Here is a 54,533-nt window from a genome sequence, read left to right as displayed (position 1 = left end):
GCCGGCCAGCAGGTGCGGACCAGCGGCATCGTCACGGCGGTGGACAGCAACGGCTACTATCTGCAGGACCCGACCGGCGACGGCAACGCCGCCACCTCCGACGCCATCTTCGTCTTCACCAGAAGCGCCCCCGGCGTGGTGGTGGGCGATGCGGTGACGGTGCAGGGCACTGTCAGCGAATTCACCCCCGGCGGCGCCGCCACCGGCAACCTCTCCACCACCCAGATCACCGCGACCGGCGCCGGTGCGAGCCTCGTCACCTCCTCCGGCAATGCGCTGCCGGATGCGGTGGTGCTCGGCCCGAACGGCCTGCTGCCGCCGACCGAATCGCTGTTGGACGGCCTCGCCTTCTACGAGAGCCTGGAGGCGATGCGCGTGACGCTGGAGACGCCGACCGTGGTCGGCGCCACCAACGGCTTCGGCGAGATCTGGGCCACTGTCGGCCCGGCCACCGGTCTGAGTGAGCGCGGCACTGTGAACATCGAGCCGGGCACCGGCGGCCCTGGCGTGACCAACACGGTGGGCGGCGACTTCAACCCGGAGCGCATCCAGATCGACGAGGATAACGGCGTCTTCGCTTCCGGCGTGCCGATGGTCGATGTCGGCGCGCAGCTCGGCAACATCACCGGGGTCATCAGCTACAATTTCGGCAATTTCGAGCTGATCCCGACCGAGGCCTACACGGTGACGGCGCCGAGCACGCTGGAGCCCGAGGTCACCAGCTTCCGCGCCGAGGGCGCCAATCTGCTCATCGCCACCTACAACGTGCTGAACCTGGACCCGAAGGTCGAGAACCAGGCGCTGGTCTCCGGCGGCAGCTCCAACAACGTCGATGACGATGTCGGCGAGGGTCGCTTCGCGCGCATCGCGCAGGACATCGTGCAGAACCTGAAGACGCCGGACATCATCGCGCTGCAGGAAGTGCAGGATGGCGATGGCGGCGAGATCAGCGACCTGGTCTCCGCCGCGTTGACCTTGCAGACCCTGGTCGATGCCATCGTCGCCGCCGGCGGCCCACGCTATGAATTTGCGGACAACACCTTCATCGGCAACGGCACCAGCGGCGGCCAGCCGGGCGGCAACATCCGCAATGCCTTTCTGTACAATCCGGAACGGGTCGAGCTGGTCGAGGGTTCGCTGCACACGGTCGATGACGCGGCCTTCGCCGGCTCCCGCCTGCCGCTGATCGCCGACTTCACCTTCCAGGGGGAGTCCGTGACGGTGGTGAACAACCACTTCTCCTCCAAGGGCGGCAGCCAGCCGCTGTTCGGCGCGAACCAGCCGCCGGTCAACGGCTCGGAGGATGAGCGCCAGGCGCAGGCCGAGGCGGTGCGCGGCTTCGTGGAGGCGACCCTGGCGGCGGACCCGGACACCAATCTCGTGGTGCTCGGCGACTTCAACGAGTTCGAATTCGAGGAGCCGATGCAGCTGCTCGCCGGCAGCGGCGCACCGCTGGTGAACCTGATGGAGTCGCTACCGCCGCTGGAGCGCTACTCCTTCATCTTCGACGGCAACAGCCAGGCGCTGGACCACATCCTGGTCAATACCGGCCTGGCCGGCGATTCGTTCTTCGACACGGTGCACATCAACGTCGAATTCGCCGACAACTCCAGCGACCATGACCCGCTGCTGGCGCTGATCGCGCTCGGCGGCATCACGCTGACCGCTGATGATGACGGGGGCCGTCTGGTCGGCCGTGCTGGTGGCGATGAATTGTCGGGCGGCAATGGCGCGGACCGCCTGCTCGGCCGCGGTGGCGACGACCGGCTGATGGGCGGCGCCGGCGGCGACATCCTGAATGGCGGCACGGGCGACGACACACTCGCAGGCGAACTCGGCGATGACAGCCTGGTGGGCGGCACGGGCGACGACCTGCTGATCGGCGGTGCGGGCAATGACCGCCTGTTCGGCCAGGACGGCAACGACACGCTGCTGGGCGGCGAGGGGGCCGATGTGATGTGGGGCGGCGCCGGGGCCGACCTCTTCGTGTTCAGCGCCTTCTCCGACAGCCCGCGCGAGGCCGCCAGCCGCATCCTCGACTTCTCCTCGGCCGAGGGCGACCGGATCAGCCTGGAAGGCTTTGCGGAAGACTTCGTCTTCGTCGGCAGCGGTGCCTTCGCCGGGGGCGGCCAGGCCTCGGTGCGCGTCCTGCAAGGGGCGAACGGCACCGGCGTGTTCCTCGATGACGGCAATGGCGGCGGGGCGGAGATGGTGATCCGCCTCGCCGGCCAGCACGCGCTGCAGGAGAGCGACTTCATCCTGTAGCGGATGGGATCGCGGGGATCCTCAGTCGATGCGGATCCCCGCCGCCTGCACCACCCCGGCCCAGCGCCGCACCTCGGCTTCGACGAAGGCTGCGTATTCCGGCGCCGTCATCCGCCGCGGCGTTGCGCCGGTTTCCACCAGCTTGGCGCTAATCTCCGGCGTCGCCAGCGCGGCCAGAACCTCGGCATTTAGCCGGTTGACGATGGCGGGCGGCGTGCCGGCGGCGGCCGAGAGGCCGAACCAGGTGGACGCCACCAGGTCTGGATGGCCCAGCTCCTTGAAGGTGGGCAGATCCGGCCAGCCCGGCACCCGCGCATCGGCGGTGACCGCCAGCAGGCGGAAACGCTCATTGCGCCCGGCTTCCACCAGCGTGGTGATCATGGCTTCCAGCGAACCGCCGGCCACGTCGTTCATCATCGGTCCGCTGCCGCGATAGGGCACATGGGTCGTCTCGATACCCGCGGAGCGCTGCAGGATCGCCTGCTTGGTGTGGGAGGAGGTGCCATTGCCGGGCGATCCGACATTCAACCCCGGCCGCGCCTTCGCCGCCTCGATGAATTCCGCCAAGTTGCGGATCGGGCTGCTGACATTGACGGCGAGGACGGAGGGGATTTCCGCCATCAGCGCCACATGTGTGAAATCGGTCACCGAATTGTAGGGCAGGGTGCGATAGACCGCGGGTGCCACGCCGAAGCTGGCGATGTTGGAGACGATCAGCGTCTGCCCATCCGGCTGGCTTTTCGCCACCACGTCGGAACCCACCGTGCCACCGGCGCCGGCGCGGTTTTCCACCACGAAGGTCTGGCCGAAGACGGTGGTAAGCCGGGCGCTGACCAGGCGGGCGATGAAATCAGTGGTGCCGCCGGGCGGGAAGGGCACGATTACGCGCACCGGGCGGGCCGGATAGCTGGCCTGCGCGGCCGCGACACGGGGAACGGCCAGGGCGCCGGGCAGCAGGGACAGCAGGTGACGGCGACGCATCGGAATCCTCCGGTCTGGCGGGCAAGGCCGGCAGTAAGCCCCGCCGGGGCCTGACGGACAAGCGACTTGCATGGCAGTCTGTGCGGACACGCGATCAAGGTGCCAGAATGACGGTCGAATACGCCCCGCGCGGGCTGGTTGGCGTGCTGACGCCGCAGGCCAACACCACGGTGGAGCCGGAATTCGCCATGCTGTGGCCGCCCAGCGTGGCGATGCTGAATGCACGGATGACCAGCACCAAGCCGACCATCATCGCCCGCCTGCTGGACTACCTCCGGGACCTGCCCGGTGCGGCCTCGCAATTCGCCAATGCACCGATCGATGCCATCGCCTTCGCCTGCACCGGCGCCAGCTACTATGCCGGCGTGGCGGAGGAGGATGCGCTGGTGGCGCGGATGCAGGATGCGCTGGGCATCCCCGTCATCACCGCGGCGCTGGCGGTGCGGGACGCGTTCCATGCGGTGGGGGCGGAGCGTATCGGGCTGGTCTCCCCCTATCCGGATGACCTGACCGAGGCGGCCATCACCTACTGGACCGCGCGCGGCTTCGCGGTGACGGCGGTCTCCCGCGGCGCCATGGCCGATGGCAGCTTCCACCCGATCTACGCCATGACGGCGAAGGGGGCCGCCGCCGCGCTGGCGGCGCTGCCGGCCGGGCAGGTTCAGGCCGTGGCCATGCTCGGAACCGGCATGCCGACGCTGGGGCCGATACTGGGGCAACCCTTCGTCGGCGTGGCGCCGGTCACCTCCTGCATGCATGCCCTGGCGTGGCGCAGCGTCTGCGCCGTGACGAAGCAGCCGCCGAGCGCCGAAAGCTTCCTCGCCTGGGTGCGGGGGGAGGGTTGGGGCGCCCGCTACCGGGAGCGCATGGGCGGCTGAACCCTGCCGCCCCTTGCATCAGGCGCGCAGGGAATTCGGCACGCGGCCGCCATTCTCCGCCAGCTTCGTCATCACCTGGCGATGCAGCCAGAGGTTCAGCGTCGTCAGGTCCGCCATGTCGCCGTGGTAGCGCAGTTCCTTCGCCAATTCCCGCCGCGCATCCTGGGAACTGTCGAGGCCGAGCAGCTTCAGCAGATCGACGATGGAACGCCGCCAATCCAGCTTCTGCTTGGAGGCTGAGGCCATCTGCATCAGCACCACCTCCACATCCACCTGGGCCATCGTGGCGGCGGCAGGCGTGTTGGCAGGAGCGGGCGTACCAGCCACGGCGTCGCGGTCGCCGAAAATCTTGGTCAGGATCGATTTGAAGATACTCAAGGTGATGACTCCAGGGGCCAAAAGTGGCCTTTCGGATCATAACGCATTTGTGCGTCTCTGGTTCGTTCAACGGTCAGGTGCCAGCCATGCGCGCAGCAGCGCATCCGTCTCCGCCGCCGCCTCATAGGCCACCCAATGCCCGGCGCCCGGCACCACGGCCACGCGCGCATCCGGCCGGGCGTCCTTCAGCGCGTCGATCCGCAGATGCAGGTTGGGCCAGGCCACCGCATCCCGTTCCCCCCAGATGGCGTTGACCGGCACGCCCACGGCGGCGGCGAGTGCGTCCTTCAGATTGCCGGAGGGCGCGAATTGCCGGCTACGCAGCCGCGCGGCCTGCGAATTGATCTCCTGGATCTCCAGCGCCAGCGCGTCGATCTTCGTCGGGTCGGCGAACATCAGGCTCGCCAGGTTGTGGCGGTGCGCCGCCACCTTCTCCCCGCCCTGCTTGTCCCGCACCTTCACCAGATTGGTCGGGCTGCGCGGCGTGCCCAGCGCGCCGGCGCCGCAGATGGTGACGCTGCGCAGCCGGGGCGCCAGCAGCCGCGCGACATGGCCGGAGGTGATGGCGCCGAAGGAGAAGCCGACCAGGTCCATCGCCGCCGTGTCCGGCACCAGCGTCTTCAGCCCCTCCACCAGCACGCCGGCGATGGTTGCCGGATCCTGCGGCTCCGGCGGGTCGTCGCTTTCGCCCAGGCCCGGGATGTCGGGCGCGATCACCATGCGCTGCGCGGCCAGCCACGGGATCTGCTTCACCCAATGCCGCCAGGACCCGCTGCCGCCATGCAGCAGCATTACCGGTGAGCCGCCATCGGCATTCCACACCCGCCAGACCATGCGCCCTTCGCCGCTGGGGGTTTCGTGGCGTGTTGCGGCGGCGTCGAGTTCGGCCAGCATTTCAGTAGCGTCCGTTTCAGTAGCTGCGGGGCAGCCCGAGCACGCGCTCGGCGATGTAGCAAAGCACCAGTTGCGGGCTGACTGGCGCGATGCGCGGGATCAGGCTTTCGCGCAACAGTCTTTCCAGGTGGTATTCCTGCGCATAGCCAAAGCCGCCGAGCGTCATCACCGCCTGCTGGCAGGCGTTGAACCCGGCCTCGCCCGCCAGATACTTGGCCGCATTCGCCTCCGCGCCGCAGGGCCGGCCCTGATCGTAGAGCCAGGCGGCCTGCATCACCATCAGTCGCGCCGCCTCCAACTGCATCCAGCAGGCGGCGAGCGGATGCTGGATCGCCTGGTTCTGTCCGATCGGGCGGCCGAACACGACGCGGTCCTTGGCATAGGCGGACGCGCGCGCGATGGCGGCGTGGCCGATGCCGATGGCCTCGGCGGCGACCAGGATGCGCTCGGGGTTCAGCCCGTGCAGGATGTAGTCGAAGCCGCGCCCTTCCTCACCGATGCGGTCCTCCTCCGGCACTTCCAGCCCGTCGATGAACAGCTCGTTCGAATCGACGGCGTGGCGGCCCATCTTCGGGATTTCGCGCACCTGCACCTTGCTGCGATCCAGCCGTGTGTAGAACAGCGACAGGCCCTCGCTGCGCTTCTTCACCTGATCGAGCGGCGTGGTGCGGGCCAGGATCAGCATGCGGTCCGCCACCTGCGCCGTGCTGATCCAGACCTTCTGCCCCTTCAGCACATAGCCGGTTTTGCTGCGCGCGGCGAAGGTCTTGAGCTGCGTGGTGTCGAGGCCGGTGTTCGGCTCCGTCACCGCGAAGCAGGCCTTTTCGGCGCCCGATATCAGCGGCGGCAGCATGCGGTCCTGCTGCGCTTCCGTGCCATGCACGACAACCGGCATCGGCCCGAAGATGTTCATGTGGATGGCCGAGGCGCCGGACATGGCCGCACCGGATTCGGCCACCGTCTGCATCATGATGGCGGCCTCCGTCACGCCGAGGCCGGCGCCGCCGACACGCTCCGGCATGCAGATGCCGAGCCAGCCATCCGCGGCCATCGCGGCATGGAATTCCTGCGGGAAGCGGTGCGCGCGGTCAGCCTGCAGCCAATAGGCATCGTCGAAGCGGCTGCAGAGGCGTGCGACGGCATGGCGCAGCGCCTCCTGCGCCGGCGTCAGGGCAAAATCCATGGGTTGGCTGTCTCCTTGGCCGACAGCGTGCCAAGCTGACGGCGAAGCGCAACCCTCGGTCCGTGATGTCCCTGTTCAATCCTGCTGATTTCCTGATTCCGCCCGGCCTGGTGCATGTCTGTGCCGCCGGCGAAACGCCCGTGCTGCATGCGCAAGCCATGGCGCTGTCCCGCCATGCGCTGGACAAATCCAGCGGCCCCGCCGGGCGGGCGAAGCTGGATGCGGAGGTGGAGCGGCTACGCGCCCGGCTCGCCGCCTTCTGGTCCGTGCGCACGGACGGCATCGGCCTGGTGTCCTCGGTGGCGGAGGGGATGTCGATGCTGGTCGAAAGCCTGGATTGGCGCCCCGGCGACAATGTGCTGATCGACCGCAACGAATACGCCTCCGTCGTCGCCCCGCTGTCGGTGAAGGGCGTGGAACTGCGCTTCGTGACGATGGCGGACCCCGCTGCGGTGGCGTCCGCGGCGGATGCGCGGACGCGGATGCTGGCGGTCTCCGCCGTGTCCTACCTCGATGCGCGCAGGCACGACCTGCCGGCGCTGCGGGCGGCGGCGGATGGCGTGGGCGCGATGCTGGTGGTGGATTTCACCCAGGGCAGCGGCTGGATGCCGATCGAGGCGGAGATCGCCGATTTCGCCTTCTCCGCCTGCTACAAATGGATGCTGGGCCTGACCGGCACCGCCATCGCCTTCTGGAACCAGGCACGCCAGCCAGGCTGGGCGCCGGCAACGGCGGGGTGGTATTCCATCGTGACGGGACCTCGCCCCGACTACTCGGAAAAACTGGCGCTGCGCCCCGATGCCGGCCGCTTCACCCGCGGCAATCCGGCGCACGCGCCGTGCTACGCGCTGCATGCCGCGATGGATCACCATGAGCGCTTCGCACGCGGCGCCGTGCAGGTGCATGTGCAGGCGCTGACCGTGGCGCTGCTGGCGCGGCTCGATTCCGCGGGCATCGCCAGCATCACCCCGCCCGATCCCCGCCAGCACGGCGCCAGTGTCTGCATCGCGCATGACCGCGCCGCACAGGTGGTGGAGGGCATGGCGGCGCGCGGCGTGCTCGCCTGGAATGGCCGCGGCCGCATCCGCATCAGCTTCCACGGCTACAACGACCTTTCGCAACTTGACCCCATCATGGCCGCGCTCACGGCCGCCTTGTCCGACTGAGGGAACTGAAAAAGATGCTGCAAGCACCGCCCGCCGAACCCGGCATGCGCGAGGAGGATGTCGAGACCCCGGCGCTGCTGCTGGACCTCGATGCCTTCGAGCACAACCTGGACACCATGGCGGCGATCCTGGCGCCCACCGCGACGAAGCTGCGGGCGCATGCCAAGACGCACAAATCCCCGGTGATCGCCCTGGCCCAGATGCGGCGCGGCGCCATCGGCCAATGCGTGCAGAAGGTGGCGGAGGCCGAGGCACTGGCCTGGGGCGGCGTGCCGGACATATTGGTGAGCAACGAGGTGATCGCGCCGCGCAAGCTGGCGCGCCTGGCCGCGCTATCCTCCATCGCCAAGGTCGCCGTTTGCGCCGACCACGAACAGGGCATCGCCGCCATCGAATCCGCCGCCGAAGCGGCCGGCCTGCGCATGACGGTGCTCGTCGAGATCGATTGCGGCGCCGGCCGCTGCGGCGTGACGCCGGGGCCGGAAGCGGTGGCGCTCGCCGAGCGCATTGCCGCCAGCCGCCACCTGATCTTCGGCGGGCTGCAATCCTACCACGGCAGCGCCCAGCACCACCGCACGCCGGAGGCCCGCGCCAAGGCCATCGCCGGCGCGGCGGAGGGCACGCGCCGCACGGTGGAGCAGCTGCGCCAGCGCGGCCTGGAATGCGCCATCATCGGCGGCGCCGGCACCGGCACCTTCCGCAACGAGGTCGCCAGCGGCGTCTGGAACGAGATCCAGGCCGGGTCCTACGCCTTCATGGATGCCGATTACGGCCGCAACGAGGACCCGCCGCCCTTCCGGCAATCCCTGTTCGTGCTGGCGCAGGTGATGTCCGCCCCGCGCCCGGGCTTTGCCGTGGTCGATGCCGGCCACAAGGCGGTGGCGATCGATAGCGGCCTGCCGCTGGTGCACGGCTTTCCGGGCGTCAGCTACACCGGCGCCTCCGATGAGCACGGCAACCTGAAGGCCGAGGACCCGTCGGCCTTGCCACGCCTCGGCCAGACGGTGCGGCTGGTACCGGGCCACTGCGACCCCACCGTGGACCGCTACGACTGGTATGTCGGCGTGCGCCGCGGCCGGGTGGAATGCCTGTGGCCGGTCGCCGCGCGCGGTGGGATGGCATAATGCCAGCGCCCTCAGATGCCGGGCGCCCCCTCCGGGGGCTTGGCTTCGCCGCATGAGCGGCGGCGGCCGTTCGGCCGCTCGGCCGGCATGATTGGGGCGCGCCTCAGCGGCAAACGCGCCTTTCAACCCAACGGTGGCGAATCCGGCCGGACCGGTCGCGGAAGGCAACGCGGCGGCGCTCGATCCAGCAGCGTTGGCGACGACGGCGCTGATTGCCCCGGGGGCGACCCGGCGGCGGTCCCCACTGGACCTCCTGCATCAGCGCCTCGACCTCGGCCTGTTCGGCCACGGCGGGTGCGGCCTCCGGCAGCGGGGCGGGGTTGGGCGGGCGGATGGCGCGGGCGGCGGCCTCGGCACTGCCGAGGGTTGCCGCGGCGATGGCGCCAGCCAGGCCGGCGAGGAGAAATCTGCGGCGTTCCATGCTGGGTCTTTCTTGGGTTCAGGAAGCCCAGTCAGCGCCGCAAACATGGCCGCAAATAGACCGGAACCTGCTGAAATTCCGGCCTTTCGCAAGCAAGTGTTTCAGTTGAACAGCGAACTGACCGAGGATTCCTCGCTGATCCGCTTCATCGCTTCCGCCAGCAGCTGCGCGATGGTCAACTGCTTGATGTTGCGGGAAACCCGCACGGCCTCGGTCGCCAGGATGCTGTCCGTGACCACCATATGCTCGATCTGCGCGGCGCCGACGCGCGCCACCGCGCCGCCCGAGAAGACACCATGCGTTACGTAGACGCTGGCGGATTTCGCGCCGTTCTTCAGCAGCGCCTCCGCCGCATTCACCAGCGTGCCGCCCGAATCGACGATGTCATCCACCAGGATGCAGTCGCGGCCTTCCACCTCGCCGATCACGTTCATCACCTCGGAGACGCCGGCGCGGGGGCGGCGCTTGTCGATGATGGCGAGGTCGGTGTGGATGCGCGCCGCGATGGCCCGCGCGCGGACCACGCCGCCGACATCGGGGGAGACGACCATCAGGTCGCGGCCGGCGAAGCGTTCCTGGATGTCGCGGGCGAACAGCGGGGCGGCGAACAGATTGTCCACCGGCACGTCGAAGAAGCCCTGGATCTGCCCGGCATGGAGATCCATCGTCAGCACGCGATGCGCGCCGGCCTCGACGATCAAATTCGCCACCAGCTTCGCCGAAATTGGCGTGCGGCTGCCGGATTTCCGGTCCTGCCGGGCATAGCCGAAATAGGGGATGACCGCCGTGATGCGCCGCGCGCTGGCGCGCCGCAGCGCGTCCAGCATGATCAGCAATTCCATCAGGTTGTCATTGGCCGGGTAGCTCGTGGACTGCACCACGAACACGTCCTGGCCGCGGACATTTTCATGGATCTCGCAGAAGATCTCCATGTCGGCGAAGCGGCGGACGGAGGCCTGGGTCAATGCGATGCCGAGCGCCGCGGCGACCGCCTCGGCCAGGGGGCGGTTGCTGTTGCAGGCGATAATCTTCATGGCGCGCGCGAACCCCGGGGGAAGGAGTTACGAAAAAGACGGGCGAGACCGTGGAAATAAGCGCCACGGCGGACGGGCGGCTTGGTAGCAACGTGACGGTATGGTGTCCATCGCGCCTGGATGACGGGCGCGCATGGCCGCCACCCGTCAGCGAGCCGGCGGCGGCGCAGCAGGGGCGCCCGTTGGAGCCCCGGACTGGGAAGCCGCCGCATTGGCGGCACCCGGAAAGCCACCGGCATTGAACACGACGTCCCGCACCCCGCCTGCGGCTTCCTCGGCCACCACGACGGCCACATCGCCCCACAGGCCGTTCAGCGTGCCGGCCGGCACCTCGTTCAGTTGCAGCACCCGCCCCAGATCCTCGCCATCGCGGCGGGAGACGATCCAGACGATCTCCACCCGCTGCTGGCCGCGGCCCGAGGCCGCCACCGTGACCTCCCCCTGCACCGCAAATTGTGCGTCGTGCGATTCCGCCTGCACCCGAAAGCCGAGGCCGGCCAGGCTGTCGCGCATGCGCGCGGTCAGGCTGGCATTGCCATCGCCCGGCGCGCCGCGCACCGGCAGCAGCCTCAGCACCGGCGGCCCGCTGCCCACCGCGCGCTCATCCCCCGTGCGGCGCTGGGCATCGATGCGGCCGACCAGATTGGCCAGCGGGGTCGCGGCCTCGCCGGCGATGCGCTCCAGCAAGGCGGTGCCGCCCTCCGCCCATTCGCGCGCCGGAACGGGCTGGCCCACGAGCATGCCGAGTGCCTGGCCATCCGCATCGCGCAGCGCGTAGCGTGGGATGACCCGGCCAGCCTCCCGCTCCGCCGCCACTACCAATTGCCAGTCCAGCGGCAGGCCGGGGCCGGCCACGGCCGGAACCTCATTCGCCACCAGCGCCGCGGCCAGGGCGCGGGACAGGGTGGCGGCCTCGGCATCGGTCAGCAGAATCTGCGTGGAATTCGGCACCGCCACGCGGTAGCCGGGCGGCAGGCGCAGCCGGCGGGCGACGGCGCCAGGCCGCCCGCGAAAGGGTTGCGGCAGGCCGGTACAGGCGGCCAGCGCCAATGGCGCCAGCAGCAGGAGGCGGCGGCTAGATAAGGACACAGGAAGCCAGCAGGGTAATCACCATCAGGACCATGAACATCACGACGTAGGGCATCGGCTCATACCGGGCTAGCGAGTGGGGATAGCAATGGCGGAAAGTTGGTGCCCGAGCGGACCGCCACCAGCCAGCGTCCGGCGCCGATGGCTGAAAAACCGATCCTCCAGCGCCAGCGTGTCCTGCCACAGCGCATCGGCGCGGCCGATGCCGGTGGCAGCGAGGCGGGCGGTGCAATAGCCGGCCAGGTCGAACTGCCAGCGATCCTCCCGCTGGCCGGGGGCGAAGAAGCGCGTATCGGTGCCGTTCTGCGCCAGCACCTCGTCCCGCAGATCGGGGCCGACCTCATAGCTCGCCTGGCCGATGCAGGGGCCGACCACGGCGGCAATGTTTTCCCGCGCCGCGCCGAGACCCTCCATGGCCATGATCGTGGCCTCCAGCACCCCGGCCACGGCGCCGCGCCAGCCGGCATGGGCCGCGCCCACCACCCCCTCGCGGAGATCGGCGAACAGCACCGGTGCGCAATCGGCGGTCAGCACGCCGATCGCCTGGCCGGGGCGGTTGGTCACCAGCGCATCGGCGGTGGGGCGGGTGGCGTCGGTCCAGGGGGTGCGGGCATCGGCCACCGCTACGCCATGCACCTGCACCAGCCCGAGCACCGCCTCGGCCCCCAGCACCCCGGCGCAGGCGGCGCGGTTGCGGCGCACCGCCTCCGGATCATCCTGGCCGGAGAGCGAACAATTCAACGCGGCATAGGGGCCAGTGGAGACGCCGCCCTGCCGGGTGAAGAAGCCATGCGGCACGGCCAGGCCGCCGGTCAACAAGCCGGGGGTCAGGAAGCCGGGGGTCATGCGGGTTCGAATCCTGGCAGGGTGGGCAAGGCAGGGTCGCAGACGGCCAGCGCCTTGAACAGCCGGCCCATCCCCTCCGCCGCCACCAGCCGCTCCGCGCCCGAAAGGATCTCGCCGGCGAGGCGCGGGCGGGAGCGGGCGAGCATGGCGGCGCGGGTCATCAGGCCGAGGCGTTGCAGGAACAGCCCCTGCGGCAGCGGCCCCTGGGTGGCGGCGCCTGCGGCCTGCGCGGCGCGGGCGAGAGCGGCGAAATCGACATGGGCGGTGAGGTCAGCCGTGCCGGGTTCGGCCAGCGGGTCCAGCCCGGTGGCCTGGCCGCGCACCGCCTGGAGGCTCTCGCCGAAACCGGACTCGGCCGGACCGTAGTCGAGGAACAGCGCCGCGCCGCCCTGGGTGGCCAGACGCCGGGCCAGGCCCGCGACCACGGCCTGTGCGGCTTCGCCCACCTCCTGCACCGCACCCTCCGGCGCCTCGGTGGTTGGTGGCGTGTCGGCTGGCCGTTCGACGAACTGCCCCTCGGCGACGTGGCGCTCCAGCCAGGCGCCGTCCCGTCGGATGAACTGGCGGATCGGCAGCGCGTCCAGAAATTCATTGCCCAGCAGCAGCATGGGGCCAGCGGGCAGGCTGGCCAGGTCGTCGTGCCAGGCGGTCACCGCATCGCCCAGCATCCGGCGCTGCTGGTCGCGCAACGCCGGGGAGGTCTCGACCAAATGCAGCCGTAGCGCCGCCCGGAAGGGGGCAGCCACCTCACCCACCATGCGCAGCGCATCGGCCATCAGCGTGCCGCGGCCAGGCCCGGCCTCCACCAGCAGCACGGGGTCGGGCCGGCCCATCATGTCCCAGGTCACCGCCGCCCAACCGCCCAGCACCTCCCCAAAAGCCTGGGATATTTCGGGCGCCGTGGTGAAATCCCCCGCCCGGCCGAAGGGCGAGGCCGGCCGGGCGTAATAGGCGGCGACGGCGCGGGCCATGAAGTGGTCCAGGCGCTCCGTCATCAAGCGGGGCGGCGCGCGCGCACCATCAGCATCAGGCCCACCAGTATCATCGGCACGGACAGCAACTGCCCCATGGTCGCGCCGGCGAACAGGAAGCCCAGATGCGCGTCCGGCTGCCGGAACACCTCGCCCACCAGCCGTGCGGCGCCATAGCCCGCCAGGAAGGCGCCGGTGACGAAGCCCTCCCTCTCCCGCAGGGCGGGGATGCGGACCAGGATGTTGAGCAGGACGAACAGCAGCACGCCTTCCATCGCCGCCTGGTAGAGCTGGCTCGGGTGTCGCGGCTCCGGCCCGCCGGTCGGGAAGACCATGGCCCAGGGCGCGTCGGAAACGCGGCCCCACAGCTCGCCATTGATGAAATTGGCCAGCCGCCCGAGGCCGAGGCCGATCGGCACGGCGGGCGCGACCCGGTCCCCGAAGCGCAGCGCGGACAGGCCCTGGCGCCGGCAGAACCACAGGGCGGCCACGATCACGCCGAGCATGCCGCCATGGAAGGCCATGCCGCCCTGCCAGACATACAGCGCCTCCCACGGCACGGAGACGTAGTAGCCGGGGCGGTAGAACAGCACATAGCCGAGTCGCCCGCCGAGAATGATGCCGAGTGTTGCCCAGGTGATGAAGTCATCCAGCTGCTCGCGGCTGGCGGCCACCGGGGCCAGCGCCACCAGCCGCCGCGCCAGCATCCAGCCGAGCACGATGCCGGCGATATAGGCCAGCGCGTACCAGCGCAGCGCGAAGGGGCCGATCTCGATCAGAACCGGGTCGATGACGGGGAATGCGATCACGAACATCAGGTCACCGGTACGGGTCAGGGTTCAGCAGGAAATCCCGCACATAGCGGCCGACGCCATCTTCCAGCGTCGTGGGCGCCCGGTCGAATCCGGCCGCGCGCAGCTTCGCCATCGGGGCCTCCGTAAAATACTGGTATTTTCCGAGTAGATCCGGCGGCATGTCGATAAATTCGATGCGGTCATTCTGGCCGAGGCCGGCGAACATCGCCCGCACCAGATCGACAAAGCTGCGCGCCTGGCCGGAACCGATGTTGAACAGCCCGCTGACCTTCGGATGGTCCAGCAGCCAGAGAATGGCCGCCACGCAGTCATCGACATGCACGAAGTCGCGCATCTGGGCGCCATCGGCGTAATCGGGGCGGTCTGACCGGAACAGGCGGGCAGGTTCGCCGCGCTGCACCTCATGGAATTTGTGGAACACCACGCTGGCCATGCGGCTCTTGTGGGACTCGTTCGGGCCATAAACGTTGAAGAAGCGCAGCCCGGCCCATTGCGGCGGGGCGGGGTATCCGCGCGCCAGCATCCCGGCCACCCGGCGATCGAAGGCGAGCTTCGACCAGCCATACAGGTTCAGCGGCCGCAGCGCCGCCAGCGCCGCGGGGCTTTCATCATCGGCAAAGCCCAGCGCGCCATCGCCATAGGTGGCGGCGGAGGAGGCGTAGATGAACGGGATGCCCCGCGCCGCGCATTCCGCCCACAGTGCCAGCGGCAGCGTCAGGTTGGTGGCGGCCACAAGGTCGCCATCGGTCGCCGTGGTCGCGCTGATGGCGCCCATATGCAGCACCGCCGAGACCTTCGGCTGGCTCGCCCAGAATGCCGGAAACTGGTCCGGGTCCAGGATACCGGCGATGCCGTGATGCGCCAGGTTGCGCCATTTCACGCCATCCCGCAGCCGGTCCACCACCAGGACCTCCTCGCCCCGGTCACAGAGTGCGGCGACCAGGTTGGACCCGATGAAACCGGCGCCGCCGGTCACGACATACATCGGCGGTTGTCCCTTCGCGTCGCGGCCCCTATCTCGCCGCGGGCGGGGTATAGGCCGCGGAAACGCGGCCGGACAAGGCACGCAGCATTTTGGCAGGAGGTCGTGATGACCAGCGAAACCGGACCCGGCGGCAGCGGATCCAGCGGCATGGGTGGTGGCATGGGCGGCAGCAGCGGCCCGAAGCGCGGCCTGTTCGACGACCTGGCCGGCATGGCCGGCGGCGCCTTCTCCGTCCTCGCCGGCGCTCGCGCCGAGGCCGAGGCCATGGGTCGCGCGCAAGTCGAAGCCATGGTGCAGCGCCTGGACCTGGTGCGCCGCGAGGATCTCGACGCCGCCCTCGAAGTCGCCCGCCGCGCGCGGGAACAGGCGGAGGCCCTGGAACTGCGCGTCGCCGCCTTGGAGGCCAAGCACGCCAACGACCCCGTGAAGCCCTCGGCCGAGCCCGGCCTCGATGCGGATGCGGGCTGAATCTGCCGCACCATCTCCGTCCCGTGCGCCAGTCCGTTGAGACTGGTCACGGAACCGGTGCTTGCCGCCGCGTTTTGCACCTGCGTAGTCTAGCCCTTGTGGCGATTCGGGCGGACGCCCCCAACTGAAGGGGGTAGTTCCCGAATGGGCGAAGGAGGTGCCGCGATGTCCGCTTATGTCGGATACGAGGAACGCGACCGGTCCGCGAACCCCCTCGATGTGCTGGAACAGATCGTGACAGCCAATGAATGGGTGTTCGACCGCCGCTCGGACAGCGAGATGGCGGCGGAGGCACCGGGCAAATGGTGTGACTACGGCCTGTACTTTTCCTGGTCGCATGAGATCAGCGCCATGCACTTCTCCTGCACCTTCGACCTGAAGGTGCCGGCCGGAAAGCGGGAGAAGCTGTTCGAGCTGCTGGCCCTGGCCAATGAGAAGCTGTGGATCGGCCATTTCGGCCTGGACAGCGATGATGGCGTGCCGGTGTTCCGCCACGCGGTCCTGCTGCGCGGCGCCCCGGGCGCCTCGGCCGAGAGCCTGGAGGACATGGTGGATATCGCCATCACCGAATGTGAGCGCTTCTTCCCCGCCTTCCAGTTCGTCCTCTGGGGCGGCAAGCCTCCGGGGGAGGCGCTGCAGGCGGCCATGCTGGATTGCGTGGGCGAGGCCTAGTCCCGCACTTGCCAAGCGTGCGGGCGCCGGCAAGGCTGCCCGCATGACCGACATTCTTCCCCCTTTACTGCTCATCGGCTGCGGCAAGATGGGTGGCGCCATGCTGGCTGGCTGGCGCGAACGCGGCCTCGGCCAGACGTTCGTGGTGGACCCCTTCGCGCCCGGCCCCATCCCCGGCGCCACCCTGCTGCGCAACCCGGCCGAGATCCCCGCCGGCTTCGCCCCCGCCGCCGTCATCCTGGCGACCAAGCCGCAGGAGGCGCCGGCGACGCTGCCGGCCTATGCCCGCTTCGGCGGCAGCGCCGTGTTCGTCTCCATCATGGCCGGCAAGACGGTGGGTTTCATGCAGGGGCTGCTGGGCGAGTCCGCCGCGGTGGTGCGCGCCATGCCGAACACCCCCGCCGCGGTGCGCCAGGGCTTCACCGTGGCCTGCGCCGGCCCGGGCGTTTCCGCCGCCCAGCGCGACCTCGCGGATACGCTGCTGGCCGCGACCGGGGAGGTCGATTGGGTAACGGAGGAGGCGCTGCTGGACCCGGTCACCGCCGTCTCCGGCGGCGGCCCTGCCTATGTCTTCCTGCTGGCGGAACTGCTGGAAGCCGCGGCGGTGGAGCAGGGCATCCCGCCCGACCTCGCCCGGCGCATGGCGCGCGCCACCGTCGCCGGCTCCGGCAGCCTGCTGGCCTGGAGCACGGAGGATGCGGCGCAGCTTCGCAAGAACGTCACCAGCCCGAAGGGCACCACGGAACGGGCACTCGCCGTGCTGATGGCGCAGGAAGCCTGGCCCAATGCCATCTCCCGCGCCATTGCGGCCGCCACCGCGAGGTCGCGGGAACTGGCGGGCTGAACCTCACGCTTTTCCCATTGGCGCGGCGCGGTTCCGCCCCCAACATCAGGACATGGACACCTCCGACACCAAGCTGATCGACGCCCTGTTCACCGTGATCGCGGATCACGGCTGGCGGGGTGTCACGCCCGGCCGCCTCGCCGCCCTGTCCGGCGTGCCGGCCGGGGAGCTTGTGAGGCGCTTCCCCTCACGCCTCGACCTGCTGCGGCTGCATGCCGACTGGGTGGCCGCCCAGGTGGCGGAGGGCACCGTGCCTGGCCAGGGCGGCACGCCGCGGGACCGGGTGTTCGATGTGCTGATGCGCGGCGTGGATGCGCTGCAGCCGCACCGGGCCGGCATGCTTCGGCTGATGTCCGATATGCGGCGGGACGGCGTGCTGGCCGGGGCGCTGGCCCCCATCCTGCAACGCAGCATGGGCCGCATGCTGGACGCGGCGGAGCTCGATTCCAGCGGCTTGCAGGGCGGCCTGCGGGCCGCCGGCCTGGTCGGCGTGTGGCTGATGACGCTGCGCGCCTGGGAGAAGGACGATTCGGTGGATATGGGCACCACCATGGCGGCGCTCGACCGGGCGCTGGACCGTGCCGAGCAGACAGCGCGCAGCCTGCGGTTGGAGCCAGGCGACCTGACCCCGCAGATTGCGGTGGACTGAACCGGGTTCCACACTGCGGGACGCGGTCCCGTATCCGACGCAGGATTTTGTGCACTGCATCATTCTTCGGCTTCTATGGATTTCGGTGCTCCGCTATAGCGTGCCGCATTGCTTTCCCCCGCGTTCAAGGAGCCTTTCGCTATGTCCGACCGCTTTGGCATGAAGCCCGACGAGATGATGCGGATGCTGTCCGAGTTCCGCATGCCGGCGATGCCGGATATGGGCGGGCTGGCGGAAGCCCAGCGCCGTAACCTCGAGGCGTTGTCGAACGCCAACCGCGTGGCGCTGGAAGGCGCGCAGGCCGTGGCGCGGCGCCACATGGAAATTCTCCAGGCCTCGATGGCGGAAATGACGGACGCGATCCGCATGATGTCCGGCACCGAAAGCCCGCAGGCGCGCGCCGCCAAGCAGGCCGAGCTGCTGAAGTCGGCCTATGAGCGCGCCGTCGGCAACATGAAGGAGGTCGCGGACCTCATCCAGAACTCCAACTCCGAGGCGCTGGGCGTGCTGAACAAGCGCTTCACGGAAGCCATGGACGAGGTAAAGACCCTGGTCGCCCAGCAGAAGGCCTGACCATTCAATAGCCCTCTCCCCCCGCTCGGGGTGAGAGGGTTGGGTGAGGGGGCTACGCCCCACCCGCTACCGCGGCAGCCTGACCCGCGCGCGCAACCCGCCGAGCGGGCTGTTCTCCAGCACGATGTCGCCGCCATGCGACCGGGCGATGTCCCGGGCGATGGCGAGGCCGAGGCCGGTGCCGCCCGCCGACAGCGTGGCGAAGGGCCGGAAAGCTTCCTCCCGCTGCGCTTCGGGAATGCCCGGCCCGTCATCATCCACCGTCACCTGCGCCCAGGCGCCGGTCTCGCCGCGCGGAATTTCCGTGACCTGCACGGTGATGCGCCGGGCGTGCTTGCGGGCATTATCCAGCAGATTGGCCAGGCAGCGCCGCAGCGCGTCCGGCCGCAGCGGCAACTCCAAGGTATCCGGCGCCTCCACCGTCACCAGCGCGCCGTCCCGCCGCGCCTTCTGCGCCACATCGCGGACGATCGCGGAAAGGTCCGTCTGCTGGGTCTGTTCCTGCGCCTCTCCGCGGGCGAAGGCGAGGTAGGCGGCAACCATCCGCTCCATCTCCTCCACATCCTCCGTCAGCGCCGCCACATCCTCCTCCGCCTCCTTCGGGTGCGGCAGCATGGCGAGGGCCAGGCGCATGCGGGTCAGCGGGGTGCGCAGATCGTGGCTGATGCCGGCCAGCATATCCGTGCGCTGGGCGACGAAGCGGCGGATGCGGTCCTGCATGCGGTTGAAGGCGCTGGCGGCCTGGCGCACCTCGGCCGCACCCTCCGGCTTCATCTGCCCGATGTCCCGGCCCAGGCCGAAGGCTTCCGCCGCTGCGGCCAACCGGCGGATGGCGCGGACCTGGTTCTTCATGAACAGCGCCGCCACGCCGAACAGCAGCAGGGATGAGCCGACCAGCCAGATGAAGAACAGGTACAGCGTGCCGGTGAACAGCCGCTTGCGCGGGGCTTCCACATGCAGCACGCCGTCCGGAAGCTGGATACGGATGATCACGCTACGGCGGTCGGATTGCCAATCGGCATCGAAGGGCCGGCGCACCCGTTCCGCCATGGCATGCGCGAGGTCCCCTTCCAGCGGTAGCAGTGGCAGGAAGGCGGCGCGGTCCGGCGCGGTGCCGAGGTTGGCGCCGGCCTCGAAGGCCAAGGCGAGATCCAGCCGCCAGGCCGCATCGCGGAACAGCCAGGCGCGATCGGCGGGGTCCGGCATGCGCTGCATGATCTCGATCACCATCCCGATCTCGCCCGCCACGCCCCCGGCGAGGCGGCGGGAGATGACGTCCAGGTGGTTGCCGTAGAACAATTGCAGCGCGACCCCCTGCAGGATCAGCAGCGGCAGCAGGATGATCAGCAGCGACCGCCCGAGCAGCCCGCGCGGCAACAGCCCGCGCAGCCCCTGGCTGACGGCGCGCACCGGCCGCGCCGGGACCGCCGCGCGCAGGTCCGGCGCCCCGCTCATGCGCCCGGCCGCAGGATGTAGCCGCGGTGGCGCACGGTCTGGATGAAGCGCGGCTCCCGCGGGTCCGGCTCGATCTTGCGACGCAGCCGGGTCACCTGCACGTCGATGGCGCGCTCGCCGGCCTCGGGCGTGCCGAGCGCCTCGGCAATCTCCTCCCGGCTCAGCACCTCATTCGGGCGGGCGGCCAGGGCGATCAGCAGAGATTGTTCGCCGCCGGTCAGCCGCACCACCCCCTCCGGCCCGCGCAGTTCGGCTCGCTGCGGGTCGAACCAGCGAGAGCCGAGCTGCACCGGGCCGCCGGACAGATCCGCGACGGGTGGCGGGGCGGCGCGGCGCAGGATGGTGCGGATGCGCAGCGCCAATTCGCGCGGGTCGAAGGGCTTCGCCAGATAATCGTCCACGCCGTGCTCAAAGCCGATGACGCGGTCATCCGGCGCGCCGCGGGCGGTCAGCATCAGGATCGGCACGTCCTGACCCTCCCGCCGCAGGCTTTCCGTCAGTTCCAGGCCGCTTTCGCCCGGCATCATCACATCCAGCACCATCAGGTCGAAGCTGACGGAGGTCAGCGCATGGCGGGCGGCGGCCGCATCCGCCGCGGCGGTGATCCGAAAACCCTGCTCGGTCAGGAAGCGCTGGAGCAGGGCGCGCAGGCGGGAATCATCGTCCACCACCAGCAGATGCGGCGCATCGGCGGCGGCGCTCATCGGCTGGGCTCCGAGGGTCCGGCTTCCAGCCGTTCCAGCGCCTGGCGCGCCTCCGGCCCCATCAGCCCGCGCATGACACGGCGGAAGCCTTCCACCGCCTGCGGTCCGGCCTCGCGATAGGCGCGCATGACCGTGTCCCGCTGCCGCTCGAACAGGCTGCGTTCCAGCGCGGCGCCCTTTTCCGTCAGGCTCAGCAGGCGTTGCCGGCGGTCGCTGCGGCCGGGGCTTTGGGTCACGAAGCCATCCTCCACCAGCGGCGTCAGCACGCGGCCGAGCGACTGCTTGGTGATGCCGAGGATGCCGAGCAGATCGCCCACCGTGATGCCCGGCCGCCTTCCGACGAAATGCAGCACGCGATGATGCGCCCGGCCCATATCCAGCCCGGCCAGGATGGCGTCCGCGCCGGCGGTGAAGTCGCGATAGCCGAAGAACAGCAGATCCTGCGCCAGGCGCAGCTCCTCCTCCCGCAGGAACAGCAGGTTGCGGCCGGCGGCGGAGGTCGCGCGGTCATCCTCCCGCACCGCGCCGGGGCGGGGCTTGGCGGAGATGGGGCTGTCAGGTTCCGGCGGCATGGACGTTTTGCGTTCCCCTGGGTCATCGCGCTGCGCGCCCAGCCTCGATATAGGGCACGGGCGCGGCCACGAGTAGCAACCCGTATCATTCAAGTGCGGCGCTCATTGTGTGGCCAACGGGAGAATCGAGCGACATGCCAGGCCTGCCCCTTTTCGGCTCCACTTTTTGGAAGCAGGCCGCCTGATGCCGCTGGAACTTCGAACGGCGCGCGTGGGCGATGTGGCGCGGATCAGCCAGCTTCATGCCGATCTCTGGCGCGTCTCCCACGCGACAGTCTTCGACGAGGATTTCATCGAGGACCCGTTGGAGGAGGCGATGGTGGCGCATTGGCAGGCGCTGCTGCGCGGCCGCAAGCGGCCGGGGCAGGTGCTGGTGGCGATGACGGGCCATCAGCTGGAGGGTTTCGTCAGCGCCAGCCTGCAAGGGACGACGGCGCAGATCGACCATCTGGAGGTGCGGGAGAAGATGCGCGGCCGCGGCATCGGCCGGTCCCTGCTCGGCCTCATCGCGCAGCGCCTGCGGAATGAGGGCGCGCGCGCCGCGACGCTGGCGGTGCCCGCCGGGCAGGAAGACCTGCCGCGGCTGGCCAAGCGCTTCGGCGGCGTGCTCGGCCCGGTGGTGACTCGGGAGAGGCTGGGCCACCCGATGCCGGAATGCAGCATCAACTGGGCCGACATCACCCGGCTCATCAGCGCGTGCGCCGGGTGAAACGAAAATGTCATTGGCTGGCGGCTGCGCGCCGAATTAGCCTGCACGAAGGGAACAAAAAGGGAATACGCAGATGACCGTCCGGGAAGTTGCCGAAGGCTTTGCCGCGCTCTGCAAGGCCGACAAGCACGACGAAGCCGGCGAACGCTACTGGGCGGAGGATGTGGTGAGCCTGGAGGCGATGGACGGCCCGATGTCCGAGGTGCGCGGCCGGGCGGCGGTGAAGGGCAAGGGGGAATGGTGGTACGCCAACCATGAAATCCACTCCACCACCACCGAAGGCCCCTTCGTGCATGGCGACCAGTTCGCGCTGCGCTTCGAGATGGATGTGACGACGAAGGAAACCGGCCAGCGCGTGCAGATGGCGGAAATCGGCCTCTACACCGTGCGCGACGGCAAGGTGGTGGAGGAACGCTTCTTCTACTGAAGCGGCCGCCCGCGCGGCATCGCGGCCAGTCCTACCGCCAGCGGCAGCAGCCAGACGATGCGCGCCTGGTAGCGGTCATGCGGCTTGGACAGGGCGCCAGCCGCCGCCGCATTCGCCGCCAGCGCGCCGAGCGCGAAGACCAGCAGCGCCGCGCGCGGCCAGTCCCGCGCCCGCGCCGCGCGCCAGCCGAGCCACAGCGCGCCGCCGAGGCTGGCCAGCAAAACCGGCAGATGGGGCAGCAGCCAGGGCGCGGCCAGTCCCGGCAGCATGCCGCGCATCTGCGCCCCGGTATCGAACTGCGCCAATTCCTCCGCCGGGAAATGACCCTCGATGGCGCGGCGGGCGGAGGCCGCCAGGTGGTCCGGCACCAGCGTATCGCCCACCTGCATCTTGCCGAGCTGCGCCAGCCCATTCCGCAGCGCCGCGGCGGCGACCTCGGCGGGATAGGCGGCAAGCGTCTCGGCGATGATGGCGCGCGCTTCCTCCGCGCCGCGCATCCCGCCCATGCGGCGCAGACTGCCATCGGCCTCCCGGTTCAGCGGGCTGGTCTCGTCCCAGAGGAATTCGTCGCTGTCGATCGGCAGTCGGTCGGTGAAGGCGCAGAGATGCCAGCCGGCATCCGGGCAGCGATCCCGCAGCAGTGCCGCCGCCGGCCCGTCGGCCTGAAGCCGCGCCAGCAGGAAGGCGGACCCGTGCGGGGATGGCGTGAAGCGTCCGAAGGCGATGGCATTGGCCGTGCACAGCAGCAGCACCGCCAGCGCCACCGGCAGCCCCGCCCGCAGCACCGGCCCAGGCCGCCAGGTCAGCACCAGCGTCAGCGCCAGCAGCGCCAGCGCCACCGGCAGATGCGAGAGGTGGGCGGCCACCGCCAGCACCGCCAAGCTGCCCACCCACAGCGTCTGGCCCAAAGTCACCCGCCCGAAGGCCAGCAGATACAGGCAGATCGGCAGCAGCCCGGTCAGCGCATCCGGCATCAGCGTCGCCAGGAACCAGGGCGCCGAGGTCAGCAGCCCCACCCCGGCGCAGGCCAGCACATGCCAGCCAAGATGTGGCCGCCCCCGCACCGCGCCCTGCAACAGCCAGATGAGGTGCGACGCGATCAGCCCCTGCACCAGCACCGGCGCCCACAGCGATCGCTGCCAATGGAACAGGTGCAGAAAGGGGCCATAGGCCTGCGTCTTGTCCCAGGGCACCTCCGGCACCGTGGTGTGCAGCAGGTAGGAAACGGTATCGATGAAGACCAGCGGATAGCCATTCAGCCAGGCTGGCCAGACCAAGAAGGGCGCCCCGGCCAGTACGGCCAGCAGCGCGAGGAAGCGGGGGGCATGCGACATCGCCGGCAGTTTCGGCGCCGGGACAGCCGCGGTCACCCCAGGGCCACGCGCCCTTCGGCGGTCTCCGCGGGACGTGATCGGGGGGCCAGCGCCAGACCGGCGATCAGCGGCATCAGCCAGAGAATTCGCGCCTCATAGCGCAAATGCGGCTTGGACAGGCCGCCGGTGGCCAGCGCATTGGCGCAGACACCGACCAGCACACCCACCACCAGCCCGATGCGCTGCCGGTCGCCCAGGCTGCGCCACCAGGCGAACAGTGCCAGCACCGCGCCGGCCAGCAGCACCGGGACATGCGCGATCAGGAAGGGCGCGGCCGCCGCGGGTAGCAGGCCGCGCGGTTGCAGGGCGGCGTCATAGGCGGCCAGTTCGCGGGCGGGAAACCCCTCCGCGATGCGCGGCCGGACGGCGGCGGCCAAATGGGTTTCCACCAGCGTATCGCCCACCGTGGCCAGCACCATCTGGCGCAGCGCGTTCAGCGCGGTGGTCTGGGCGACCTCCAGCGTATGGGTCCGCAGCGTCTCCGACACGATCACGCTGGCCTCGGCCGAGAGCAGCGCGCCGCCGAGGAAGCGGGGTGTGCCGTCCGGCGCGCGGTTCACCGGACTGTCCGCCTCCCAGAGGAAGGCGTCGCTATCCATCGGCAACCGGTCGGTGAAGGCGCACAGGTACCAGCCCGAATCCGGGCAACGGTCTCGGATGACGGCGGCGGCCGGGCCATCGGCCTGCAGGCGGGCGAGCGCGAAGGTGGCGCCATGCGGCGACAGCACGGCGCGGCCATGGCCCCAATGATTGGTGCCGAGCAGCAGCAGGATCGCCGCGGCCAGCGGCGCCGTCACCCGCAGCAGCGGCCAAAGCCGCCGCGCCACCAGCGCCACGAACACCACCATGGCCAGCGCGAGCGGCACATGGGACAGGTGGGTGGCGATGCCGATGGCCGCCAGCAGCCCCAGCCACAGGCACTCCGCACGCGACAGCGCCGCCCGCGCAAAGCCCAGCAGCAGCAGCGCCAGCAGCACGATGGGCGCGAAGACATCCGGCATCAGCAGCGCGATGGTGAAGGGCGCCGTGGTCAGCAGCGCGGTGCCGAGGCAGATGGCCAGGTGCCACCCCGGCGCGGCCCGCCCCCGCAATGCCCGTTGCGCCAGCCACAGCAGGTGGGACACGCATAACCCCTGCGCCAGCAGCGGCCCCCACAGGCTCAACCGCCAATGGAACAGGTGCATCAGCGGGCCGTAGACATGCGGCTTGTCCCAGATCACCAGGGGGCCAGTCGTCTGGTGCAGGAAGGCGCCGGTATCGCTGAACAGCAGCGGGTAGCCGTTCAGGAAGGCCGGCCAGACCAGCAGCAACCCGCCGGCCAGAATCGCCGCCCCCATGGCCATCGGGCGCAAAATCAAGCCGGCTTCGCCCAGCGCGCGGCCGCGGCATCATCCGCGGCCTTGGCCTCGACCCAGCGGCTGTCGCCACCGGCAAACTCCTCCCGCTTCCAGAAGGGGGCGGAGGTCTTCAGCCAGTCGATCAGGAAGGCGCAGGCCTCCAGCGCCGCGGCGCGATGGGCGGAGGCGGTGAGCACCAGCACGATCGGCGCCCCCGGCACCAGGCGCCCGACGCGATGGATCACGGTGCAGCCGGTCAGCGGCCAGCGCGCCCAGGCCTCCTCGGCGATCTTCTGCAGGGCACGCTCGGTCATGCCCGGGTAGTGTTCCAGCACCAGCGCCGCCAGCCCGTCATCCGCCCGACAAAGCCCGACGAAGCTGGCCAGCCCGCCGATATCATCCCGCCCGTCGGTCAGCGCAGCCGATTCCGCGCCAAGATCGAAGGGCGTTTCCTGAACCCGAACCGTGAGCATTTCAGCCCCCCGTCACGGGCGGGAAGAAGGCAACCTCATCGCCCACCGCCACCGCCTGGTCGGCAGTAGCAAAGTCCTGGTTCACCGCCGCGCGAACCTGGCGCGGATCGGCGAAGGCCGCCGCGTGGCCGGGGCTGCGGCCGGCGAGCCAGCCGACAAGGCCGGCCACATCGGTGACCGAGGCTGGCGGTGCCACATCCTCCTCCGCCAGCCCGACCTTCTGCCGCACCCAGGCGAAATACAGGATCTTCAAGGGGCGGTTGCCTCCCTCAGTTCGGCACCACGCGCGTGCTGGTGCGGCCATCGGGGCCGATCCAGGTCTCGACATTGCCATCGCGGATCACCGCTCCACCACCCTGCGGGCCGGGCTGGCCCGGCACGGGGCTGGGGCTGGTGAGGCGGCGGGTGGCAGGCGGGCTGCTGGCGCCAGCCGGGGCGGGGGAGGCCGGGGATCGGGCGAAATCGGGCGGCGCGCCCAGATTGCCCGGCGGGGTCGAAGACCCGCGCCGGATCGGCCGGTCACCTGGCGTGGGCACCGGGGAGGCAGCGGCCGGCGCACCCTGGATCAACGAGGGCCGATAGACCGGGATGTTGCGCATCGCCTCATCCGGCCCGCCCATCATGGTGGTCCGCTCTGCCTCCTGCACCGGCCAGACATCACCGGCCTCGGGCACAAGCGGCTCCACGGTCGGGTTGGCACCGCGCACGCGCTGGACGGTCAGGCTGTCGGAGGCCACCACATGGGTCGGGCCCATGAAGGGCGACCAGATGCGGTCCATGGTGGAAGAGACGGTGCTGCCCACCTCGCCGGTGGAGCAGCCAGCCAGCAACAGCAGCGCTGCCAGTGGTGCGCCGCGCAGGCCACGGTTCAGGGAAGGGCAGGTAGGTTCGGCGGCCATGTCGGCTCCCGTGATCGCGAGGTTCGGGCGGAAGATGCGCCGCAGAGGGAAATGCCTCAAGAGTGTAGCGAAGGCTGTGCCGGCGGCGTCGGCGCCGGGGGCGCCGAGGCGCGGCCGACATGGCGCAGCCCGGCCTGGAGATAGTCCCATCCAGTTACCAGAGTGAGTACCGCCGCGACCAGCAGCATTACCTCCCCGATCAGGGACACCGGCAGCCAGGACAGCCAGATCACCGCGGCGCCGCTGTCGCCGGCCAGCAGCGCGCCGAGCGCACCCATCTGGAAGCCGGTCTTCCACTTCGCGAGGTTGGTCACCGGCAGGCCGATCTTCAGCCCGGCCAGGTACTCGCGCAGGCCGGAGACCAGGATTTCCCGCAGCAGGATGATGATGGCCGGGAACAGGCCGAAGGTGCTGAGCTGGCCATTGCCGGCCAGCAGCATCAGCGCGGCGCCGACCAGCAGTTTATCCGCGATCGGGTCCAGCATCCGCCCGAAATCGCTGATCTGCTGGCGGGACCGTGCCAGCTTGCCGTCGAAATAATCGGTGATGGCCGCGGCCGAGAAGATGGCGCAGGCAACCAGGTCCGTCCACGGCTCACGCAGCGTGGCGAACAGCACGAGCACCGGGATCGCCGCGATGCGCGACAGCGTCAGAAGATTGGGGAGGTCGGTCGGCACTGATTCATCCGGCGTTCATCTTCACTCAGCCTTCCGACACTCTACCCGGCCCGGCGCCCGGGTGGAAATGGCCATGGATGCGCCGGGCGACGGCCGGGCCGATTCCGGGCGCATTTTCCAGATCCGTCAGCGCCGCGTTGCGCACCCCGCGGGCAGAGCCGAAATGGTTCAGCAGCTTGCGCTTTAAAGCTGCGCCAACGCCCGGCACATCATCCAGCTCCGACCGCACCAGCGCCTTGGATCGGCCGGTGCGGTGGGTGGAGATGGCGAAGCGGTGCGCCTCGTCCCGCAGACGCTGAAGGTAGTACAGCACCGGGTCACGCGGCGGCAGTTGGATCGGGTCCCGGCCAGCCTGGTGGAACCATTCGCGGCCTGCATCGCGGTCCGGTCCCTTGGCCATGGCGACCAGGGGAATGTCGTCCACGCCAAGCTCGGCCAGGATTTCCCGTGCCGCAGTAAGCTGGCCCTGGCCGCCATCGATCAGCACGAGGTCGGGCCAGCTTTCGCCTTCGCGGCCTGGATCCTCCTTCAGGGCGCGGCCGAAGCGGCGCTCGAACACCTCCCGCATCATCGCGAAATCGTCACCGCCCCGCGGTGCGGGGGCGGGCGTCATCGTCGGCGCGGGGCCCTTGATGCCGTATTTCCGATAGGCGGATTTCAGGAAGCCGGAGGGGCCGGCGGCGACCATCACGCCATAGGCGTTGGTGCCCATGATGTGGCTGTTGTCATAGACCTCCACGCGCTCCGGCGACGCGGCCAGGTCGAAGATGCGGGCGACGCCGGCCAGCAGGTCGGCCTGGGCAGCGCCTTCGGCCATGCGGCGCTCGATCGCCTCTCGCGCATTGGTGGCGGCGTGGTCCATGGCGGCGCTTTTCGCGCCGCGCTGCGGGCGGTGGATTTCCACCTTGCGGCCGGCGCGCAGGCTCAGCGCTTCCGCCAGCAGGGGCGCGTCCTGCGGGTCGTGGCTGACCAGGACCAGGGGTGGGGGCGGCAGGTCATCATAAAGCTGAGCGAGGAAGGCGCCGAGCACCTCCTCCGCCGATTGCTCCGCCTTGGCATGGGACAGGAAGAAGGGCCGGTTGCCGTTGTTGCGGCCGCCGCGAAAGAAGAAGACCTGCACGCAGGACTGCCCGGCCATCTGGTGCAGGGCGACCACATCGGCGTCGTTCACACCATCCAGGTTGATGCGATCGCTGCCCTGCACATGGGTCAGGCCGCGAATGCGATCGCGCAGGCTGGCGGCGCGCTCGAATTCCAGCTTCTCGGCTGCCTCCTCCATCTCCGCCGCCATCTTGCGCTGGAGCGAGGGGATGCCGCCGCCCAGAAAGTCCTTCGCCTCCCGCACCAGCGCCGCGTAATCCTCGCGCGAGATGCGCTCGACGCAGGGGGCGGAGCAGCGCTTGATCTGGTGCAGCAGGCAGGGGCGGGTGCGGCTGTCGAACACCGTGTCACGGCAGGTCCGCAGCAGGAACACCTTCTGCAGCGCCGTCAGGGTCTGGTTCACCGCCCAGGCGCTGGCGAAGGGACCCCAGTAGCTGGCGCCCTTGCGCCGTTCGCCGCGATGCTTGGCAATCTGCGGCCAGGGGTGGTCCTCCGTCATCACCAGCCACGGATAGGATTTGTCGTCCCGCAGCACGATGTTGTAGCGCGGCCGCAACTTCTTGATGAGGTTGGCTTCGAGCAGCAGCGCCTCGGCCTCGCTGCCCGTGGTCACCACCTCCAGGCTGCGGGTCTCAAAGACCATGCGACGCAGGCGTTCCGGCAGGCGAGGCACCTGGGTGTAGGCGTACACCCGCCGCTTCAGGCTGCGTGCCTTGCCGACATACAGCGCATCCCCCTTGGCATCGAGCATCCGATAGACGCCAGGTGCGAGCGGCAGCGTCTCCAGCGCACGCTCGATGATCGCGAGGCCGGTCAGCTGCGGTGCCGCGGCGGGGGTTTCAGGCTCGGTCATCGGCGCGTGGTGCCATGCGTGAAATGCAATGCTGATGCCTCGGTGGGTCGCCTCGGGCTTTTCCACCGAAGCTGTGGAAAACTCTGTGGATCGAACGCCGCGGACACCACGGAAATGGCCGTCATCCGCCAGTCACACATCATTGCCCAATTTTTGGGCGGTTTTGTTAACCATTTGATCTTGCTAGAAATTCGGATCAGCCACCGAGAAATCAAGCGGTCAAGTACAACTTCCATGTTGACACAAAAAACCTTCACCGGCTTCCGGCAGCGCGGTGGAAAAGTCGCCCCGCAACCCCTTCCAGAGGCGCACGCTTTGTGTCGTTTGGATGGCTAGGCGCGACATCCGAAGAATGTCCGTTGCGCGCGCAGCACCCGCTTGGCGCGGCGGACCTGCCGTCCTGGTATACCGATTTTGCTGATCGGAGGATGGGCAGACTTATCCCCGGGCCCCGTCACCCGGCGCGCACGCGCTCGACGACCACGCCCACGGTCATGACGTCCGGAAAGGCGTCCGGCTTTTCCACCGTCACCCGCGCGCGCTCCACCCGCGGGTCGGCCAGCGCCGCCAGCGCCACCTTCTCCGCCAGCGTCTCCACCAGCAGCACATGACCTTCCGCCACCGTGGCGCGGGCGGCCAGCACCAGGCGCTCGTAATCCACCACGCGGCGAAAATCATCCGGCCCAATCGCCGCCGGCGCGGCATCATCCTCCACGAGCAATTCAACGCTCAGGATGATGCGCTGCGGGCCGGCCTTTTCGTGCGCGTAGATGCCGAGCCGGGCCATCAGCTCCAGCCCGCGCAGGAACACCACCCGCGTGCCACGCGCGGCGTCCGGGACGTAGATGTTCGGCGCCTGGATCATTCGGCAATCTCCGCGGCGCCGGCCGTTGGCGCCCACTGCAGATGCTGCCCGCCATCCAGCGCGATCATCTGCCCGGTCATCGCCGGCAGGGACAGGATGGCGAGCAGGGCGCGCGCCACCTCCTCCGGCCCGGTCCCATGCCGCAGCGGCACGGAGGCGCATTGCCGGTCGAATTGTTCCTGGGATTGGCGCGGGGAGGGAAGTGCCGGCCCCGGCCCGATGGCGTTCACCCGGATCCGCGGCGCCAATGCCAGCGCCAGCGTCTGGGTCAGCGTCCACAGCGCCGCCTTGGACACGGTGTAGGACATGAAATGCGGCGTCAGCGACCAGACCCGCTGGTCCAGCAGATTGACGATGACGCCTTGCCTCAGGACGCCTTGGATCGGAGCAGCCAGGCCGCGCGCCATGGCCTGGGCCAGCACGAACGGGGCGCGGAGATTCGCCTCCAGATGCGCGTCCCAGCTTTCCCGCGTCGCGTCATGCCATTCGTCACGCTCGAAGGTGGAAGCGTTGTTGACCAGCACCCCGATCGGGCCCAGCGCCGCGGTCGCCTGGCCGATCAGCGGCGCCACCTCCGCCTCCTTCGCCAGATCGGCCTGCAGCGCCACGGCGCGGCGGCCGAGCGCCTTGATGCGGGCGACGGTCTCCGCCGCCTCCGCTGCGCTGGTGCCGTAATGGATCGCCACGTCGAACCCCGCCCCGGCCAGCGCCAAGGCCATCGCCTGGCCCAGGCGTTTGCCGCCACCGGTGACGAAGGCGGCACGCGGCACGGAATCGGCCAGGGGGAGCGGTAGGGGAAGGGCGGGGGTCATGCGCCGCGGCAGATAGCCCGGTCTCGGCGGGATGGCCAATGCAGCAAACGCCGGTTGACCCGCGCCCGGCGCAGGCGTTCTGCTGGATGACAGATGCGGAGGAAGCACCATGCGGCAACGGCCGAAGGGGTGGCACAGACCCGGTTCGCCGCGGTGACGGCGGAAGGCAGCCTTTATCGCAACACCCGGCAGGGGCGGGCGCGGGTGGTGCAGTATGGGCTATGGGCCGCAGCCCTGGCCGTCGCGCTAAGTGCCGTGGCGCTGGCCTGGCTAGGGCCGGCGGGCGATGCGCTGGCACTGGTGATCCTGGCCCCGATCCTGGCTGTCATGGCGCTGGGGATGGAGCTGTATCGCAGCCTCTATGTCACGGAAATCCGAGCCCTGCCGGGCGGCCTGCTGGTGGAGACGCTGGGCTTCCGCGGCCGGCGCCGCCACCTGCTACCCTGGGCCGCCCTGCACCGGGCGACGGCGCCGGAGCGGCGCTACCCTGCGCGCGGCGCCTGGTCCTTCGCCGTCATCCTGCGCCGCCCGGGTGGGCGGCTGCCCTTCATCATCGATACGACGCGCGATGACTTCGATGCGGCCGGGCTGGCGAAGCTGGCACGTCGCCGTGCTCGCCGCCCGGATTGAAGCCTTTAGCGGCGGCGGCCGCCGCTGGGGGTGGTCAGCGCACCCACCGCCGCGCCGCCGGCACCGCCGATCAGGGCGCCGGTCACGGCGGACCCGCCCGTGATGGCGCCGACGGCAGCACCGCCCGCCGCGCCGATGGCACCGCCGGAGAGGGCCCGCTGCTGGCCACGGGACATGCCCTCGCAGGCTGCCAGGGGGATGAGAAGCGCGCTGGCCACTGCCAGGCGCGGAAAAAGCCTGCTTGCCGAAAATCGCATGTGATTCGTTCCCCAATTGGTTGCGGGGACGAATAGGCCTGAGACCTGGGGCGGCCATGCGGCGGGATCTGCCTTGACCTTGCCACAAGAAGTCACGTCCCCGCGATCAGCCGCGCCGCCTGCCGCGCCCGCCCTTAGCCTTGTTCGGGTCGTAGCCGCCGCCGCCCGGCCCCATCGGCTTCGGCTTCCAATCTTGCTTCGCCCGCCCCTTGCCGGACCCGGCGGCGCCACCGCGCGGCGCACTGTCCTGTAGCGACCGCCCGGCCATGTTGGGCTGCAGGCCGAGCTCCAGCGCCTCAAGCCGCTTGATCTCGTCGCGCAGCCGCCCGGCTTCCTCGAATTCCAGGTCGGCGGCGGCGGCGCGCATGCGCTTTTCCAGCTCCGCGATGCTGGCGCCGATATCCTTGCCGACGAAGTTGGCGGTGCCGTCGCCCTCCACCGCCTCGACCGTCACGTAATCCTGCTCATAGACGGATTGCAGCACGTCCGAGATGTCGCGGCGGATGGAGGTGGGCGTGATCCCGTGCGCGGCGTTCCATTCCTGCTGCTTGGTCCGGCGCCGAGACGTCTCGCCCAGCGCCTTCTTCAGGCTTTCGGTCATCACATCGGCATACAGCACCACGCGCCCATCCACGTTGCGCGCGGCGCGGCCGATGGTCTGGATCAGCGCGGTGGTGGAGCGTAGAAAGCCTTCCTTGTCGGCGTCCAGAATCGCCACCAGGGCGCATTCGGGAATGTCCAGCCCTTCGCGCAGCAGGTTGATGCCAATCAGCACGTCGAAGACGCCGCGGCGCAAATCGCGGATGATCTCGATGCGCTCCAGCGTGTCCACGTCCGAGTGCAGGTAGCGGCAGCGGATGCCGGTTTCCGTCATGTATTCGGACAGATCCTCCGCCATCCGCTTGGTCAGGGTGGTGACCAGGATGCGGCCTCCGGCCAGCGCCACCTTGCGGCATTCGGCCAGCAAGTCGTCCACCTGGCCCTCGACCGGGCGAATTTCCGTGACCGGATCAACGAGGCCGGTCGGGCGGATCACCTGTTCCGCGAAGACGCCGCCGGTGCGCTCCATCTCCCACGGGCCGGGGGTGGCGCTGACGAAGACGGTGGTGGGGCGATAGGCGTCCCATTCCTCGAATTTCAGCGGCCGGTTGTCCTTGCAGGACGGAAGCCGGAAGCCGAATTCGTCCAGCACCGATTTGCGCGCAAAGTCGCCGCGATACATGCCGCCGATCTGCGGCACGGTGACGTGGCTTTCATCCACCACCAGCAGCGCGTTCTCCGGCAGGTATTCGAACAGGGTGGGCGGCGGCTCGCCCGGCTTGCGGCCGGTGAGATACCGCGAGTAGTTCTCGATGCCCTTGCAGACGCCGGTGGTCTCCAGCATCTCGATGTCGAAGGTGGTGCGCTGATCCAGGCGCTGGGCTTCCAGCAGGCGGCCGGCCGCGTTCAGCTCCGCCAGCCTTTCCTTCAGCTCCGCCTTGATGCTGATGATCGCCTGCTGCATGGTTGGGCGCGGCGTCACGTAGTGGCTGTTGGCGTATATCGCGACGCGGTCGAGGTCCGCCGTGATTTCCCCGGTGAGCGGGTCGAATTCCTTCAGCCCGTCGATCTCATCCCCGAACAGGCTGACCCGCCAGGCGCGATCTTCCAGCTGGGAGGGCCAGATATCGACCGTCTCGCCGCGGATCCGGAAGGTACCTCGCTGGAAGGCGCTGTCGTTGCGGCGGTATTGCTGTTCGACCAGGCCCTTGATCAGCACGTCGCGCTCGATCTTCCCTCCGCGCTCCAGCTTCACCACCATGCGCGAATAGGTTTCGACCGAGCCGATACCGTAGATGCAGGACACCGACGCGACGATGATGACGTCCGAGCGTTCGAGCAGCGACTGCGTGGCGGAATGCCGCATCCGGTCGATCTGCTCGTTGATCTGCGCGTCTTTTTCTATGTAGGTGTCGGTCCGGGGCACATAGGCCTCCGGCTGATAGTAGTCGTAGTAGCTGACGAAGTATTCCACCGCATTGTCGGGGAAGAAGGACTTCATCTCTCCATAAAGCTGCGCCGCCAGGGTCTTGTTCGGCGCCAAGACCAGCGTCGGCCGCTGTACCGCCTCGATCACCTTGGCCATGGTGAAGGTCTTGCCGGAGCCGGTGACGCCCAGCAGCACCTGGTCGCGCTCCCCCTTACCCAGCCCTTCCAGCAGGGTGGCGATGGCCGCCGGCTGGTCACCACTGGGCTCATAGGGGGAAACGACGCGCAGCGGCGGGCCGCCGGACGGCACCGGGCGCTTCTGCGGGAAGAACTCGACGAGGGTCTGGACGGGGGTGAGGATGTTCATGTCGCCGCAGATGTGGGCGCTCCGGTGCCGCTGCGGTAGCCTCCACCTGTATGGAGGCGCCGGATGGGCATCGAGATCGAGCGGAAGTTCCTGGTGGCGGATGAGGGATGGCGCCAGGCGGTGGACGGGCCGGGGGTGCCGATGCGCCAGGGCTACCTCGCCGCCCCCGGCCCGCACGCCGCCCATGTCCGGGTGCGGCTGGCCGGCACACGCGCCTTCCTGACCATCAAGGGTCCGGCGCTGGCGGGCAGCCTGGGGCGCGCCCGCCCTGAATTCGAATACCCGATCCCGGCCGAGGATGCGGAAGGTCTGCTGGCGCTCTGTGCCGCTCCGCCTTTGGTGAAGACCCGCTACGAGGTCCCGCATGAGGGCCATATCTGGACCGTGGACGTGTTCGAGGCGCCGGCGCATTTCGCCGGGCTGATGCTGGCGGAGGTCGAACTGGCGGATGAGACGGTGCAGCCCCGCCTGCCGGCCTGGCTCGGCGCCGAAGTGACGGATGATCCGCGCTTCGCGAATGCCGCCCTCGCCATCACCGGACCGCAGCCGGATGCAGGTTTCGTGGCGCGCGGCAAGGGCTGAAGCGCGGAGTCCTCGCGCCGCTGTGCGGGGCCATACCGGGGACGAGACGAACAATCCGGGTCTGCCGGCGTTCTGGAATGGTGCGGGTGCTCGACACCCGGTCAGAGCTCGGACACCAACTCGGAGGATCATCCATGACCACACGGCACATGGCACTCGCAGGCGCGGTCGCGGCTGTTCTCGGCCTTTCCGGCGGCGCCTTCGCGCAGAGCACCTCGCCCAGCGCCACCGTTCCCAATCTGGGCCCGGCCGGTCAGCCAGTGACGCAGCAGGGTGAGCGCAGTGGCGGTCAGGGCGCGGGCGCTCCGGCGCGTAACATCAACCCCACTCCGATGCCGCCCGGCAGCCGTGCGGACCAGGCGCCCGGGATGGGCGGTGCGATGGGCAGCAGCCAGCCCGGCACCGCGCAAACGGGTAGCGCGCCGCGCATTGCGCCGGCCGATCCGGCCTCGCCGCAGGGCGGCCGCGCCGCCCAGACCAATCCCGGCGCCAGCGGGCCGTTGCCCGGCTCCCGTCAGCCGATGGGCTCGGCGGGCACGCACCCTGGCGCAGCGCCGATGATGGGCGCGCCCGCCACCGGTGGCACCGCGGCAACCGGCACCACCACGCCGATGGCGCCCGCGCAGGGTGCCGGGGCGATGATGCCGCGCACCACCACGCCGGGTGAAGCCCGCAGCGATGTGGCGCCGCTGAGCGGGGCGAATTCCTTCACCGAGGGCCAGGCCCGGTCCCGCATGCAGGATGGTGGCTATGCCGATGTGCAGGCGTTGCGCCTGGACGAGCAGGGCGTCTGGCGTGGTCGCGCCGTCCGCAACGGCCGGCCGACCGGTGTTGCGCTCGACTACCAGGGCAACATCGTCGCCACGGACTGACCCAGCCGCAAGCCGCGCGCGGCATCCCGCCAGGGCCTGATCGCTCAGGGCACGGAGGCCGCGCGCATCAGCGCCAGACATTGCAAGAGAGGAACCTGACCCATGGCAACCCGTACCATCGCCCGGCTTTTCGACAATTCCGCCACCGCACATGCGGCGGTGCGCAGCCTGGAGGCCGCCGGCTTCGCGCATGACGACATCACCTATATGGGCAGCGCCAATGAAGGCGCGGCGCGGAACCAGGTCGGTGCGGATTCGATCCGCGGCGGCGCCGGCAGCGGCATGACCGGCACCACCGCCGACACGACCACCGAAACCGGCGCGGCGACCGGCGCTTCGCTCGGCACCGTGGTCGGTGGCGGCGCCGGCCTGCTGGCCGGCATCGGCGCCCTGGCCATTCCGGGCATCGGTCCGCTGGTCGCGGCCGGCTGGCTTGTCGCCACGCTGACCGGCGCCGGCGTCGGCGCCGCCGCGGGCGGCCTGATCGGCACCCTGACCTCGGCCGGGGTCGAGGAGGAACATGCGGGGACCTACTCCGAGGGTCTGCGTCGCGGTGGCCACCTGGTCGCCGTGCGCGCCGAGGAAGGCCGCGCTGCCGAGGCGGAGCGGATCCTGCAGCAGCATGGCCCGGTGGACATGGAATCCCGCCAGGCGGAGTGGCGCACCGATGGCTGGGACCCGGCCAAGGACCCGACGCGCAATCCTGGCTACGTCGGTGCGCGCCCGATCGGCACCGCGCATGACGATATGCGGCTGGCCAATGACCCGACCCTGCGCCGCCCCGGCGACGTTGCCTGACCCCATCGTTGCGCAGTTTGATTTTCGGAAGGGGGCGCCCGTCTTCGGGCGCCCCTTTTTGCCGTCTGCGGCGCCGGTAAAAGGTTTGACTTCGGTTTCGCTTGCGACTTGTGTTTGACGCAGCTAGTTCCCAGACCTCGACAAAGATTTAGTTGCGTACAGGGAATAAACTACCCGGATGCGCCTTTCGACACGCATCGCCGTGCTATGTGCGGCGGCCGTCATGCCATCGCTGGCGATTCAGGCCTGGCATGAGGTTGCCTCCCGCCAGGGACGCCTCGCGGAGGTGCGCGCCGAGGCGCAACGATTTGCGCTGCAATCCGCCTCCGAGCTCAACCGCGTGCTGGAAGGCGCTCGCAACCTGTTGGCGGCGCTAGGCGAAGCGCATCTGCGCGGCGGTACCTATCCCGGTTGCGGTACCGGGCTCGCGGCGCTGAGCGCCCGCCTGCCGCGCTACGCCTCGATCGGCGTGAGCGACGCGGAGGGGCGCATCCTGTGCAGCTCCGCCGGTGCCGCCGGTCCCAGCAGCATCGCCACCCGGCCGTATTTCCTGCGGGCACGGGACAGCGGGGCCTTCGAGATCGGCGCAGTGATGGAAGTGCCCCGTCCGGGCGGCGGGGTGCGGCGCATATTGCCCCTCGCCCTGCCCATCATGTCCGAGGGTCGTTTCGCCGGAGTCGCCATCACCAGCATCGACACGGTCTGGCTTTCGGACAATCTGGTCGCCGCCGGCGCCATGCCGCCCGACGTCGCCGTGACGGTGGCGGACGCCCAGGGCCTCATCGTCGCCCGCATGCCGCAGCCGCAGGATTTCATCGGCACCGCGGTGCCAGCCCCCATCCGCGCGCTGGTCCAGGCCGCCGAGCCCGGGGCGATCGAGATCATGGGCGAGGACGGTACGCCGCAGATCCTGGGCTATGTGCCGGTCGGCGCCGGCGCGCCGGGACTTTATGTCAGCGCCGGCTTCCCGACCGGGCCGGCGCTGCGGCAGGTGAACCAAGGGACGCAGCGCGCCGTGCTGATGGTGCTGGCTGGTCTGCTCTCGGCCCTGGCCGCCGCCTGGCTGTTCGGCCGGATCTACCTGAGCCGCCCGGTCGACCAGCTTCTGGAGACCATGCGGCGCTGGACCGCCGGCGACCATGCCGCCCGCAGCCATAGCGACGACCGCAGCGAGATCGGCCGCCTTGCCGCCGGCTTCAACGCCCTGGCCGATGCCGTCGCGATGCGGGAGCAGGAATTGCGGGAGGGTGAGGCGCGGCTGCGCGACGTACTCGGCGAAATGCCGGTCGCCGTCGTGCTGGCCGAGATGTCCTCGGGGCGGGAGGTGTTCCGCAATGCCCGGGCGCGCGCGCTGCTCGAATGCCCCGGTCTCCGAGAGGGGACGGGCGGCGAGCCGGTACCGATCCCCTTGCCCGAACCGCTCGCCGGGCCGCTGCGCGCCGCCATCCAGTCCGGCGCGACGACGGAAGGCCTCGAGCTGCCGCTCCGCCGCGCCGATGGACGGGAGACGGTGCTGTCGGTCAGTGCCGCGCCGGTGCGCGCGGCCGGTGGGGTGAAGCTGGCGGTGGCGGCTTTCCTCGATGTCGGCGAGCGGCGCCATGCGGAACGCCAGCGCGAATTGCTGACGGCGGAGCTGCGCCACCGGGTGAAGAACGCGCTGGCCGTGGTGCAGTCCATGGTGGCGCAGACCTTGACGCAGAGCGCCTCCCTGGATGAGTTCCGGCGCAGCTTCAACCCCCGCCTTTCGCTGCTGGCGAAGGCGCAGGATGCGCTGTTCGCGTCCGAGAATGGCCAGGTGCGGCTCGATGCGCTGGTGCGGGACACGCTGGCCCCCTTCGGCGCCGCGGTGCTGGTGCGCGGCCCGGACCTGCCGCTGCCTGCGAAGCAGACCCTGTCGCTGGCCATGGTGCTGCATGAGATGGCGACCAACGCCGCCAAGCACGGCGCGCTCCGCCCGGATTCGGGTGGAGAGGTCGCGGTGACCTGGACCCTGGCGCCGGCGCCACCAGGGGCAGAGCGGGCGCAGCAGCCAGCGCCGGATGGTGCAAGCGAGATGTGGGTCCATCTGCGCTGGGCCGAATGTGCCACCCGGCCGATTGTCAGCGCCAGCCGCCGCGGCTTCGGGGCCAGGTTGATCGAGCGCTGCGTCAGGCATGACCTGCGCGGCCAGGCCGAATTGCAGTCCGACCCGGCCGGCATCACCTGGCGGCTGGAATTTCCGCAGCCCCAGGATGCCGAGGGGCCACAGCTGCAACAGGCGCAGCGCGCCTGAAGCAGCCGCCGCGCGCAAAATATTGCGGTGCGGCATTACAGCGACCAGGGGTGATGCAACCGGCGAGGCTCGGCCTCGTTACGTGTGTGCCACGCCTCGTCGGGAACCCCCGCACGGCTGGCGCCAACCTGCCGATTGGGGGCCCGCCTTGCACCGCCGAACCGCCCTTACCCTCATCGCCTCCTCCGCGCTGTTCCTGCGTTCCGCCGCCGAGGAGGTGGAGGCGCAGCCGGCCGCGGCGTCAGCCGGCACGCCGTTCAGCGACAGCACGGTGCGCGACCTGGCGCGGGAATTGGCACGGCAGGATTACAAGGCGCCGGACAGCACCCTGCCGCGCGGCCTGACCGATCTCAGCTATGACGATTACCGCACGCTGCGCTTCAACCCACAGGCGGCGATGTGGCGCGGCGACAATTCGGACTTCAACGTCCAGCTTTTCCATCGCGGCTTCCTCTACGCCCAGAAGGTCGATCTGCATGAGGTGGTGGACCGCCGCAGCCGGCCCATACCCTATGACCCGGCTGCCTTCACGCTGGGCGATCGGCCGGCGCCGGGCGCCGGTTTCGGCCATGCCGGCTTCCGCATCCATCACCCGCTCAACACCCAGGGGGTGTTCGATGAGCTCGCGGTGTTCCTCGGGGCGTCCTATTTCCGCGCGGTCGGGCGTGGGCAGATCTATGGGCTTTCGGCGCGCGGCCTCGCCATCAAGACCGCCGATGCGGCCGGCGAGGAGTTTCCGCTGTTCCGCGCCTTCTGGCTGGAACGCCCGCATGCGGGCGCCAATTCGGTTGTGGTGCATGCGCTGCTCGACAGCCCGAGCGCCAGCGCCGCGTTCCGCTTCACCATCCGCCCGGGCGACAACACCGTCTTCGACGTGCAGGCGGTGATCTATCCGCGGGTGGCGCTGGTGGCGGCCGGGATCGCGCCGCTGACCAGCATGTATTTCTTCGCCCCCAATGACCGGATCGGCACCGATGACTACCGCAATGCGGTGCATGATTCCGACGGGCTGATGATCGCCACCTCCCGCGGCGAGCAGATCTGGCGGCCGCTGCACAATCCGCGCGATTTGCAGATCAGCCAGTTCCGCGAGGTCAATCCCCGCGGCTTCGGCCTGATGCAGCGGAAGCGCGACTACGCCTCCTACAACGACCTGGAAGCAGTCTACGAGCGCCGCCCCTCGCTATGGGTGGAGCCGATCGCCGATTGGGGGGCGGGGCAGGTGCAACTGGTCGAGATTCCGACCGACAGCGAGGTGCACGACAACATCGTCGCCTTCTGGCGGCCGGATCAGCCGATGCGGCCGGGCGAGGAGTATAATTTCGTCTATCGCCTGCACTGGATGCCGGTATTCCCTGGCAACCCGGCGCTGGCGCAGTTCACGGAAACCCGGATCGGCGGCGCCGGACGGACCGGGCGGCTGTTCGTGCTGGATGTCGCGGGCGGCCGCGCTGGTGAAGTGCCGCCCGATGCCAGCCCGACGCTCGATCTGACGCACAGCGCCGGCACCATCCGCAACACGGTGGTGCAGCGCAATTCGCAGAATGGCGGCTGGCGCGTGCATTTCGAACTGGTGCCGGGTGCGGCACGGCTGGTGGAACTGCGCGCCGTGCTGAAGCTGGGCGAGCAGCCGCTGACCGAGACCTGGCTCTACCGATGGACGGCGTAATCCACCCCACTGCGGAATGGCACCATCTGCCGACAGCGGCGCCGCTGCCGATGCCGGTGCAGTCGCTACGCCAGGCGCCCGCGCCCGGCCCCACCGCGCGACCTTCCGCGCCGCGCTGGATGGCGCTGCGGCGCTTCCTGGTGCTTGGCGGGGCGGTGGCCCTGACGGCATTCGGGGCCTGGGAAATGGCGCAGGTGCTGGACGTCAGCCGGCCCACCGCGATCCAGCTTGTTCTGCTCGGGCTTTTCGTGGCGCTGTTCGGCTGGATCGCGCTGTCCTTCCTCAGCGCGCTCGCCGGCTTCGGCAGCCTGCTGGCGGGCGGCGGGCGGCGCCTCGGCATCGATCCCGCCGCGCCGATACCGGACCTGCACGACCGGACGGCCCTGCTGATGCCGGTCTACAACGAGCCGCCGGAACGGGTGATGGCTGGGCTTCAGGCGATTCACGAAAGCCTGGCAGCAACCGGCCGCGGCGCGAATTTCGACATCTTCATCCTGAGCGACACCACCGACCCCGACGCCTGGGTGGCGGAGGAAGCCGCGTTTCTGGCGCTGCGCGAGCGCACCGGTGACCACGCGCATATCTTCTACCGCCGCCGCCCGAAGAACCACGAGCGCAAGGCTGGCAACATCGCCGAATGGGTGCAGCGCTTCGGCGGTGCCTATCCCCAGATGCTGGTGCTGGACGCCGACAGCGTGATGGAGGGTGATGCGCTGGTCCGCCTGGCCGCGGCGATGGAGGCGCACCCCGATGTCGGGCTGATCCAGACCCTGCCGGTGATCGTCAACGGCAATTCCTTCTTTGCCCGGATGCAGCAATTCGCAGGCCGGGTCTATGGCCCGATGATCGCCGCCGGTATCGCCTGGTGGCATGGGGCGGAGGGCAATTACTGGGGCCACAACGCCATCATCCGTACCCGTGCCTTCGCCGACCATGCCGGCCTGCCGACCCTACGCGGCCCGAAGCCTTTCGGCGGGCATATCCTCAGCCATGATTTCGTCGAGGCCGCGCTGCTGCGCCGGGCCGGCTGGGCCGTCCACATGGTGCCCGCGCTGCGCGGCAGCTACGAGGAAAGCCCACCATCGCTGACCGAACTCGCCGTGCGGGACCGTCGCTGGTGCCAGGGCAACCTGCAACACGCGGCGGTGCTGGGCGCGCGTGGGCTACACCCGATCAGCCGGCTGCATCTGTTCACCGGGATCGGCAGCTACATCACCGCGCCGCTCTGGCTGTTGTTTCTGGTGGTCGGCGTGTTCGGCGCGCTGGAGGTGCGCTTCATCCGACCGAACTACTTCCCATCCGGCCCGTCGCTGTTCCCGGAATGGCCTGTGGTGGACCCGGTGCGCGCCATGTGGCTGTTCATCGGCACCATGGCGCTGCTGCTGGTGCCCAAGCTGCTGGCGTGGTTCCTGCTGCTGCTAAATCCGGAGGAACGGCGCGGCATCGGCGGCACCGTCCGGTCCTTTCTCAGCATGCTGGTGGAGACGCTGGTCGCCGGGCTGCTGGCGCCGGTGACGATGCTGACGCAGAGCGTCGATGTCGCCTCGATCATCACGGGCCGCGACTCCGGCTGGCAGCCGCAGCAGCGCGACGACGGCACGCTCGGTTGGCAAACCGTGTTCCGGCTGTACTGGCGGCACACATTGTTCGGCCTGCTGTTCGGCGCCGCCTCTTGGCTCGTTTCGCCCTATCTGGCGTTGTGGATGCTGCCGGTGACGCTGGGCCTGGCGCTGGCGGTGCCGTTGGCGGCACTGACGGCGCGGCGGGCGACGTGGCTGCGGCAGATCGGCCTGCTTGCAATTCCCGAGGAATCCGCCCCGCCGGCGGTACTGAACCGCTCCAACACCATCCGACGCCGGTTGATGGAGCAGGCGCGCCCGATGGAGGCTGTGCAGCGCCTGGCGGCTGATCCGGCGCTGCGGGACGCCCATTTGGCCATGCTGCCGCCGCCGCGGCGCCCACGACTGGATCCGCTCGATCCTGCACTGCTGCTGGGCTGCGCAAAGCTGGAGGAGGCGGAGGATTTGGACGGCGCACTTGCCACGCTGACGCGCGCTGAGAAGGCGGCCGTGCTGGGTGATTCCGGCGGTGTGGCGCGGCTGCTGAACCTTACCAGTTCGCCGCGACCGGGCGAACCCGCGGTGCCGCGTTCCGCCGCGATGGCGGACTGACCGGCACCTCAGCCGAGCAGCTTGCCCGCGATCAGCGCAACGCCCACCCAGAGAAGCGTGGAAACACCCGCGATCACCAGTAGGCTGGCGCGGCGGCTCAGCCGCTCCGGCGCTGCACGCCCGCGAGCAGAGCGCTCCGTCTCAGAAGCCTGGAGCTGGGTTAGCGGAGCATATTTCGAGATCATCTGATCAGGCGCCCGGTGATTTCTCGCCTTATCGTGATGTAGGCCGGCCGGCCGATCAAGAAAAAAATGCATGCCATCTGAAATTAGTGCAAATCCGCTTCCGCCCTGAACACAGTCTGTGCACAACCACGTTTGATGCAAGAAGATTTGATCTTGAGTCAACAACTGCGTTCACCCAGGCCGGAATGACTTGCTCGCCTGCTGGTTTGGACGGCAGGCATCCGTGCCGGAAAATTTTACATCTCTGCGCAAAATCCGGCCGTTAAGGTGATAACGTATTGAATAATTTGTGTCGCCCGCTTGGCTTTGCGTTTGCTCCTGGAGGCTTGCGACCCAAAAAAGGGGCCGGAGGGACGCGACGCGACTTAATCGGAGTGCGCTGGCTGCTGCACTGTTGACTGTTACGTCGACGACTTCAAGCCAGGCCGCCTCCTTCGATCTGGCGAACTGGGTATGGCAGTGCCAGCGAATACATCCAGGATGGCTACGTGCTGACAGCGATGCCGGAGCAGCACCACATCCTCGGCGAAGACGCGTTCGGGTCATTCACCTATGAGACGCGCAATGAAATCGTTTCTGTTGGTGTGAAGGCTCCCCCCTACACAGACCACACCAGGACCCGCTCACGCAATGCGTGGCTGTTTCCTGACAATGGGGCGGGGCAATTGAGGGGGAACTTCGACTGCAACACCTCCATCTATACGTGCTTCGGCGCCTTCCGCTTTACCTACGTGCTGCCCTTCGAGATTGTCGGACTGGCGGGGGACCTCTCCATCACGCACGGATACTCGGGCAACGCCCAGAACATTCCGTTCTTCGGCTTTGACGCGAGCTACTTGAACCAGTCGTCGAGCGGTGGCCCGAATTTCTACAGTGGGTTCTGGGGCGCGACATTTCCCGCGACCAGCGTCCTGACCATCACCTGGGTTCCAGGCCTGTGGAGTACGGACGACAGCGCCGGATTCGCATTGAACAACCTCACGGTCCTGACCAATCAGGTGGTGGCTGTGCCGGCGCCTGGCGCCTTGGCGCTGTTTGCAACGGCGCTCGGCCTGCTCGGCATTGTCGGACGGCGCGCGGCACAATCGGCACAGGCGGGCTGCGGGTCGGGCGGTGTTCGGCCCGGCTTGGCGGGAAGAAGCGGCCCCCGCCTCCCGCCGCGGGAGGCCGGTGGTGCCGGGTGAGGGGATCGAACCCCCGACCTTCGGTTTACAAAACCGCTGCACTACCGCTGTGCTAACCCGGCATATCGGGTGACGATGCCGAGGTAGCGCGGCGGCCGCGTCATGTCACCCCTGGCGAGGCCAGGCATCCCCCCTCGGGTGCGGTCAGGCGTGCCCGACCTGTCCGAAGGCGTCGTCATTGGTGGCGCGCACTACGGCGGCGAACAGGCGCAACGCATCCGGACCACCGCGGTCCGAGAGCGTGCCCTGCTCCATTTCCTCCGCCAGCAGCTCCGCATGCTCCGCCAGCGTCTCCGCCGCGCGGCGCAGGGCTTCGCGGGACAGGACGAGCTGCAGATCCTCGGGCAGAGTGTTCCAATCGGCTATTCGCATGGCGGTCCCAGCATTCGGGGGCGCCGTCCTGGCGAAAGGCCGCTGGGTGGGTTGCGGCAGCTGTAGAATGGCAGACCGAAATTGCCGGACCGTGAATGCCGCACCGGTTCAGGTGAAGCGCAGCTCCACCCGGCCCAGCGTGTCGAATTCCACCACCACCTCGGAGGGACCCTCGATCCAGATCGGTGGCGTGACCGAACCGAGAAACACCACCTGTCCCGCCCGCAGCCCGCCGAACACGGCAGCGGCCGGGGAGGCGGCGAGCCAGGCCAGCGCTTCCATCGGGTGGCCCAGCAGATCGGCGCCCACACCCTCGCCGCGCAGCGTCCCGCGCACATGCATGCGCCCGCGCGTGGCGCCGAGATCCAGCGTCCGCCAATTCGCCGCGGGCGCGCCGAGCACGCCGCCGGCGTGGAAGACCTGGTCCGCGATCAGCGTCGGCGTGCCGAGGGCGGCCAGGTCGTCATAGCGCTTCTCGACGATCTCGATCGCGGCGAAGACTTCCGCCACCGCGGCCTCGGCCTGGTCGCGGGTGCAGGGACCGGCGGGCAGGTCGGCGCCGAGCCGCAGCCCGACCTCGCATTCCACCCCGGGTGCGACGAAATCCGCCAGCCGCACCGTGGCGGGGGAATGGTGCAGCCCGGCGGCGGGGACGAAACCGGCAGCCGGACCCGTGAGGCCGAGATAGGCCTGCATCTGGCGCGTCGTCGCGCCGATCTTGAAGCCGGCGGGCGGAATGGCACCCATGGCCCGCGCCACCTCACGCTGCACGGCGTAGCCGCCGGCGGTGTCCACCGGGGCATGGGTGCCAAGCGGCACCAGGTTCTGCCGGGCGCGGCGGGCGGCCAGGATGGCGGTGGCGGCGGGGCTGGTCATTCGGGGTCTTCCTCCGCGAGGGATTCGTCGCCCTCATCCTGCTCCAGCATGTCCTCTGGCAGATCATCCTGCGGATCGGGCGCCTCGTCATCCGGCAGTGCGCCGCGGGCGATTTCATACAGCGCGACGGCGGCGGCGGCGGCGACGTTCAGGCTTTCGACCTCCGGCACCATGGGCAGGCATACCAGCTCGTCGCAGGTCTCGCGTTGCAGGCGGCGTAGGCCCGCATCCTCGGCGCCCAGCACCAGCACGCAGCGGCGATCGCGCGGCACGGCCTCGCCCAGGGTGCGCTTGCCCTCACCGGCCAGGCCAAGCACCCAGAAGCCGGCCCTCTGCAAGGCGACGATGGCGCGGGAGAGGTTCACCTCCCGCGAAATCGGCACCAGTTCCAGCGCGCCGGAGGCGGCACGCGCCAGGGCGCCGGTCTCGGGCGGGGCGTGGCGGTCCTGCATCACCACGCAGGCGGCGCCGAAGGCGGCGGCGGAACGCAGGATGGCGCCGACATTGCGCGGATCCGTCACCTGGTCCAGCACCAGCACCGGGCCGGGGCGAGAGGCGATGCAATCCTCCAGCGGCAGCGGCTGCAAGGGTTCGCTCAACAGGGCGGCGCCCTGGTGGATGGAATCCTCCAGCAGGAAGGTCTGGAAGCGGTTGCGCTCCACCCGCTCGGCCGGGATGCGCCAGGACTGGCGCGGCAGGCGCTCGGCCAGCGCGGCCTCGGCTTCCACCGTCAGCAGCAGGCGCTTCAGGCGGCGGCGGGGGTTGGCGAGTGCGGCGGCGACGGCATGCAGTCCATACAGCCACAGCGTGCCACCCGGCGCGGCATCACGGATGATCGCGGCCTGGGAGGGGCGGGGGAGCTTGGCGGGCGGCGCGACGGGGGCGCTGCGCGGGGCCTTGGCTTCACCGCTGCCGCGTCGGTCGCGGCCGCGGGGGGCGGCGTCCGGTGCCTCGGTCGATGCGGGGGCGGGGGCACGGGGGCCACGATCCGCGGTGCGGGCGAAACCGCGATCCGTCTTGCCAGCGAAGCCGCGCGACGGCTTGGCGCCGAAGCTGCGCGGCCCATCGCTGGCCGGGCGCTTGCCCGCGGTGCCGCGCAGCGCCGGCCCGCCGACGGAGCGGGAGGGGCGTTCGCCGAGCGGGCGGAAGGGGCGGTCCTCCGCCGGGTCCCGCGGCGGGCGGGGGCTGTCGCCACGGGCGGCCCGCGGCGCGTCGTCCCTGGGCGGGCGCGGTGAATCGCTGCGCGCGGCGCGGGGGGCGTCACTGCGCGCGGCGCGGGGGGCGTCACTGCGCGGGGCGCGGGGGGCGTCACTGCGCGGGGCGCGGGGGGCGTCGCTGCGCGGGGCACGGGGGGCGTCGCTGCGCGGGGCGCGGGGGGCGTCACTGCGCGGGGCGCGGGGGGCGTCGCTGCGCGGGGCGCGGGGGGCGTCGCTGCGCGGATCGCGGGGTGCGTCGCTGCGCGGGGCGCGGGGCGCGTCGCTGCGAGGCGCGCGGGGCGCCTCATCCCGCGGCGCGGCGTCGCGCGGTGGGCGAGGGGGCTTGCCGCCAGCGGGCGCCTTCCCCTGCGGAGGCTTGCCCCGGGACGATGTGCCGGAAGGCGGGCGGCCGGAGCCAGATGCGGGGCGACGAGACGGGGGACGGGACATTCTGTCATTCTGCGCCGTACCGCGCCCGCTGTCCAAGCTTGGCGCCCATGCGGAGGAAACTCACCCTCCGGCACCCGCCGCCGTTGACATGCGCCGCGCGACCGGGCAAGTCCCGCCGCGCTCTCGGTGACGGGGGCACGGCAGGCCTGGTCAGGGCTGCGGAGGGGTGCCCGAGTGGCTAAAGGGGGCGGACTGTAAATCCGCTGGCTTGCGCCTACGTTGGTTCGAATCCAACCCCCTCCATATCCTCGACACGCCCGGCCAACCAGGCAGCCGATCGGGTGGCGTGGCGCCTTACTTTCCAATACGCGCTGCGGGTGTAGCTCAATGGTAGAGCTCCAGCCTTCCAAGCTGGCTATGCGGGTTCGATCCCCGTCACCCGCTCCACGCGCGCGCGGGCCGGCGGCACCACCAACAGGCGCGGGACATTTCAGGCAGCCCGGGCAGCTGGGCGGATAGCGGGAACATCATGGCCAAGGCGAAATTTGAGCGGAACAAGCCGCACTGCAACATCGGCACGATCGGGCACGTGGACCACGGCAAGACGTCGCTGACGGCGGCGATCACGAAGATCCTGGCGAAGACGGGCGGCGCGACGTTCACGGCGTATGACCAGATCGACAAGGCGCCGGAGGAGCGGGCTCGTGGCATCACGATCTCGACCGCGCATGTGGAGTATGAGACGGCGAACCGCCACTACGCGCATGTGGATTGCCCGGGCCACGCCGACTACGTGAAGAACATGATCACCGGCGCGGCGCAGATGGACGGCGCGATCCTGGTGGTGTCCGCGGCGGATGGTCCTATGCCGCAGACCCGTGAGCACATCCTGCTGGCGCGCCAGGTTGGCGTGCCGGCGCTGGTGGTGTTCCTGAACAAGGTGGACATGGCCGACCCCGACCTGCTGGAGCTGGTCGAGATGGAAGTGCGGGAGCTGCTGAGCAGCTACCAGTTCCCGGGCGACGACATTCCGATCATCCACGGCTCGGCGCTGATGGCGCTGGAGGACAAGCGTCCGGAGATCGGCGAGCAGGCGGTGCTGAAGCTGATGGAGGCGGTGGACGCCTACATCCCGCAGCCGGTGCGTGCGCTGGACCGTCCGTTCCTGATGCCGGTGGAAGACGTATTCTCGATCTCGGGCCGCGGCACGGTGGTGACGGGTCGCGTGGAGCGGGGCGTGGTGAAGGTTGGCGAGGAAATCGAGATCATCGGCCTGAAGAACACGGTGAAGACCGTGGTGACGGGCGTCGAGATGTTCCGCAAGCTGCTGGATAGCGGGCAGGCGGGCGACAACATCGGCGCGCTGCTGCGCGGCGTGAAGCGTGAGGATGTGGAGCGTGGCCAGGTTCTGGCCGCACCGGGTTCGATCACGCCGCACACCGGCTTCTCGGCCGAGGCGTATATCCTGACGAAGGAGGAAGGCGGCCGCCACACGCCGTTCTTCACGAACTATCGTCCGCAGTTCTACTTCCGCACCACGGACGTGACGGGCATCGTGAAGCTTCCCGAGGGCGTCGAGATGGTGATGCCGGGCGACAACGTGACGATGGACGTGGAACTGATCGCGCCGATCGCGATGGATGAGGGGCTGCGCTTCGCGATCCGCGAAGGCGGCCGCACCGTCGGCGCCGGCGTCGTCGCCAAGATCGTCAAGTAGGCGGAGCACCCGCTTCGGGCTGGGCGGGGTGGGGCGCTGCTGCGTCCCACCCCGTTTGCGTTTCAGATGGAGGCGATGATGCCGCAACACGGCGTGGTATTGGCGAGCTTCGGGCGGCGCCTGGCGGCGCAGCTTCTCGACCTGCTGTGGCTGATGCCGCTCTCGGTGCTGCTCGGGACCATCGGTGCCCTGGTCAATGGCGGGGAGCTGTCGCTGGGCGGGGAGATGATGGCCAACATCATCGGCACGCTGGTGGTGCTGATGTTCTGGCTGGAGCGGCAGGGCACGCCGGGCAAGCTGGTGCTCGGCCTGCGGATCGTGGATGCCGATACCGGCCTGCCGCCGCGCTTTGGCGCGCTGGTACTGCGCTACCTGGGCTACCTGATCTCGGCCCTGCCGCTGTGCCTCGGCTATTTCTGGATGCTGTGGGACCCGCGGCGGCAGACCTGGCATGACAAGATGGGCCGCACCCTGGTGGTGCAGTTGCCGCCCGGGTCCAACGGCGGATCCAACGACGGGTCCAATGCACGTTGAAAAGCCTGCCCGGACCATCTCGACAGCCCTCGCCGGCTGGGATAGAGGACGCCGCTCGCGCGGAGCCGTAGGGGCGTAGCTCAATTGGCTAGAGCGCCGGTCTCCAAAACCGGAGGTTGGGGGTTCGAGACCCTCCGCCCCTGCCAAGCGGCCGCGCGAGATCGTGGCCGAAGGCCCCTCCCCAAAGGGAGGGGCCTGCGACGCGCAGCCCGGAAACGCCTTCGTCCGTCGTCATCCGAAAAAGGGGCCCGTCTTGGCCAAGCTCGATCCCGTCCAGTATGTCCGTGAGGTGCGGCAGGAAGTCAGCCGCGTCACCTGGCCGTCGCGCAAGGAGACGCTGATCACGACCGGCCTGGTTCTCGCGCTCTCGGCCCTTGCGGCGGTGTTCTTCCTGGTTGTCGACCAGATCATCGCCTTCGCGATGCGCTGGCTGTTCGGTGTGGGGGCCTGAGGCGGGTCATGGCGGACAAGAAGTGGTACGTGGTCCACGTCTATTCGGGCTTCGAAAAGAAAATCGCCCAGCAGCTGCGTGAGCAGGCGGCCCAGAAGGGCCTGGCCGACGCCTTCGAGGAGATCCTGGTGCCGGCCGAGGAGGTGGTGGAAGTCCGCCGCGGTCAGAAGACCAACCAGGAACGCAAGTTCTTCCCCGGCTATGTGCTGGTGAAGATGGAAATGACCGACGACGCCTGGCACCTGGTGAAGAACACGCCGAAGGTCACCGGCTTCCTCGGCGAGAAGAACCGCCCGACCCCGATTCGGGAGAAGGAAGCGCAGGCCATGCTGCGCCAGGTTCAGGAAGGCGCCGACAAGCCGAAGCGCCCCTCCATCATCTTCGAAGTGGGTGAACAGGTGCGCGTGGCCGATGGCCCCTTCACCAGCTTCATGGGCACGATCGAGGAAGTGGACGAGGAACGCGGCCGCGTGAAGGTCAGCGTCTCCATCTTCGGGCGCTCGACGCCGGTGGAACTGGAATACGGGCAGGTCGAGAAGGTCTGACCGCCCGAGCGCGACAGAATGCGCGGCGGGCCGGATGGAAACATCCGGCCCGTTTTGCTTTTGCGGCTGGACTCGCGCCGGGCCGGCGGCTATACGCCCGCCTCCGCTGACCGGCCCGGGGTTTTCCCGGGCCGTTTCGCGTGGATTGGAACGCGGGAGATCCTTCGGGGTCGCTTGAACCGCGGTCCTCAACAGAGGATGGATCGCACCAGTGGCGAAAAAGATCGTTGGCTACATCAAGCTGCAGGTTCCGGCGGGCAAGGCGAACCCGTCCCCGCCGATCGGCCCGGCGCTGGGTCAGCGCGGCCTGAACATCATGCAGTTCGTGAAGGAATTCAACGCGGCGACGCAGCAGATGGAGCCGGGCACCCCGACCCCTGTCGTCATCACCGCCTATTCCGACCGTACCTTCTCCTTCATCACCAAGACCCCGCCGAACACCTACTTCCTGATGAAGGCTGCCAAGATTGAGAAGGGCAGCCTGACTCCCGGCAAGGGTGCGACCGTGGGCCGCGTCAGCAAGACGCAGCTGCGGGAGATCGCCGCGGTGAAGATGAAGGACATGAACTGCACCGACATCGAGAGTGCCGTTCGCATGCTGGCAGGTTCCGCCCGTTCCATGGGCATGACCGTGGTGGAGGGCTGAGCCATGGCAAAGCAGGGCAAGCGCCTCAAGGCGATCGTCTCCGGTCTCGACCAGGAGAAGAACTACGGCCTCGATGAAGCCATCAAGCTGGCCAAGGCCAATGCGAAGGCCAAGTTCGACGAGACCATTGAGATCACGATGAACCTCGGCATCGACCCGCGCCACGCCGACCAGATGGTCCGCGGCGTCGTCGGCCTGCCGAACGGCACCGGCAAGACCGTGCGCGTGGGCGTTTTCGCCCGCGGCGCGAAGGCCGAGGAAGCGCTGGCCGCTGGCGCCGATGTGGTGGGCGCGGACGACCTGGCCGCCGCCGTGCAGGAAGGCAAGATTGAGTTCGACCGCTGCATCGCGACACCGGACATGATGGCGCTGGTCGGTCGCCTCGGTAAGGTGCTCGGCCCGCGCGGCCTGATGCCGAACCCGCGTCTCGGCACCGTCACCATGGACGTCAAGGGCGCCGTGCAGGCGGCCAAGGCCGGCCAAGTTGAGTTCCGCGCCGAGAAGGCCGGCATCGTGCATGCCGGCATCGGCAAGGCGAGTTTCGAGGCCGACAGCCTGCTGGCCAATGCGCGCGCCTTCATCGACGCGATCCAGAAGGCCCGGCCGACCGGCGCCAAGGGCACCTATGTGAAGAAGGTGGCACTGTCCTCCTCCATGGGTCCGGGGCTGAAGGTCGATCTGGCTTCGCTGTCCAGCGGTAGCTGACCCGTTTCCCGCCCCGAACGGGGCGGGCGTCATTCGGCACCTTTCGGGGTGCCGGGCAGGGCAGGGGCCTCGGTCCCTGTCCGAACCTGTCGGAGACCTCCTGTGGCCTTCGGGCCTTGAAGCGGCGCAAGCCGTGCAGGTGAGAGATGGGGTGCCGAGAAGTTCTGCCGGTTGGGCGCTACGGCGCCCGGCCCGGCTTGGCTTGGTAGGTCCCGTTCCAGCAGGCCTTTCGGGGTGTTTTCCACCCCGCGCTTGAACCGGCCTCAGCCCTTCCAAAAGGCCAAGGCCATTTACGGAGACGGACGTGGACCGTACGGAAAAGCAGGCCTTCGTGCAGGCCCTGCAAGCGGTGTTCGCGGAGACGTCCTTCGTCCTCGTCAGCCAGAACAAGGGCTTGACGGTGGCGGATGCGACGACGCTGCGGCGGCGCATGCGGGAAGCCGGCGCGACCTACAAGGTCGCGAAGAACCGGCTGGCCGCGCTCGCCCTCGATGGTACCAGCTTCCAGGGCATCTCGCCGCTGCTGAAGGGCCCGACCGCGCTTGCGTGGTCGCGGGACCCGGTGGCCGTGGCAAAGACTGCCGTGGATTTCGCCAAGGTGAACGACAAGTTCGTGATCCTTGGCGGGGCGCTCGGGACCCAGACGCTGGACGCCGATGGCGTCAAGGCGCTGGCCGCCCTGCCGTCGCTCGAGACCCTGCGCGCACAGCTTCTGGGCCTGATCCAGACGCCGGCGACGCGGATCGCGGGCATTCTGCAGGCCCCTGGCTCGCAGCTCGCGCGGGTGTTTGCCGCGTATGCCAAGAAGGACGAGGCGGAGGCGGAGGCGGCCTGAGCCCCTCCCCAAGCCTGACGATTCGGCCCGGCGGGAAGGGTTCCCGCTCGGGTCTTGCAAATACCAAGCCAAGCCAATATATCGAAGGATGCACACATGGCCGACCTCGGAAAGCTGGTTGACGAGCTCTCCAGCCTGACTGTTCTGGAAGCTGCTGAGCTGTCCAAGATGCTGGAAGAAAAGTGGGGCGTTTCCGCTGCGGCTCCGGCCGCGGCTGCGGCGGCGCCTGCGGCTGCTGCCGCGGCTGCTCCGGTTGAGGAGAAGACGGAATTCACCGTCACTCTGAAGGCCGCGGGCGACAAGAAGATCAACGTGATCAAGGAGATCCGCACCATCACCGGTCTTGGGCTGAAGGAAGCCAAGGATCTGGTCGAGGGCGCGCCGAAGGTCGTCAAGGAATCGGCGACCAAGGACGAAGCGGCTAAGATCAAGAAGGTGCTGGAAGAGAACGGCGCCGTGGTCGAGGTCAGCTGAACGCGCTGCGCACCCGGTCAGGCCAGGCTTGGTTGGGCCGGGCGCGCAAAATCCCAGGGGCGGGCCTTCGGTCCGTCGCTGGGCGACATATTTACGGGAACGGGCGGAACTCCGAAGCTGGAGTCCCGCCCGCGCCCGCGTTTGACGATGAAACGCCGGGTGGTTGGACCAGCAGGTCCGGGCAAGCGGCGCGAACTGGCGAAATTCCTGCGGGCGCGGTGCGCTGTCGGCAGGCACGGGAAGCGGGACAGGCATGAACGCTATCACGAAGTCGTTCACCGCGCGGAAGCGCATCCGGCGGTCTTTCGGGCGGTTGCCCGAAGTCGCCCCGATGCCAAATCTCATCGATGTGCAGCGCGCCTCCTATGAGGCGTTCCTGCAGATGGGCGTCGATCCGGATGTGCGGCTCCACGCGGGGCTTCAGGAAGTCTTCAAGTCGGTCTTTCCGATCGACGATTTTGGTGGCCGTGGCCGGCTGGAGTTCGTCCAGTACGAGCTGGAGGAGCCGAAATACGATGTCGAGGAATGCATCCAGCGCGGCCTGACCTTCGCCGCCCCGCTGAAGGTGCGTCTGCGCCTCATCGTCTGGGATGTGGATGAGGACACGGGCTCTCGTTCCGTGCGCGATATCAAGGAGCAGGACGTCTACATGGGCGACATGCCCCTGATGACGGATAACGGCACCTTTATCGTCAACGGCACCGAGCGCGTCATCGTCTCCCAGATGCACCGGTCGCCCGGCGTGTTCTTCGACCATGACAAGGGCAAGACGCACAGCAGCGGCAAGTATCTGTTCGCCGCGCGAGTCATTCCCTACCGCGGCTCCTGGCTCGATTTCGAGTTTGACGCCAAGGACATCTGCTACGTCCGCATCGACCGCAAGCGCAAGCTGCCGGCGACCACGCTGCTCTATGCGCTGGATTCCGCCTGGACCCAGCAGCAGCGCGCGGAACGTGCGGCCGCCGGTCTGCCGCCGCTCGAGATCAGCGAGATCCGCGGCATGGATGCCGAGGAAATCCTGAACCAGTTCTACGGCCAGGTGGTGTTCGCCCGTGGCCCCAAGGGCTGGTCGCGCCCCTTCGATCCGGACGCGTTCCGCGGCATCAAGCTGCAGGAGCCGCTGATCGATGCGCGCACTGGCGAGGTCGTGGCCGACAAGGACGTCAAGATGACGCCCCGCGCCGCGCGCAAGATCGCTGAGGGCGGCACCACGGAAGTGTTGGTTGGCCGCATGGACCTGCTCGGCCGCTTCGTCGCCGAAGACATGGTCAACATGGAGACCGGCGAGATCTGGGCCGAGGCCGGCGAGGAGCTGACCGAGCCGAAGCTGAACGCGATTGAGGAAGCCGGGCTGGATCGCCTGGCAACGCTGGCGATCGACCAGGGTGCCGGGCCGTGGATGCGCAACACGCTGGCCGTGGACAAGAACGGCAACCGCGAAGAAGCGCTGATGGACATCTACCGGGTGATGCGCCCGGGTGAGCCGCCGACCGCTGATACGGCGGAGACGCTGTTCCGCGGCCTGTTCTTTGACAGCGAGCGCTACGACCTGTCCGCCGTCGGCAGGGTGAAGATGAACATGCGCCTCGGCTTCTCCGCCGAGGAGGTTCCTGACACGCAGCGCACGCTCCGCAAGGAAGACATCGTCGAGACGGTGCGCGTTCTGCTGCAGCTGAAGGACGGCAACGGCTCGATCGACGACATCGACAATCTCGGCAATCGCCGCGTGCGTTCGGTCGGCGAGTTGATGGAGAACCAATACCGCGTCGGCCTGCTGCGCATGGAGCGCGCGATCAAGGAGCGCATGGGGTCGGTCGATATCGACACCGTCATGCCGCATGACCTGATCAACGCGAAGCCGGCCGCGGCCGCAGTGCGCGAATTCTTCGGCTCCTCGCAGCTGTCGCAGTTCATGGACCAGACCAATCCGCTGTCCGAGGTGACGCACAAGCGCCGCCTCTCGGCGCTTGGCCCGGGAGGCCTGACCCGTGAGCGCGCCGGCTTCGAGGTGCGCGACGTGCACCCGACGCATTACGGCCGCATCTGCCCGATCGAGACGCCGGAAGGCCCGAATATCGGCCTGATCAACTCGCTGGCGACCTTCGCCAAGGTGAACAAGTACGGCTTCATCGAGACGCCGTACCGTCTGGTGAAGGAAGGCAAGGTCACCGGCGCGCCGCGCTACCTCTCCGCCATGGAGGAGGAGCGCCTGGTGGTCGCCCAGGCCGATGCGGAGCTGGATGCGGACGGCAACTTCAAGGCGGAGCTGGTCTCCGTGCGCGATGGCGGCGACTTCCGGCTGGTGAAGCCGGAGGAAGTGACCGCGATCGACGTCTCCCCGAAG

General features: G+C 69.3%; 57 protein-coding genes, 4 tRNA genes and 1 pseudogene (2 of these 62 only partly in view). 32 read left to right on the top strand and 30 right to left on the bottom strand.

What is annotated here, in order from left to right; all coding sequences use genetic code 11:
- On the top strand, positions 1–2,265 hold the 3' portion of the coding sequence (locus ACFHNC_RS10120) for a M10 family metallopeptidase C-terminal domain-containing protein (protein WP_437169084.1). Its footprint begins 897 nt before the window's first position; the window shows 2,265 of its 3,162 coding nt (coding positions 898–3,162); its start codon lies beyond the left edge, outside the window; the stop codon is at positions 2,263–2,265.
- Between the two features lie 21 nt (positions 2,266–2,286).
- On the opposite strand, the gene ACFHNC_RS10115 is transcribed toward ACFHNC_RS10120, so the two are convergent.
- The gene (locus tag ACFHNC_RS10115) at positions 2,287–3,246 is read right to left on the bottom strand and encodes a Bug family tripartite tricarboxylate transporter substrate binding protein (RefSeq protein WP_437169083.1); all 960 of its coding nucleotides are present in this window, start codon (positions 3,244–3,246) and stop codon (positions 2,287–2,289) included.
- A gap of 107 nt (positions 3,247–3,353) precedes the next feature.
- Here ACFHNC_RS10115 and ACFHNC_RS10110 point away from each other — a divergent pair, with 107 nt between their 5' ends.
- Positions 3,354–4,124, top strand: coding sequence for a maleate cis-trans isomerase family protein (locus tag ACFHNC_RS10110; RefSeq protein ID WP_437169082.1), 771 nt, complete (start codon positions 3,354–3,356; stop codon positions 4,122–4,124).
- An 18-nt stretch (positions 4,125–4,142) separates the two neighbouring features.
- Here ACFHNC_RS10110 and ACFHNC_RS10105 read toward each other — a convergent pair whose 3' ends face one another.
- The 3 genes from ACFHNC_RS10105 to ACFHNC_RS10095 form a co-directional block, all read right to left on the bottom strand.
- Positions 4,143–4,502: a DUF3597 domain-containing protein gene (locus tag ACFHNC_RS10105; protein ID WP_437169081.1), complete on the bottom strand. Its 360-nt coding sequence runs from the start codon at positions 4,500–4,502 to the stop codon at positions 4,143–4,145.
- 66 nt (positions 4,503–4,568) lie between these two features.
- Positions 4,569–5,396, bottom strand: a complete 828-nt coding sequence (locus ACFHNC_RS10100) for an alpha/beta fold hydrolase (RefSeq protein ID WP_437169080.1) — start codon at positions 5,394–5,396, stop codon at positions 4,569–4,571.
- A 16-nt stretch (positions 5,397–5,412) separates the two neighbouring features.
- Positions 5,413–6,579, bottom strand: a complete 1,167-nt coding sequence (locus tag ACFHNC_RS10095) for an acyl-CoA dehydrogenase family protein (RefSeq protein WP_437169079.1) — start codon at positions 6,577–6,579, stop codon at positions 5,413–5,415.
- Between the two features lie 65 nt (positions 6,580–6,644).
- Here ACFHNC_RS10095 and ACFHNC_RS10090 point away from each other — a divergent pair, with 65 nt between their 5' ends.
- Together ACFHNC_RS10090 and ACFHNC_RS10085 are read left to right on the top strand one after the other, a co-directional pair.
- Positions 6,645–7,745, top strand: coding sequence for an aminotransferase class V-fold PLP-dependent enzyme (locus ACFHNC_RS10090; protein ID WP_437169153.1), 1,101 nt, complete (start codon positions 6,645–6,647; stop codon positions 7,743–7,745).
- 14 nt (positions 7,746–7,759) lie between these two features.
- Entirely contained in the window at positions 7,760–8,869 is a 1,110-nt protein-coding gene (locus ACFHNC_RS10085; RefSeq protein ID WP_437169078.1) for a DSD1 family PLP-dependent enzyme, read from the top strand.
- A gap of 103 nt (positions 8,870–8,972) precedes the next feature.
- Here ACFHNC_RS10085 and ACFHNC_RS10080 read toward each other — a convergent pair whose 3' ends face one another.
- The 7 genes from ACFHNC_RS10080 to rfaD form a co-directional block, all read right to left on the bottom strand.
- The gene (locus tag ACFHNC_RS10080; protein WP_437169077.1) at positions 8,973–9,290 is read right to left on the bottom strand and encodes a hypothetical protein; all 318 of its coding nucleotides are present in this window, start codon (positions 9,288–9,290) and stop codon (positions 8,973–8,975) included.
- Between the two features lie 101 nt (positions 9,291–9,391).
- On the bottom strand, positions 9,392–10,324 hold the full coding sequence (locus ACFHNC_RS10075; protein WP_168027646.1) for a ribose-phosphate pyrophosphokinase: 933 nt from the start codon (positions 10,322–10,324) through the stop codon (positions 9,392–9,394).
- Between the two features lie 147 nt (positions 10,325–10,471).
- The gene (locus ACFHNC_RS10070) at positions 10,472–11,413 is read right to left on the bottom strand and encodes a hypothetical protein (RefSeq protein WP_437169076.1); all 942 of its coding nucleotides are present in this window, start codon (positions 11,411–11,413) and stop codon (positions 10,472–10,474) included.
- A gap of 69 nt (positions 11,414–11,482) precedes the next feature.
- Entirely contained in the window at positions 11,483–12,259 is a 777-nt protein-coding gene (gene pgeF, locus ACFHNC_RS10065) for a peptidoglycan editing factor PgeF (protein ID WP_437169075.1), read from the bottom strand.
- Positions 12,256–13,254 carry a class I SAM-dependent methyltransferase gene (locus ACFHNC_RS10060; RefSeq protein WP_437169074.1) on the bottom strand — a complete coding sequence of 333 codons (999 nt, stop codon included), beginning with the start codon at positions 13,252–13,254 and terminating at the stop codon, positions 12,256–12,258. Before ACFHNC_RS10060 ends, pgeF begins: the two co-directional genes overlap by 4 nt.
- Entirely contained in the window at positions 13,254–14,048 is a 795-nt protein-coding gene (gene lgt, locus ACFHNC_RS10055; protein ID WP_437169152.1) for a prolipoprotein diacylglyceryl transferase, read from the bottom strand. The genes ACFHNC_RS10060 and lgt overlap by 1 nt, the downstream gene beginning before the upstream one ends.
- 1 nt (position 14,049) lies before the next feature.
- Positions 14,050–15,030: an ADP-glyceromanno-heptose 6-epimerase gene (gene rfaD, locus ACFHNC_RS10050; RefSeq protein WP_437169073.1), complete on the bottom strand. Its 981-nt coding sequence runs from the start codon at positions 15,028–15,030 to the stop codon at positions 14,050–14,052.
- A 105-nt stretch (positions 15,031–15,135) separates the two neighbouring features.
- Between rfaD and ACFHNC_RS10045 the strand changes: the two genes are divergently transcribed.
- From ACFHNC_RS10045 to ACFHNC_RS10025, 5 genes are all read left to right on the top strand, one after another.
- A complete protein-coding gene (locus ACFHNC_RS10045; RefSeq protein ID WP_437169072.1) occupies positions 15,136–15,498 on the top strand; it encodes an accessory factor UbiK family protein in 363 nt (120 codons plus the stop codon).
- Between the two features lie 165 nt (positions 15,499–15,663).
- On the top strand, positions 15,664–16,170 hold the full coding sequence (locus ACFHNC_RS10040) for a YbjN domain-containing protein (protein ID WP_304810504.1): 507 nt from the start codon (positions 15,664–15,666) through the stop codon (positions 16,168–16,170).
- A 43-nt stretch (positions 16,171–16,213) separates the two neighbouring features.
- Complete coding sequence (gene proC, locus ACFHNC_RS10035) at positions 16,214–17,014, top strand: pyrroline-5-carboxylate reductase (protein WP_437169071.1); 801 nt, start codon at positions 16,214–16,216, stop codon at positions 17,012–17,014.
- Between the two features lie 52 nt (positions 17,015–17,066).
- Entirely contained in the window at positions 17,067–17,663 is a 597-nt protein-coding gene (locus tag ACFHNC_RS10030; RefSeq protein WP_437169070.1) for a TetR family transcriptional regulator, read from the top strand.
- Between the two features lie 141 nt (positions 17,664–17,804).
- Positions 17,805–18,236, top strand: coding sequence for a phasin family protein (locus ACFHNC_RS10025; protein WP_437169069.1), 432 nt, complete (start codon positions 17,805–17,807; stop codon positions 18,234–18,236).
- 66 nt (positions 18,237–18,302) lie between these two features.
- On the opposite strand, the gene ACFHNC_RS10020 is transcribed toward ACFHNC_RS10025, so the two are convergent.
- Genes ACFHNC_RS10020 through ACFHNC_RS10010 form a run of 3 tightly spaced genes read right to left on the bottom strand, consistent with a single transcriptional unit; the run spans position 18,303 to position 20,967 of the window.
- On the bottom strand, positions 18,303–19,691 hold the full coding sequence (locus ACFHNC_RS10020) for an ATP-binding protein (RefSeq protein ID WP_437169068.1): 1,389 nt from the start codon (positions 19,689–19,691) through the stop codon (positions 18,303–18,305).
- Entirely contained in the window at positions 19,688–20,395 is a 708-nt protein-coding gene (locus ACFHNC_RS10015; RefSeq protein ID WP_437169067.1) for a response regulator, read from the bottom strand. The genes ACFHNC_RS10020 and ACFHNC_RS10015 overlap by 4 nt, the downstream gene beginning before the upstream one ends.
- Positions 20,392–20,967 carry a MarR family winged helix-turn-helix transcriptional regulator gene (locus ACFHNC_RS10010; RefSeq protein ID WP_437169066.1) on the bottom strand — a complete coding sequence of 192 codons (576 nt, stop codon included), beginning with the start codon at positions 20,965–20,967 and terminating at the stop codon, positions 20,392–20,394. Before ACFHNC_RS10010 ends, ACFHNC_RS10015 begins: the two co-directional genes overlap by 4 nt.
- A 184-nt stretch (positions 20,968–21,151) precedes the next feature.
- Here ACFHNC_RS10010 and ACFHNC_RS10005 point away from each other — a divergent pair, with 184 nt between their 5' ends.
- A complete protein-coding gene (locus tag ACFHNC_RS10005; protein ID WP_437169065.1) occupies positions 21,152–21,676 on the top strand; it encodes an N-acetyltransferase family protein in 525 nt (174 codons plus the stop codon).
- 73 nt (positions 21,677–21,749) lie between these two features.
- A complete protein-coding gene (locus ACFHNC_RS10000; RefSeq protein ID WP_437169064.1) occupies positions 21,750–22,103 on the top strand; it encodes a SnoaL-like domain-containing protein in 354 nt (117 codons plus the stop codon).
- Here the strand turns inward: ACFHNC_RS10000 and ACFHNC_RS09995 are convergent.
- From ACFHNC_RS09995 to uvrC, 7 genes are read right to left on the bottom strand one after another with little or no spacing between them, the layout of a single operon-like run.
- Entirely contained in the window at positions 22,097–23,437 is a 1,341-nt protein-coding gene (locus ACFHNC_RS09995) for a hypothetical protein (RefSeq protein ID WP_437169063.1), read from the bottom strand. The genes ACFHNC_RS10000 and ACFHNC_RS09995 overlap by 7 nt on opposite strands.
- A 32-nt stretch (positions 23,438–23,469) precedes the next feature.
- Positions 23,470–24,834: a hypothetical protein gene (locus ACFHNC_RS09990; protein ID WP_437169062.1), complete on the bottom strand. Its 1,365-nt coding sequence runs from the start codon at positions 24,832–24,834 to the stop codon at positions 23,470–23,472.
- Complete coding sequence (locus ACFHNC_RS09985; RefSeq protein ID WP_437169061.1) at positions 24,831–25,286, bottom strand: molybdenum cofactor biosynthesis protein MoaE; 456 nt, start codon at positions 25,284–25,286, stop codon at positions 24,831–24,833. Before ACFHNC_RS09985 ends, ACFHNC_RS09990 begins: the two co-directional genes overlap by 4 nt.
- Before the next feature lies 1 nt (position 25,287).
- Positions 25,288–25,539 (bottom strand): molybdopterin converting factor subunit 1, encoded by a 252-nt coding sequence (moaD, locus tag ACFHNC_RS09980; RefSeq protein WP_437169060.1) that lies wholly within the window; start codon positions 25,537–25,539, stop codon positions 25,288–25,290.
- Between the two features lie 16 nt (positions 25,540–25,555).
- Positions 25,556–26,185, bottom strand: coding sequence for a hypothetical protein (locus ACFHNC_RS09975; protein WP_437169059.1), 630 nt, complete (start codon positions 26,183–26,185; stop codon positions 25,556–25,558).
- A gap of 56 nt (positions 26,186–26,241) precedes the next feature.
- Entirely contained in the window at positions 26,242–26,862 is a 621-nt protein-coding gene (gene pgsA, locus ACFHNC_RS09970) for a CDP-diacylglycerol--glycerol-3-phosphate 3-phosphatidyltransferase (protein WP_437169058.1), read from the bottom strand.
- Positions 26,863–26,887: 25 nt separating this feature from the next.
- Positions 26,888–28,816, bottom strand: a complete 1,929-nt coding sequence (gene uvrC / locus ACFHNC_RS09965; protein WP_437169057.1) for an excinuclease ABC subunit UvrC — start codon at positions 28,814–28,816, stop codon at positions 26,888–26,890.
- 114 nt (positions 28,817–28,930) lie between these two features.
- Here uvrC and ACFHNC_RS09960 point away from each other — a divergent pair, with 114 nt between their 5' ends.
- Positions 28,931–29,152, top strand: coding sequence for a hypothetical protein (locus ACFHNC_RS09960; protein WP_437169056.1), 222 nt, complete (start codon positions 28,931–28,933; stop codon positions 29,150–29,152).
- Positions 29,153–29,270: 118 nt separating this feature from the next.
- On the opposite strand, the gene folB is transcribed toward ACFHNC_RS09960, so the two are convergent.
- Together folB and ACFHNC_RS09950 are read right to left on the bottom strand one after the other, a co-directional pair.
- Positions 29,271–29,681: a dihydroneopterin aldolase gene (gene folB, locus ACFHNC_RS09955; protein WP_437169055.1), complete on the bottom strand. Its 411-nt coding sequence runs from the start codon at positions 29,679–29,681 to the stop codon at positions 29,271–29,273.
- On the bottom strand, positions 29,678–30,493 hold the full coding sequence (locus tag ACFHNC_RS09950; RefSeq protein ID WP_437169054.1) for an SDR family oxidoreductase: 816 nt from the start codon (positions 30,491–30,493) through the stop codon (positions 29,678–29,680). Before ACFHNC_RS09950 ends, folB begins: the two co-directional genes overlap by 4 nt.
- Before the next feature lie 129 nt (positions 30,494–30,622).
- On the opposite strand from ACFHNC_RS09950, the gene ACFHNC_RS09945 reads away from it, so the two are divergent.
- A complete protein-coding gene (locus tag ACFHNC_RS09945; protein WP_437169053.1) occupies positions 30,623–31,123 on the top strand; it encodes a hypothetical protein in 501 nt (166 codons plus the stop codon).
- A gap of 5 nt (positions 31,124–31,128) precedes the next feature.
- On the opposite strand, the gene ACFHNC_RS09940 is transcribed toward ACFHNC_RS09945, so the two are convergent.
- Together ACFHNC_RS09940 and uvrB are read right to left on the bottom strand one after the other, a co-directional pair.
- Entirely contained in the window at positions 31,129–31,380 is a 252-nt protein-coding gene (locus ACFHNC_RS09940; protein WP_437169052.1) for a hypothetical protein, read from the bottom strand.
- A gap of 106 nt (positions 31,381–31,486) precedes the next feature.
- Positions 31,487–33,715: an excinuclease ABC subunit UvrB gene (gene uvrB / locus ACFHNC_RS09935; RefSeq protein WP_437169051.1), complete on the bottom strand. Its 2,229-nt coding sequence runs from the start codon at positions 33,713–33,715 to the stop codon at positions 31,487–31,489.
- Positions 33,716–33,778: 63 nt separating this feature from the next.
- Here uvrB and ACFHNC_RS09930 point away from each other — a divergent pair, with 63 nt between their 5' ends.
- The 6 genes from ACFHNC_RS09930 (at position 33,779) to mdoH (ending at position 42,079) form a co-directional block, all read left to right on the top strand.
- Positions 33,779–34,297 (top strand): CYTH domain-containing protein, encoded by a 519-nt coding sequence (locus ACFHNC_RS09930; protein ID WP_437169050.1) that lies wholly within the window; start codon positions 33,779–33,781, stop codon positions 34,295–34,297.
- A 134-nt stretch (positions 34,298–34,431) separates the two neighbouring features.
- Entirely contained in the window at positions 34,432–35,169 is a 738-nt protein-coding gene (locus tag ACFHNC_RS09925) for a hypothetical protein (protein WP_437169049.1), read from the top strand.
- Between the two features lie 102 nt (positions 35,170–35,271).
- A complete protein-coding gene (locus ACFHNC_RS09920; protein ID WP_437169048.1) occupies positions 35,272–35,967 on the top strand; it encodes a hypothetical protein in 696 nt (231 codons plus the stop codon).
- A 178-nt stretch (positions 35,968–36,145) separates the two neighbouring features.
- Positions 36,146–38,239, top strand: coding sequence for a sensor histidine kinase (locus ACFHNC_RS09915; RefSeq protein WP_437169047.1), 2,094 nt, complete (start codon positions 36,146–36,148; stop codon positions 38,237–38,239).
- Positions 38,240–38,387: 148 nt separating this feature from the next.
- Positions 38,388–39,908 carry a glucan biosynthesis protein gene (locus tag ACFHNC_RS09910; RefSeq protein ID WP_437169046.1) on the top strand — a complete coding sequence of 507 codons (1,521 nt, stop codon included), beginning with the start codon at positions 38,388–38,390 and terminating at the stop codon, positions 39,906–39,908.
- Entirely contained in the window at positions 39,896–42,079 is a 2,184-nt protein-coding gene (gene mdoH / locus ACFHNC_RS09905; RefSeq protein ID WP_437169045.1) for a glucans biosynthesis glucosyltransferase MdoH, read from the top strand. Before ACFHNC_RS09910 ends, mdoH begins: the two co-directional genes overlap by 13 nt.
- An 8-nt stretch (positions 42,080–42,087) precedes the next feature.
- Here the strand turns inward: mdoH and ACFHNC_RS09900 are convergent, their stop codons facing one another.
- A complete protein-coding gene (locus tag ACFHNC_RS09900; RefSeq protein WP_437169044.1) occupies positions 42,088–42,336 on the bottom strand; it encodes a hypothetical protein in 249 nt (82 codons plus the stop codon).
- 416 nt (positions 42,337–42,752) lie between these two features.
- Here ACFHNC_RS09900 and ACFHNC_RS09895 point away from each other — a divergent pair, with 416 nt between their 5' ends.
- Complete coding sequence (locus ACFHNC_RS09895) at positions 42,753–43,448, top strand: hypothetical protein (RefSeq protein WP_437169043.1); 696 nt, start codon at positions 42,753–42,755, stop codon at positions 43,446–43,448.
- On the opposite strand, the gene ACFHNC_RS09890 is transcribed toward ACFHNC_RS09895, so the two are convergent.
- From ACFHNC_RS09890 to rlmB, 4 genes and pseudogenes are all read right to left on the bottom strand, one after another.
- A tRNA-Thr gene (locus ACFHNC_RS09890) sits at positions 43,436–43,510 on the bottom strand. The two genes, ACFHNC_RS09895 and ACFHNC_RS09890, sit on opposite strands and share 13 nt — an antisense overlap.
- Positions 43,511–43,592: 82 nt before the next feature.
- On the bottom strand, positions 43,593–43,820 hold the full coding sequence (locus tag ACFHNC_RS09885; RefSeq protein ID WP_168050579.1) for a hypothetical protein: 228 nt from the start codon (positions 43,818–43,820) through the stop codon (positions 43,593–43,595).
- Positions 43,821–43,928: 108 nt separating this feature from the next.
- Positions 43,929–44,696, bottom strand: coding sequence for a 2-keto-4-pentenoate hydratase (locus ACFHNC_RS09880; RefSeq protein ID WP_437169042.1), 768 nt, complete (start codon positions 44,694–44,696; stop codon positions 43,929–43,931).
- Between the two features lie 104 nt (positions 44,697–44,800).
- Positions 44,801–45,532: pseudogene (rlmB, locus tag ACFHNC_RS09875) on the bottom strand (23S rRNA (guanosine(2251)-2'-O)-methyltransferase RlmB); the annotation flags it as partial.
- Between the two features lie 970 nt (positions 45,533–46,502).
- Here rlmB and ACFHNC_RS09870 point away from each other — a divergent pair.
- The 12 genes from ACFHNC_RS09870 to rpoB form a co-directional block, all read left to right on the top strand.
- A tRNA-Tyr gene (locus tag ACFHNC_RS09870) sits at positions 46,503–46,585 on the top strand.
- A gap of 70 nt (positions 46,586–46,655) precedes the next feature.
- Positions 46,656–46,729 (top strand) — tRNA-Gly (locus ACFHNC_RS09865).
- 82 nt (positions 46,730–46,811) lie between these two features.
- Entirely contained in the window at positions 46,812–47,999 is a 1,188-nt protein-coding gene (tuf, locus tag ACFHNC_RS09860) for an elongation factor Tu (protein WP_437169033.1), read from the top strand.
- A gap of 75 nt (positions 48,000–48,074) precedes the next feature.
- Positions 48,075–48,533, top strand: a complete 459-nt coding sequence (locus tag ACFHNC_RS09855) for an RDD family protein (protein ID WP_437169041.1) — start codon at positions 48,075–48,077, stop codon at positions 48,531–48,533.
- 69 nt (positions 48,534–48,602) lie between these two features.
- Positions 48,603–48,679 (top strand) — tRNA-Trp (locus ACFHNC_RS09850).
- Between the two features lie 107 nt (positions 48,680–48,786).
- Positions 48,787–48,984 (top strand): preprotein translocase subunit SecE, encoded by a 198-nt coding sequence (gene secE, locus ACFHNC_RS09845; protein WP_437169040.1) that lies wholly within the window; start codon positions 48,787–48,789, stop codon positions 48,982–48,984.
- 8 nt (positions 48,985–48,992) lie between these two features.
- Complete coding sequence (gene nusG, locus ACFHNC_RS09840; protein ID WP_437169039.1) at positions 48,993–49,529, top strand: transcription termination/antitermination protein NusG; 537 nt, start codon at positions 48,993–48,995, stop codon at positions 49,527–49,529.
- A gap of 211 nt (positions 49,530–49,740) precedes the next feature.
- Positions 49,741–50,175: a 50S ribosomal protein L11 gene (gene rplK / locus ACFHNC_RS09835; protein ID WP_216837896.1), complete on the top strand. Its 435-nt coding sequence runs from the start codon at positions 49,741–49,743 to the stop codon at positions 50,173–50,175.
- Positions 50,176–50,178: 3 nt separating this feature from the next.
- Positions 50,179–50,880, top strand: a complete 702-nt coding sequence (rplA, locus tag ACFHNC_RS09830) for a 50S ribosomal protein L1 (RefSeq protein ID WP_437169038.1) — start codon at positions 50,179–50,181, stop codon at positions 50,878–50,880.
- Between the two features lie 304 nt (positions 50,881–51,184).
- The gene (gene rplJ, locus ACFHNC_RS09825) at positions 51,185–51,715 is read left to right on the top strand and encodes a 50S ribosomal protein L10 (RefSeq protein WP_437169037.1); all 531 of its coding nucleotides are present in this window, start codon (positions 51,185–51,187) and stop codon (positions 51,713–51,715) included.
- 96 nt (positions 51,716–51,811) lie between these two features.
- Positions 51,812–52,189, top strand: a complete 378-nt coding sequence (gene rplL, locus ACFHNC_RS09820; protein WP_437169036.1) for a 50S ribosomal protein L7/L12 — start codon at positions 51,812–51,814, stop codon at positions 52,187–52,189.
- Between the two features lie 253 nt (positions 52,190–52,442).
- On the top strand, positions 52,443–54,533 hold the start of the coding sequence (gene rpoB, locus ACFHNC_RS09815) for a DNA-directed RNA polymerase subunit beta (protein ID WP_437169035.1). Its footprint extends 2,097 nt past the window's final position; only the first 2,091 of its 4,188 coding nucleotides appear in the window; its start codon is at positions 52,443–52,445; its stop codon lies off the right edge, out of view.

This window comes from Falsiroseomonas sp. E2-1-a4 (assembly GCF_051433165.1).
In the GTDB taxonomy this organism is placed as follows: Bacteria; Pseudomonadota; Alphaproteobacteria; order Acetobacterales; family Acetobacteraceae; genus Falsiroseomonas.
Note: the sequence above shows the minus strand (reverse complement) of the source record. Positions and strands in the feature narration are given on the sequence as shown.

Excerpts from the sequence above, each read along its gene's own strand:
- ACFHNC_RS10075 (WP_168027646.1), bottom strand. The coding sequence starts at position 10,324 with ATGAAGATTATCGCCTGCAACAGCAACCGCCCCCTGGCCGAGGCGGTC.
- ACFHNC_RS10040 (WP_304810504.1), top strand. The coding sequence starts at position 15,664 with ATGTCCGCTTATGTCGGATACGAGGAACGCGACCGGTCCGCGAACCCC.
- ACFHNC_RS09900 (WP_437169044.1), bottom strand. The coding sequence starts at position 42,336 with ATGCATTTTTTTCTTGATCGGCCGGCCGGCCTACATCACGATAAGGCG.
- ACFHNC_RS09915 (WP_437169047.1), top strand. The coding sequence starts at position 36,146 with ATGCGCCTTTCGACACGCATCGCCGTGCTATGTGCGGCGGCCGTCATG.
- ACFHNC_RS10045 (WP_437169072.1), top strand. The coding sequence starts at position 15,136 with ATGACCAGCGAAACCGGACCCGGCGGCAGCGGATCCAGCGGCATGGGT.
- nusG (WP_437169039.1), top strand. The coding sequence starts at position 48,993 with ATGGCGGACAAGAAGTGGTACGTGGTCCACGTCTATTCGGGCTTCGAA.
- ACFHNC_RS10085 (WP_437169078.1), top strand. The coding sequence starts at position 7,760 with ATGCTGCAAGCACCGCCCGCCGAACCCGGCATGCGCGAGGAGGATGTC.
- ACFHNC_RS09885 (WP_168050579.1), bottom strand. The coding sequence starts at position 43,820 with ATGCGAATAGCCGATTGGAACACTCTGCCCGAGGATCTGCAGCTCGTC.
- ACFHNC_RS09960 (WP_437169056.1), top strand. The coding sequence starts at position 28,931 with ATGGCCGTCATCCGCCAGTCACACATCATTGCCCAATTTTTGGGCGGT.
- ACFHNC_RS09950 (WP_437169054.1), bottom strand. The coding sequence starts at position 30,493 with ATGACCCCCGCCCTTCCCCTACCGCTCCCCCTGGCCGATTCCGTGCCG.
- ACFHNC_RS10010 (WP_437169066.1), bottom strand. The coding sequence starts at position 20,967 with ATGCCGCCGGAACCTGACAGCCCCATCTCCGCCAAGCCCCGCCCCGGC.
- ACFHNC_RS10115 (WP_437169083.1), bottom strand. The coding sequence starts at position 3,246 with ATGCGTCGCCGTCACCTGCTGTCCCTGCTGCCCGGCGCCCTGGCCGTT.
- ACFHNC_RS10080 (WP_437169077.1), bottom strand. The coding sequence starts at position 9,290 with ATGGAACGCCGCAGATTTCTCCTCGCCGGCCTGGCTGGCGCCATCGCC.
- ACFHNC_RS09855 (WP_437169041.1), top strand. The coding sequence starts at position 48,075 with ATGATGCCGCAACACGGCGTGGTATTGGCGAGCTTCGGGCGGCGCCTG.
- pgeF (WP_437169075.1), bottom strand. The coding sequence starts at position 12,259 with ATGACCCCCGGCTTCCTGACCCCCGGCTTGTTGACCGGCGGCCTGGCC.
- ACFHNC_RS09995 (WP_437169063.1), bottom strand. The coding sequence starts at position 23,437 with ATGTCGCATGCCCCCCGCTTCCTCGCGCTGCTGGCCGTACTGGCCGGG.
- ACFHNC_RS10025 (WP_437169069.1), top strand. The coding sequence starts at position 17,805 with ATGTCCGACCGCTTTGGCATGAAGCCCGACGAGATGATGCGGATGCTG.
- ACFHNC_RS10005 (WP_437169065.1), top strand. The coding sequence starts at position 21,152 with ATGCCGCTGGAACTTCGAACGGCGCGCGTGGGCGATGTGGCGCGGATC.
- ACFHNC_RS10090 (WP_437169153.1), top strand. The coding sequence starts at position 6,645 with ATGTCCCTGTTCAATCCTGCTGATTTCCTGATTCCGCCCGGCCTGGTG.
- uvrB (WP_437169051.1), bottom strand. The coding sequence starts at position 33,715 with ATGAACATCCTCACCCCCGTCCAGACCCTCGTCGAGTTCTTCCCGCAG.
- ACFHNC_RS10110 (WP_437169082.1), top strand. The coding sequence starts at position 3,354 with ATGACGGTCGAATACGCCCCGCGCGGGCTGGTTGGCGTGCTGACGCCG.
- rplL (WP_437169036.1), top strand. The coding sequence starts at position 51,812 with ATGGCCGACCTCGGAAAGCTGGTTGACGAGCTCTCCAGCCTGACTGTT.
- ACFHNC_RS09975 (WP_437169059.1), bottom strand. The coding sequence starts at position 26,185 with ATGGCCGCCGAACCTACCTGCCCTTCCCTGAACCGTGGCCTGCGCGGC.
- ACFHNC_RS10030 (WP_437169070.1), top strand. The coding sequence starts at position 17,067 with ATGGACACCTCCGACACCAAGCTGATCGACGCCCTGTTCACCGTGATC.
- ACFHNC_RS10020 (WP_437169068.1), bottom strand. The coding sequence starts at position 19,691 with ATGAGCGGGGCGCCGGACCTGCGCGCGGCGGTCCCGGCGCGGCCGGTG.
- ACFHNC_RS09940 (WP_437169052.1), bottom strand. The coding sequence starts at position 31,380 with ATGCGATTTTCGGCAAGCAGGCTTTTTCCGCGCCTGGCAGTGGCCAGC.
- ACFHNC_RS09985 (WP_437169061.1), bottom strand. The coding sequence starts at position 25,286 with ATGCTCACGGTTCGGGTTCAGGAAACGCCCTTCGATCTTGGCGCGGAA.
- tuf (WP_437169033.1), top strand. The coding sequence starts at position 46,812 with ATGGCCAAGGCGAAATTTGAGCGGAACAAGCCGCACTGCAACATCGGC.
- rplA (WP_437169038.1), top strand. The coding sequence starts at position 50,179 with ATGGCAAAGCAGGGCAAGCGCCTCAAGGCGATCGTCTCCGGTCTCGAC.
- ACFHNC_RS10060 (WP_437169074.1), bottom strand. The coding sequence starts at position 13,254 with ATGACGGAGCGCCTGGACCACTTCATGGCCCGCGCCGTCGCCGCCTAT.
- ACFHNC_RS09925 (WP_437169049.1), top strand. The coding sequence starts at position 34,432 with ATGACCACACGGCACATGGCACTCGCAGGCGCGGTCGCGGCTGTTCTC.
- rfaD (WP_437169073.1), bottom strand. The coding sequence starts at position 15,030 with ATGTATGTCGTGACCGGCGGCGCCGGTTTCATCGGGTCCAACCTGGTC.
- folB (WP_437169055.1), bottom strand. The coding sequence starts at position 29,681 with ATGATCCAGGCGCCGAACATCTACGTCCCGGACGCCGCGCGTGGCACG.
- ACFHNC_RS10015 (WP_437169067.1), bottom strand. The coding sequence starts at position 20,395 with ATGAGCGCCGCCGCCGATGCGCCGCATCTGCTGGTGGTGGACGATGAT.
- uvrC (WP_437169057.1), bottom strand. The coding sequence starts at position 28,816 with ATGACCGAGCCTGAAACCCCCGCCGCGGCACCGCAGCTGACCGGCCTC.
- ACFHNC_RS10095 (WP_437169079.1), bottom strand. The coding sequence starts at position 6,579 with ATGGATTTTGCCCTGACGCCGGCGCAGGAGGCGCTGCGCCATGCCGTC.
- ACFHNC_RS10000 (WP_437169064.1), top strand. The coding sequence starts at position 21,750 with ATGACCGTCCGGGAAGTTGCCGAAGGCTTTGCCGCGCTCTGCAAGGCC.
- ACFHNC_RS09920 (WP_437169048.1), top strand. The coding sequence starts at position 35,272 with ATGGCAACCCGTACCATCGCCCGGCTTTTCGACAATTCCGCCACCGCA.
- ACFHNC_RS10100 (WP_437169080.1), bottom strand. The coding sequence starts at position 5,396 with ATGCTGGCCGAACTCGACGCCGCCGCAACACGCCACGAAACCCCCAGC.
- proC (WP_437169071.1), top strand. The coding sequence starts at position 16,214 with ATGACCGACATTCTTCCCCCTTTACTGCTCATCGGCTGCGGCAAGATG.
- mdoH (WP_437169045.1), top strand. The coding sequence starts at position 39,896 with ATGGACGGCGTAATCCACCCCACTGCGGAATGGCACCATCTGCCGACA.
- ACFHNC_RS09880 (WP_437169042.1), bottom strand. The coding sequence starts at position 44,696 with ATGACCAGCCCCGCCGCCACCGCCATCCTGGCCGCCCGCCGCGCCCGG.
- ACFHNC_RS09930 (WP_437169050.1), top strand. The coding sequence starts at position 33,779 with ATGGGCATCGAGATCGAGCGGAAGTTCCTGGTGGCGGATGAGGGATGG.